Below are 56,636 nucleotides of genomic sequence, written 5' to 3' on the forward strand. Positions count from 1 at the left end.
CACCGCCCCCACCACCTGCGCCGCCCCCGACGCCTCGAAGATCACCAGGATCGTGACCGCCGCCCCCACGACCGGAATCAGCACATGCCGCCACCACACGACAGCCCCGCCCCCGCGCCGCACGGCGAACCAGCCGACCACGCTCGCGTGCAGCAGCGTGAAGGCGGTCAACGCCCCGACGTTGACCACCGACACCAGGTGGTCCATCCCGTCGCCCCGCCGCGCGGCCCACACCGCGGCGACCAGCGTGATGACGGCCGCGCACAGCAGAGCGACCCGCGGCACCCCGGAGTCCGTCTTCGACAGGACCCGCGGCAGCCGCCGCTCCCGGGACATCCCGAACAGCAGCCGCCCCGCCGCCGCCTGCCCGGCCAGCGCCGCGAACGCCGCCCCGATCGCCTTGCTCACGGCCACCAGATCGTGCAGCCACGTCCCGACCGAGGCGTCCACGGCGTCGTAGAAGGCCGATCCCTGCTTGACCGGATCGTCGGCGAGCTGCGCCGACGACAGCGGTTCCAGCAGGGCGACGAGGTACGACTGCGCGACGAACAGCACACCGGCGAGGGCGAGACAGAACAGCACCGCCCTGGCGACCTTCCCCGAACCGCCGGTGACCTCCTCCGCGAAGGAGGCGATCGCGTCGAAGCCGAGGTACGACAGCACCGCGACCGACACCGCGCCCAGGACCGCGGACAGCGCGAACGCCCCCTGGGAACCGTCACCGGACAGCGGCGACAGCCAGTCCCGCTGCGCCCCGTCGCGCGCGAGGACCACGATCGCCGAGACGACGAAGACAAGAAGGACCACGATCTCCATCGCGAGCACCAGGAAACCGACGCGGGCGGCGGCCCGTACGCCCCACAGGTTCAGCAGCGTCGTGACGACGACCGCGAGCGCCGTCCACACCCACCGCGAGACGTCGGGGACCAGGGAGTTCATCGCGATCCCGGAGAACAGGTACGCCACCGCCGGGATGAGGAGGTAGTCCAGCATCGCCATCCACCCGGCGATGAACCCCGCCTCCTTGCCGAGCCCCACGCGCGCGTAGGCGAACACCGACCCGGCCCGCGGCGCCACCCGCACCATCTGCGCGTAACTGAACGCGGTGAACGCCATCGCCACCGTGGCGACGACGTAGACCAGCGCGACCGCCCCGTGCGACTTGGCGTCGAGGGTCCCGTAGACACCGACCGGCGCCATGGGCGCGATGAACAGCAGCCCGTAGACCACCAGGTCACGGAAGCCGAGACTGCGCCGCAGCCCCGGCCCGGCGCCGCCCTGCCCGTCGTCGGCCGTACGGCCCGGTGTTTCCGTGTGGGACATCCATGCCTCCCGAGATCGTGCCGTGCCGGCCCCTCCCAGCCCTCTCCGGCGCTCCCGTGGTCTCCGGTGCTTCGCCCTCCCCAGCTTCTGAACAGTCTCTCCAAAGAGGTGATCTTTGACCTGTCGGGCGCGGCCTTACGATGGGGTGCATGACTGCTTCGACTGGCCGCCGTGTCCTGCTCGCCGCCCCCCGTGGCTACTGCGCGGGTGTCGACCGTGCCGTGATCGCCGTCGAGAAAGCCCTTGAGCAGTACGGGGCCCCGATCTATGTCCGCCACGAGATCGTCCACAACAAGTACGTCGTGCGCACCCTGGAGAAGAAGGGCGCGATCTTCGTCGAGCGGACCGCGGAGGTCCCCGAGGGGTCCATCGTCATGTTCTCGGCGCACGGCGTCGCCCCGGTCGTCCACGACGAGGCCGCGGCCGGCAAGCTCGCCACCATCGACGCGACCTGCCCGCTGGTCACGAAGGTCCACAAGGAAGCCGTCCGGTTCGCGAACGACGACTTCGACATCCTCCTCATCGGCCACGAGGGCCACGAGGAGGTCATCGGCACGTCCGGCGAGGCGCCCGAGCACATCACGCTGGTCGACGGCCCCGACGACGTGGCCAAGGTCGAGGTCCGCGACCCGTCCAAGGTCGTCTGGCTCTCCCAGACCACCCTGTCGGTCGACGAGACCATGGAGACTGTGGACGCGCTCAAGGAGAAGTTCCCGCAGCTCATCTCCCCGCCGAGCGACGACATCTGCTACGCCACGCAGAACCGTCAGATCGCGGTGAAGAAGCTTGCCGAGGACGCTGAGCTGGTGATCGTGGTGGGTTCGAAGAACTCCTCGAACTCGATCAGGATGGTCGAGGTCGCCCTGGACGCGGGCGCCTCCGCCGCGCACCTGGTGGACTTCGCCTCCGAGATCGACGAGGCCTGGCTGGAGGGCGTCACCACGGTCGGCCTGACCTCCGGCGCCTCGGTCCCGGACGTGCTGGTGGACGGCGTGCTGGAGTGGCTGGCCGCGCGTGGCTACGGGGACGTGGAGACGGTGAAGACGGCCGAGGAGTCGATCACCTTCTCGCTGCCGAAGGAACTCCGCCGTGACCTGCGCGCGGAGGCGGCGGCCCTGGTCGCGGACCGCACCGGAACGACCCCCTCGGGCGAGTGACTGTCCGTCGTACGACGTAACGTAGAGCCATGCAGATCTTCGGCGTGGACATCGGCGGATCAGGGATCAAGGGCGCTCCCGTGGACCTGGACCGGGGCGACCTGGCGGAGGAGCGCTACAAGGTGCTCACGCCGCACCCGGCGACACCCGACGCGGTGGCGGACGGTGTGAAGGAGGTCGTCGACCACTTCGGCTGGACGGGTCCCGTCGGGATCACCTTCCCGGGCGTGGTCACCGGCGGCTCCACGATCCGCACGGCGGCCAACGTGGACAAGGACTGGGTCGACACGGACGCCCGCGCCCTGCTCAGCGGCCGTCTCGGCGGCCTGCCGGTGACCGTGCTGAACGACGCGGACGCGGCGGGCGTCGCCGAGATGCAGTTCGGCGCGGGCAAGGACCGCCGGGGCACGGTCTTCCTGCTCACGTTCGGTACGGGGATCGGCAGCGCCCTCTTCGTGGACGGCGTCCTCGTTCCGAACACGGAGCTGGGCCACCTGGAGCTGAACGGCCACGACGCGGAGAAGCACGCCTCCACGAAGGCCAAGGAGGACCACGACCTCTCCTGGGAGCACTGGGCCCACCGCGTCCAGAAGTACCTCGCCCACGTGGAGATGCTCTTCTCGCCCGAGCTCTTCATCATCGGAGGCGGCGTCAGCCGCAAGTCGCAGAAGTTCCTGCCGCTGATCAAGGGCATCAAGGCGGAGATCGTGCCGGCCCAGCTGCAGAACAACGCGGGCATCGTGGGCGCGGCGATGCGGGCGGCGCAGAAGGACTAGGCCCATACCGGGCCGGCGGGCAGGGTCCGCGGTCGGCAGTCGGCCGCCGACGTCGTACGGCCTCAGGCGGTACGACGCCGCTGTGCGGCCTTGCGGCTCATCATCCGCGCCTTGCGTACGGTCACGATGGCCCCGGCCAGCAGCGTCCCCCCGTACAGCCAGCCCGCGTGCATCGCGAGCGCGGTGACGAGCCCCATCAGCCGGCCGCCGATGCCTCCGGTGCTGTCGGCGATCGGGAGCAGGCCGACGGCGAAGGAGATCGGCACGGCGACGACCGCGGTGACGAGGTCGGCCCGCCGCACCCACACCGCGGTCAGCACGCAGACCGGCAGGAACAGCACCCCGTAGACGACGAGGGACGCCCCGAACAGCAGCTGGTCCAGACAGGCCACCGCGACCATGGACGCGGTGCAGAACAGACCGCTGCCCAGACCGGTGAGCCGGGGGTTGGGGAACCGGCGTACCGCCCGCACGAGGGGCGAGACGGGTGCCGAGGTCCGCGGGACACCGGCTCCGGCCTGCCGGTTCGTCCGGGCACCGCCGCGTCCGGCCTGCGGGGGAAGGGGCGGGCCGCCTCGTGGCGACCGCGACGGCTGCGATGGCTGAGACGATTGCGACGGCTGTGACTGGGGAGGACGCGTCCTGTGTTGCTCCACTGGTTCAACTTAGGTCGGTTTATGTGCGGAATGGGTCCCTAACACGCGCTTTGGCCGACCTTGGCCAAGCGTTCGATACGTCGCCGGTGCGAGGTGTGGCACGCCGTAGACTGGTGGATCGCCCCGCCCCACCACCTCACGTACGGGAAGTCGCAACGTGTCGCTCACGATCGGAATCGTCGGTCTGCCGAATGTCGGCAAGTCGACCCTTTTCAACGCCCTGACCAAGAACGACGTGCTGGCGGCCAACTACCCGTTCGCCACGATCGAGCCGAACGTGGGCGTGGTCGGTGTCCCCGACCCCCGGCTGACCAAGCTCGCGGAGATCTTCGGCTCGCAGAAGATCCTGCCCGCCACCGTGGACTTCGTCGACATCGCGGGCATCGTGCGCGGCGCGAGCGAGGGCGAGGGCCTCGGCAACAAGTTCCTCGCGAACATCCGTGAGTCGGACGCGATCTGCCAGGTCATCCGTGCCTTCAAGGACGAGAACGTCGTACACGTGGACGGCAAGGTCTCGCCCAAGGACGACATCGAGACGATCAACACCGAGCTGATCCTCGCGGACCTGCAGACCATCGAGAAGGTCCTGCCGCGCCTCCAGAGGGAGTCGCGGATCAAGAAGGACGTCGTGGCGAAGGTGGCGGCGATCGAGGCGGCGAAGGAGATCCTGGACGCGGGGCAGACGCTGTTCGCCGCGGGCATCCGGCAGAACTCGGACCAGGAGGCCCTCCTCCACGACCTGCACCTGCTCACGGTCAAGCCGTTCCTGTACGTCTTCAACGTCGACGAGGACGAACTGGTCGACGAGACGTTCAAGGCCGAGCAGAGCGCCCTGGTCGCCCCCGCCGAGGCGATCTTCCTCAACGCCAAGCTGGAGTCGGACCTCGCGGAGCTGGACGACGAGGAGGCCCTGGAACTCCTCCAGTCGGTAGGAGTCGAGGAGCCCGGCCTGGCCACGCTCGCCCACGTCGGCTTCACCACCCTCGGCCTGCAGACGTACCTCACGGCAGGCCCGAAGGAATCCCGCGCCTGGACCATCAAGAAGGGCGCCACCGCCCCCGAGGCCGCCGGAGTCATCCACACCGACTTCCAGAAGGGCTTCATCAAGGCGGAGGTCATCTCCTTCGAGGACCTCGTCGAAATGGGCTCGGTGGCCGAATCCCGAGCCAAGGGCAAGGCCCGCATGGAGGGCAAGGACTATGTGATGCAGGACGGGGACGTGGTGGAGTTCCGCTTCAACGTTTAATTAAAATTCAAATCACTTTCTCGGGTATCGGAAAGTACAGGTCAGAAGGGGCCTGCCTTTGAGGGGCCCCTTCTGACCTGACCACGCGTATGGGGAGTAGTATCCAGGTGCCTACGCAGGCCTTGATGCACTCACTGTCCATTGCGGACGTCATCGTTCATCTTGATGACGTGGAAAATGGGGCGGCTCACGTCGGTGGAAACTGACCTCGCAGCTTCGTGTTATGACACCAACCACGAACAGTTGATGGCCCTTCTTTCCATGCGTCATTACGGTCAGCTCCGAACGGCATCGCCGGACGAGTTCACCTACCTGAGCGAGGTCAGTTCTGCTTAGGAGGCTCCGCGCTGGCTGGGCCACCACTCCGTCAAATCCTGACGCTGCCCCTCTATCCCTGCGGTATCTGGGCCTGCACAGGCTGGGCGTCGGAGATCGACGGTGGTCAGATCGTGCGGACGACAGGGGCGGGTTTGATGTCCTGGGCGTCGATGAGGGAGCGGATGTCCCCCGGGTCCGAGGTCCAGATGATGGCGCCGAGGCCGGCTGCCATGGTCACGACGGTGGCGTCGACGATGTCGGAGGTTCCGGCCTTGCCGCAGAGGATGCCTGCGGTTTTGGCGGTTTCGAGGCCGACTGGTACGACGTGGCACCCGGCGAGGAACTTGCCGAGTCGGACCTGGCGGCGGGAGTCCCGCCATGCCTGGCTGACGACGACGGACGGGACGTGGATGTCGCGGCCGTCTTCGAGGGCCAAACTGTGGCGGGCCCACATGCGTCGGTCGTCGTTGTCGATGGCGATGAGTACCCCGGCGTCGTACAGGTAGGGGATGTTCACGCGGCCGAGGCTCCCGAGCTGCTGAGGTACTCGGCGTCGGCGGCGGCCAGGTCCGCGCGGGCGGCGGCGACCTCTTCCGGGGTGAAGGCGCCGTGTTCGGCCTGCCACTCCTGGATGACGGCTCGGCCGGCGCGCAGGCGCAGCTCCCGTTCGGCTGCTCCGGCGACGAGGCGGGAGAGCGGGATGCCTTCTTCCTCGGCGGCTCCGGCCAGGGCTTCGACCAGGGCTTCGTCGAGAGTGATAGTCACCTTCTTGGTAGCCATACATCAACCATAGCGCGGTATGGCCTTCGGTGTGGATGTGCGGATCACGTGCCGACGAGGCTGGGTCCACATGTGGCGAGGTCGAGCTGATCGCGGAACGCATCGCCCCGCAGTATCGGCTCGCGGTCTACCTTCAGGTGGGTACCGGCCGGCGCCTCAGCGAGGCCCTGGACCCGATCCGGCAGGCGTGCAAGTCCGCAGGGGTCCGACTCTTTCGAGTCGGGCCCCTGGTTTTTCCCGGGGCGGAACCGGGGGCGTCATGATCGTAGCGGTGTTGTCATGGCCTCGTAACTGCGCTTCTCCCCTGGTCGGGGCGTCGGGCAAGGTGGTGGTCAGTTCGACAGGCGGGCCGTGACGATCGGGCGCCTGCATCGTCGCTACCAGCTGAGGGAACCTCATCATGCTTCGCAGCCACCGCCGCAGGACCGCGCTCACCGCCACTGCCCTGATGGCCACGGCGCTGCTTCTCACGGCTTGTGAGGGCGAGGACTCGGCAAACTCCGGTACGTCGAACGGTTCCGCGGCGTCGGAGTCGGCTGCCAAGGGCGGGTCCGGCGGCAAGGACGGCGCTGACAGCGCCGGGGCGGACTCGGGCAAGGCCTCGGGCGGCAAGGCGACGGGAAGCTGGGCCGGTGCGGTCTCCTACCTGGCGCCGGGCAAGTACATGGTGACCCGCAAGGGGGAGGCCGGGCAGGCGTTCTTCACCTCGGACGACACCGACATCCAGGGCGCGGGCACGATCTGCGGTGACGCGGAGGGCCAGGCGGCGACGCCTTGCAGCGAGGACGAGCTCGAGACCGCGTCCAAGAAGGGCTTCGGGGCGACGGTCAAGCTCGAAGACGGTGTGGCGGTGAGCATCGTCGAGGACCACACCGACAGCGGCGGCGGGACCGATGACGACTCGGACAGCGGCGAGACGGCCGGGCTCGTCACCGGGACGCTCGGGTTCATGGCGCCGGGCAAGTACCTGCTGACGAACACGTTCGAGGGCCCCGACCGTTCGTTCTTCACCGCCGACGACACCACCATCAACGGCGCCGGAATCATCTGCGGTGAAGAGGGCCAGGCCACGAAGCCCTGCAGCGAGGACGAGCTCGAGGCGGCCGCCAAGAAGGGCGACCTCATCGTCGTCGTCGACATCAAGGACGGTGTCGCCGTCACCATCGACGAGAACCACAACTGATTCCGCGTGCGACCGCGCGGTGGGCGGTGAGGGGAAACCGCCGCCTGAAGCGGTCGCGCACCAGGAGCAGTCGCGTACGTCGGCGGCGTACCTGATCTGACGGCCTGTTGGCACTTCGGCCCGTCATCGAGCAGGTGCGAGTGACGTCCGCTGACTGCTCACTGCTGTTGTACGGCGTCGGCGACCTCGGGTGCGGGACGGGCACCGTCTTCTTCACGCGCCGGCGGGAGTTCCGTGCTCCGCGTCCGCGGCGTGGAGGACTTCCTGGATCAGCAGGTCCAGGTCGTCCGTGGTGGTGCGGTAGTTGCACAGCGCGGCGCGCAGGACGGTGCGGCCGTGGACGGTGACCGTGGCGAGGTAGGCGCGCCCGCCGGCCTGGACCCGGTGGGCGATACGGGCGTGCAGGGCATCCGGGTCGTCCCCGGCCGGGTCGGTGATCCGGAAGCAGGCGACCGGCCACGGACCGCCTGCCAGCAGGTGGAGCCGGGGGTGCGCGGTGATCTGTTCGCGCAGCCGGCCGGCGAGGGCCAGGTAGTGCTCGATCAGGGCGGTGACGCCGTCGCGGCCCAGGTGGTGCAGGGTGGCCCACAGGCCGAGGGCCCGGGTACCCGGACGGGTCAGCTCGATCGTGGCGTGGGACAGCCACGGCAGGGCGTCCGGTTCGCCGGCGGTGAGGTAGGAGGCCTGGTGGGCGAAGGCCGTGTGCAGGTGTTCCGGGTCCGGGACGAGCAACGCCCCGCAGCCCACCGGCACGCTGAGGGTCTTGTGCGGGTCCACCGTCAGTGAGTCGACGCCGCCGATGCCCGCGTAACGGGGTGCCAGGGCCGGTACGGCGGCGCCGAGTCCGCCCCAGGCCCCGTCCGCGTGGTGCCACATCCCCACGCTCCGGCACAGGTCCGTGACCGGTTCGAGCGGATCGACGGCGCCCGTGGCGGTGGTGCCCACGGTGGTGACGGTGCAGAAGGGCAGCAGGCCCGCGTCCAGGTCGGCGGTGACCGCGGCGCGCAGCGCGGCGGGGTCAAGCCGGTCGTGCGCGTCGGTGGCGACGGGACGCAGCCGGTGGGCGGGCAGGCCGACGCAGGCGGCCGCCCTGACGACGGACATATGTGCCTGGGCGCTGTAGTAGAGGGTGAGCCGGGCGTGGTCGCGGTCGAAGGCGGGGCCGTCGCCGGAGCCGCGCCGGGTCAGGAACCAGGTGCGGGCCGTGGCCAGGGCGAGCAGGTTGGCCATGGAGCCACCGCTGGTCAGCACCCCGCCGGCGCTGTCGGGCAGGCCCGCGAGGCCGGCGAGCATGCGTACGGTGCCGCGTTCGAGGTCCATGAGGGCGTGCTCGCCCATCCCGCAGGTCGCGTTGACGGCGCAGGCGAGCAGTTCACCGATGATCCCGGCGGGTGCGGGCGGTGAGTTGACCCAGGCGAAGAACGCGGGGTGTCCGTTACCGGTCGGGTACGGCGCGATCGCGTGGCGCACGAAGTCCAGCACCTCGCCCAACTCGCCACCGTGTTCGGGGAGTTGGCCCTCCCGTAATAGGGATCGCACCTGTGGGGGCAGGGGGCGGCCCACCGGGCCCCGGGGCAGTTCACTCAGGTACCGGGCGGCCCACTCGGCCGCCGATACGAGTTCGTCCCGCAGCACCTTCGTATGCGCCGCCGGTGGCGCCGGGGCCGGGCAGGACGCGCCGCCGAACTGGGACGGGACACGGTCGTACGAGGAGGGGTGAGCCATGATGCCGCGTGGGGCCTTTCGTCGTCACGAGGCCCCCTGGTCGGTGAAGCGAGGCCGTGATCGTAACGAGCTGCTCGCCCTGGCCGACACGCCACAACCACGGTGGGGGCGCCGCGAGTTCTCGGCGGTTGGTCGTGGGTCCTTGTCCTTGTCTTGGCCCGAGTCCGAGTCCGAGTCCTGGTCCTGGTCCTGGTCCGACGAATCACCGCCGTTCCGGTGTGTTCCAGGCTGTCAACTTACGCGGTGAAGGTTATTGGCGGAGATCTCTTGCCGAGCTGAGCTTACGTATGTAGTCTTACGACCGTAAGCAAACGAACGAGACCTCACCTCAAGGGGAACGCCATGAACAGCACCGCCAACGTCGCCGTCACCGCCACCGAGATCGTGCTGCCCGGAAAGGTCGAGCCGGAGGGCCTGGAGACCCGGACCCGTGAGCTGGCTGAGCCGGCGAAGGGGCAGGTCGTCCTGCGGATGGACGCGACGGGGGTCTCGTTCGCCGAGCAGCAGATGCGCCTGGGTACGTACTTCGACCAGCCGCCGTTCCCCTTCGTGCCCGGCTACGACCTGGTCGGCACGGTCACCGAGGTCGGACCCGGCGTGGACGCCGAGTTGGTCGGCCGCCGGTTCGCTGCGGTCACCAAGGTCGGCGCGTGGGCCAGCCATCTGCTGATCGACGCCGTGGACCTGATGCCGGTGCCCGACGGCGTGGACGCGGCGGACGCGGAGACCGTGGTCGTCAACGGAGTCACCGCCTGGCAGATGCTGCACCGGACGGCCAAGGTCCGGGCCGGCGGGACGATCGTGGTGCTGGGCGCGAACGGCGGTGTCGGCTCCACGCTCGTGCAGCTGGCCCGGCACGCCGGCCTGACGGTGATCGGTACGGCCTCGGAGCGCCACCACGCGGCGGTACGTGAGCTGGGCGCGACGCCGGTCGACTACCGCGACCCGGACATGTACGCCCGTATCCGGGAGCTCGCGCCCGACGGTGTGGACGCGGTCTTCGACCACGTCGGCGGGGCCGGGGTGGAGGAGTCGTGGCGGCTGCTGCGCAAGGGCGGCACGCTGGTCTCCTACGGCTCCGCGGCGTCGAAGGGTGACGAGGGCAACTCGCAGCTGCCGGTGCTGAAGCTGTTCGGGCAGCTCGCGGCGTGGAACAACCTGCCCAACGGCAAGAGCGCGCACTTCTACAACCTGTGGGCCGGCAAGCGCCGCTGCCGCGCGTCCTGGCAGCGCCGGATGAGCGAGGACCTCACCCAGGTACTGCGGCTGGTGGCCGACGGCACCGTCGTCCCGCAGATCGCCGCCCGGATCCCACTGGCGGACGCCGCGTCGGCGCTGACGCTGGCCGAGTCCCGTACCGTCGCCGGCAAGGTCGTCATCGTTCCCGGGGTGTGACGCGGGAACCGCCGCCGTTGCGGCGTCCGCCGGCTGGACGGCCGGTGTCGAGCCCGGCCGCAGGGTCGCCGATATGGCGCCCGCGGCCGGGCTCCCGACGTTTCGCCTGTCGGCGGGACCGGCGGCGTGGGGTCTGTTGGCCGGGTTGCCGGTGTTGGGTTCGCCCGCGGATCCCGGTGTGGGGTTCGTCCGCCGGGCTGTTGGTGTGGGGCGGTCGGTGACGGTTGGCAGGGGTGCCGGAGTTGAGATCGGCGGCCTGCTCGCGGCCGGTCTTCTCGACCGGCCTTCGTGGTCATCGCGTTGCCGGTGTGGGGTTCCGTCTACCGGCCGGTGATGTGGAGTCGTCCGGGGGCGGTTGCCCGCGCGGGCGCCGGGGTCGACCGGCCTCGCCCTGAGCGTGGCCCGGTTCGGGGCGGGAATTGCCGCCTCCCCAGGACGAGTTGAGCGGCTCCCGCTCGCCGACCGCCTTCGCCGTGTCCGCCCCTGTGTGTCGACGACCTGCCGATCCGCTCCCGGTCGGATTCTTCGGCGATTTATAGTTACAGTCGTAAGGTAAGAGTGCTAAGGTTACGGACGTAAGGTTGAAGCAGCCCGCCACCCCGGAGGTTCCCGTCATGTCCGTCGCCGCCCCCCTCGCCGCCACCAGCACCGTCACGCAGGCCCACGCCCCCGGCGAGGTCGACAACCGTGCGACCTACCTGAGCTTCGGGCTCGCCTACCTGCTCGGTCACGGTGCCGCGGCCGTCTCCAAGGGCGACGCACCCGTGCTCGATCTGCCCGGCTGGCTGCCCATGGCTCTTCTCGGGGCCGGGCTCGCCGTCGGCACCGTGCAGGCCACCGTCGCCGCGCTGCGGGCCCAGCGCGCCGCCACCCACCCCGACGACGTCCTCTCCGGCAAGCTCCTCGGCGCCGCCTGGGTCACCGCCTTCGCCGCCCTGTTCCTCGCCATCACCGGGCTGACGTCCACCCTCGACAACCCCGACCTGCAGACCGTGCTGTGGCCGACCGGATCCGGCCTCATCGTCGGCCTCCTCTACATCGCCGAGGGCGCCCAGCGCCGCAACCTCCTGCACTACGGCCTCGGCACCTGGCTCGCCCTCACGTCCACCGCCGCGCTCCTCGCCGGCAGCACCGGCCTCTACTGGGTCCTCACCCTCGCCGGCGGCGGCGCCTACGCCGTCGCGACCCTTCTCGAAGGCCGCCGCCTCACCGGCGCCGCAAGCCGCGTCCGGCAGTGAGGTCCACGAGAGAGGCGGGAGACAGAGAGAGCAGCGAGAGCGGCGAGAGCGGCGAGACAAGGCCTCCGGGGCCGGTGCGGACCACCAGGTCCGTCGGTCACCGGGGGCTTTTCCGTTCCCCCGGCAGGTGTTCGACCGCGTTGAGGAAGTCCTCGAAGGCCCGGGTCGTGCGAGTGAGGTCGCCGGTCGCGTCCAGGTCCATGAGGAGGCCGCGGATCACCGCGAGGACGAGCGTCGCGAGTTCCGGGCGGCCGATGCCGTGCAGGCCGTCCTCCAGGGGACCGAGCCAGTCGGTCGTCGCGGTGCGCCGGAAGTCGGGCCACAGCTGTTGCTCCGCGCTCTCGCGCAGCCGGCCGAACATCCTCAGGTACGGCTGCCCGTCAGGGCCCGTGATGGAGGTCCAGGCACGGCTCAGGGTGGCCGTGTACGGCTCGTCGGGGCGTACCCGCAGAAGGTCGCCGAACGTGTCGAGCTGGCGTTGCCGCGCCCGCCCGAGGACGGCCCGGAGCAGGGCGTCGCGGGTGCCGAAGTGGTAGATCAGCATGCGGGCCGAGGTGCCGGTGGCGGAGGCCAGCGGTTCGAGCCGGTCGGGGAGGCCGTGCGCGAGGGCGTGATCGGCGCAGGCGTCGAGCAGCCTCTCCTTGATGTGCGGTTGCGGTCGTCTGCCCACGGCCGCACTTTTTCACGTAACAACCACTACGTCTACAGTTTGGACCGGGCTGACCGGGCTGGCCGGGCGGACGAAGTGGCGGGGTGGCTATGAGAGTGGTGTTCGTGCACGGGGCCTGTGTGCGGGACGGGTCGTGGTGGTGGCACCGCACCGCCGGGCTGCTGGCGGCGCGAGGCGTGTCGAGCGTGGCTCCCGCGCTGCCGAGCTGCGGTGAGGCGGGCCCGCCCGGCGGTGTCGCGGGGCCGGGGCTGCCCGAGGACGTCGCCGCGGTGCGGCGGGTGCTGCGGACCGGTGACGAGCCGACCGTCGTGGTCGCCCACAGCTACGGCGGCATCGTCACCGCGGAGGCCGCCGCCGGAATCGGGTCGGTGCGCCACCTGGTGCTGGTCTCCAGCTATCTGCCCGAGGTCGGGCAGAGCCTGTCGGAGTTCGGGGACGGCGGCCCCGCCCCGTTCCTGGACGTCGACCCGGAGGCGGGCACGTTCGGGGTCCGCCCCGAGCTGCTGGTGGACACGTTCCTGCAGGACTGCGACTCCGAGGTCCGGGCGCAGGCGGCGGACCACCTGGCCCGGCAGAGCGTGCACGTCACCGGGCAGCCGGTCGGGGCGGCCGCGTGGCGGCAGGTGCCCTCGACGTATGTCGTCTGCGCCCAGGACCGGGGCACCCCGCCGCGGTCGCAGCGGGAGTTCGCCCGCCGGGCCGGCGACGTCGTCGAGGTCGACGCCGGCCACCACCCGTTCCTGTCCCGGCCCGAGGTGGTACGGGACCTGCTGCTGGACCTGGACCTGGACCTGACCTGAGTCCGAGCCTGTGACGGAGGCGCCGATCAGGCGCGGCGGCGGTTTCCGGTGACGACCCGGTACAGGCCCAGGAGGATGAGCGAGCCGACGATGGCGGCGATCCAGGTGGAGATGTCGAAGAAGCCGTCGATGGAGTCGACACCGAAGATGACCTTGCCGAGCCAGCCGCCGAGGAGGCCGCCCGCGACGCCGATGAGCATCGTGATGATGATGCCGCCCGGGTCCTTGCCGGGCATGATCGCCTTGGCGATGAGGCCCGCGAGCAGACCGATGAGTATCCAGGCGATGATGCCCATGATGTGTGTCTCCTACCTGGTCGTATAAAGAATGCGTCAGGACATGAATGCGTCAGAGAACCGAGTGTTCCGCCTCGGTGTTCTCAAACGCTTCATCCGACATCAGGAGGGGTGACGGACATCATCTCCGGCCCGCGGAACGCGGAACGTCTTCGGCCCGCGGGGCTCTCACCCGTGGGGGAGGATCACCGCGCGCCCGTTGATCGTCCCCGCGTGCAGGCGCTCGTACGCGAGCGGCGCCTCGTCGAGTGAGAAGGTCTCCGTGTGCACGGACACGGCGCCGGACCTGGCCAGTGCGAGGACCTCGACGAGTTCGCTCCGGCTGCCCCAGTAGGGGGCGCTGACCGACACCTCGAAGGGCAGCTCCCCGAAGCCGACGGGGAGGGTCCCGCCGCCGATGCCGACGATCGTGACGTCGCCCTCGACGGCCGCGGCGGCTCCCGCCGTGGTCACGGTGGGCTGAGCCCCGACGAAGTCGAAGACCGCCTCCGCCCCGACGCCGCCGGTGAGTTCACGCACCGCGGCAGCCGCCTGCGCGTCGGACAGCACGGTCTCGTGGGCGCCGACCTCCCGGGCCAGCCGCAGCTTCTCCTCGGTCACGTCGAGGGCCACCACCCGGGCCGGGGTCATGGCCCGCAGCAGCTGGATGGCGACGTGCCCGAGCCCGCCCGTGCCGATGACCACGGCGGTCGACCCCGGCACCAGCTTCGGCAGCGAGCGCTTGATCGCGTGGTACGGCGTCAGCCCCGCGTCCGTCAGCGCCACCGCCGCGGCCGGGTCGAGCCCGTCCAACGGCACCAGATGCCGCGCGTCGTCCACCAGCAGGTACTCCGCCATGGAGCCCGGCGCCCCGAGTCCCGGCGGCCGGATGCCCAGTTCGTCGGCGCGCAGGCAGTAGTTCTCCTTGCCCTCCGCGCACTTGGCGCAGGTGCCGCAGCCCCAGGGGCCGTACACGGCGACCGCGTCGCCCTCCCGGACGCCGGTGACCCCCGCGCCGAGCGCGGCGACCGTGCCCACGCCCTCGTGGCCGAGGGTGAGCGGCAGCTCGTACGGAAATCCCTCGGCGGGCCAGCTCATCACGGCGATGTCGGAGTGGCACGCGCCCGCCGCGGTGACTTTCAACAGGACCTGTCCGGGGCCGGGTTCGGGGTCGGGGACGACCACGACCTCCGGGGCGGCGCCGATGGTGCGGTACTGAAGTGCCTTCATGACCCGACTTCTTCCTGTGCTTCCCGCTGTGCTGCTACTGGTGTCTCTTGAGATGTCTCGTGAGATGCCTCGTGAGTGCCTCTTGAGGTGTCTCTTCCGTGCTCAGACGGCGGTGTACGCGCCGTCGGCCAGGTGGTAGCTGCCGGTCACGAACGAGGAGCGCTCGGAAAGCAGGAAGGCGATCAGTTCGGCGACCTCGTCGGGGCGGCCGAGCCGGCCGGCGGGGTGCAGCCCGACCAGACCGTCGTAGGCCGCCTTGTCCATGGTCTGGAGCAGCGGGGTCTCGATGAAGCCGGGGCCGACCACGTTGACGCGGATGCCCTTGGCCGCGTACTCGGCGGCGGCGGTCTTGGTCAGGCCCACCACACCGTGCTTGGCGGCCACGTACGCGGAGGAGCCCGGGAAGCCGACCGTGCCGAGGATGGAGGCCACGTTCACGATGGCACCGCCCCCGGCCGCTTCGACGGCGGGCAGCTCGTGACGCAGGGAGTAGAAGACACCGTCGAGGTTGGTGCGCACCACGCGGTCGTACGCCTCGATGTCGTACTCGCCGGTCGGCGCGCTCGGGCCGCCGATGCCGGCGTTGTTCACGGCCAGATGCAGCGCGCCGTAGGTGTCGACGGCGAAGGCGACGGCCGCCGCGACGGAGTCGGGCCGGGTCACGTCCACCTCGACCGCGGCGGCCTCGATGCCCTGCGTCCGCAGGTCGGCGGCGGCCTTCTCGGCGCCCTCGGCGTTGTAGTCGGCGATCACGACGTTGGCGCCGCCCGCGCCGAGGCGGAGGGCGGTGGCCAGGCCGATGCCCGAGGCGGCGCCGGTGACCAGGACGGTCTTCCCGGCGAACTCGGTCGCGTAGTCGGTGACGGGGGTGTTGTTGCCGGTGGTGTTCATGGTGCTCTCACTCTTCGGGGATCTCGGGAATCGTGGTGATCCCGGGAATTTCGGGGTTGGTGTGCGAGACCGCGGACGCGGCCTCCTGGGTCAGGGCGTCGTAGGCCCGCTCCACCAGGGCGGGGAGGTCCGCGACAGCCGGGTCCTGGTCGGCGGCGCCGCGTGCCCAGATGCGCAGGGCGGCGGTGAGCACTCCGGCGGCGGCGTCGACCACGACGGCGGGGCGGATGTCCCGTACGGGGTGGTCGGCGGCGTCGATGCCGAGCCGGTCGGCGAGGATCCGGATCGAGTCGTCCTGGGCGTCGACCCGGATGCGTTCGTAGGCGGCGAACAGGGCCGGCTCGCGGTCGAGGAGGGCCAGCAGGCTTCGTATACGGGGGTGCAGGTGCCAGGCCGGGTCGTTCCGGCCGGCGAGCCAGTCGCGCACGGCCCGGCGGTAGGCGAGCAACGGCGGTTCGGCGGCGGGCCGTTCCCGCAGCAGGGCGTTGATGCGGTCGCCGTCGCCCCGTACGAAGTCGAGGGCCGCGTCCTCCTTGCCGACGAAGTACCGGCTGAAGGTGCGGCGGGTGACGTCGGCGCGCTCCGCGATGGCCTCGACCGTGGTGGCGGCGAGTCCGCGCTCCAGGATCAGGTCGACGGCGGCGGTCGCCAGGGCGTTGCGGGTCTGCCTGGCCTTGCGCTGCCGCCGGTCTTCTGCGGCGTCCGGGATGTGCGTGGCGTCCGTGCTCTTCGCGGTGTTCATGGCGTCCATGACGTCCATGGTGACCGTGGCGGTGCCGGGCTCCGTCGCCTGCGTTGCCTCCATGCCTTCGACAGTACCTCTTCATGTCCCATTGGGACATCTTTCCCGGTGGGACATTCGGTCAGGTGGGCGGATCGACCGGAGAGGCGAGGCGGAGCGAGCGCTGTTCCGCGAGCATGCGCAGGTGCACGCGTGCCTCGGTGACGGCTTTCGGTTCGAGGTCGGCGAGGAGCACGGTGTTCTGGCCGGGGCCGGCGTGGGAGACCGTGCCGCCGTCGGGGCCGTACACCGCGCTGAGGCCGTCGCACGGGCGGTGGGCGGGGCCTTCGAGCGGGTTGGCGAACACGGTGTAGATCGTGTTCTCCAGGGCGCGGGCCTTGAGGTAGACGGCGGCGCGGTGCTCGGTCCCGGCGGCGAAGGCGGCCGGGTACAGCTGGGCGTGGGCGCCCGCCAGGGCCGCGGCACGGGCGTGTTCGGGGAAGGACATGTCGTAACAGATCCCGAGCCCGAGGCGCCAGTCGTCGACGGTCAGGAACGCTCCCCGGGTGCCGGGGGAGAACAGGTCCGCTTCCTCGTCGTGCCAGAGGTGTTGTTTGTCGTAGACGACGGTGACGGTGCCGCCGGGCTCCACCGCCAGGAGCGAGTTCGTGAGCCGGCCGTCGTGCCGGCGTACGGCGGCGCCGATCACCACGGTGATCCGGCGATGGACCGCGATGTCGACGAGCGGGTCCAGACGCCGGTCGGTGATGTGCCGGGTGCGGTCGGCGTGCACCACAGCGGCACCCGCACCCGCACCCGCCTCCGCCTGCGCCTCCGCAGTGGCAGTGGCGTCGGTGGTGGCCTCGGCGAGTCGGGGCAGGTCGTAGGAGCACAGGTGGAGTTCGGGGAGGACGACGAGCCGGGCGCCCTCGCGTGCGGCGTGCGCGGCCCTGGCCGCGGCGGCGCGGGCGTTGTCGGCGACCTTGAGGGGACGGGCCGCGTTCTGCACGACCGCGATCCGCAGAGAGGTCTCAGGGAGGGGGCCGGGGAGCGCCTCGTGGGCGAGGGGCGCGGTGGCGAAGGGCGCTGTGGCCAGGGGCGAGACGGTGAAGGGCGAGAGGGCGGAGGCCGAAAGGGCGGAGGGCGCGCTGGAGTCGGGCACGCTGGAGTCGGGCCCGGTGGCGTCGGGCGCGGTCATCGGGCGGTTCCTGAGATCGCTGTGAAGCCGGGCTTGGCGCCCTCCCGTTCGACGACGACGCGGTGGTCGGGCAGGCGGTGTGTCGCCAGGCCCGGCGGGAGAGGGACGTCCACCAGGAGGTCGTCGTACCGGTTCGAGGGGAAGGTGCCGAGCGGGGTCGGGGTGCCGTCGGCGTCCAGCAGGCCCACCCGCCACTCCTGCGGGCCGTCGAGGGCCGGGCCGGTGGCCGCCACCCGCAGCAGATCGCCGGGCCGCAGCTCGGCGGCCGCGACGACGGCGGTACGCCGGACGGGTTCGCCCAGGGTGTGCATGGCGCCGTGCTTCACCAAGGGCCGGGGCAAGGACAGGGACGGGGACGAGGAAAGGGGCGGGCGGTCCGGGACGTGCGCGGCCACCACCTCGCCCAGGTACATGGTGTGCACGGGGAGGGGGACGATCTGCCGCAGCCGGCATTCGACGGCCAGCACGCCGCCGGTGACCCACGGCGTGCCGGTCGCCTCCGGAGTGCCGAAGCCGATGAGTTCGCTGCCGCTCTTGTCGATGTCGGTGAGGGAGAAGCTGCCGGCGAAATCGGCGAGTTCGGCCTGGTCCTCGGCGCACAGGGTCACGGAGAACTCGCCCGCGGCCTCGATGAGCCGACGGGTGGCGGCGCGCGGGCCGAGCACCACGGCCGCGTACAGGGGCTGCTTGTTGACGAAGTAGGACCACTCGGCCGACATCACATTGGTGACGCCGTCACGGTGGGCGCTGACCAGACCCACGGTGCTGGTCAGCCTCTTCCACAGGTCGTCGGGTATGTCGCTCGTCATGCGTCTGCCTCCGTCGGATCGTGGGGCTGGGGCTGGGGCTGGGATCGCTGGGATTTTCGGGACTGCCGGGGGTGTGGTGGGTGGCTCAGGGCGAGGCGGAATCCGGCCGGGTAGAGCGGCCCGGGGAACGGGCCGTGGCGGCGGCGGGTGCGGGTGAGGTCGCCGTAGCGGCAGAAGCTCCCGCCGCGGGCGATCCGGTACTCGCCCATGGTCTGGACGAGGTGGTCGGGGACGAACGGGCCGCCGGGATAGGGGCGGTAGGAGTCGGCGACGTACTCCTCGACGTTCCCTCCCATGTCGAGCACGCCGAACGGGGAGCGGCCCGCGGGGAACGCGCCCACCGGAGTCGTGGTGTGGACGCCGCTCTCACGGGTGTTGGCGGCGTCCGCGTCGAAGGTGTCGCCCCAGGGATGGGCGCGCCCGTCCGGGCCCTTGGCCGCGTACTCCCATTCGGCCTCGGTGGGCAGCCGCCAGGGCAGACCGGTGCGGCGGCCCAGCCAGGCGGCGTAGGCGTCGGCGTCGGCGGGCCGGACGCCGGCCACGGGGTGGTTGGCGCGGTCGTAGGGGTAGGCGCCCAGGTACCAGGTGGTGGGGCGGGCGGGGTGGCCGCTGTCGCGGAGGAAGGCGTGGTACTCGGAGTTGGTGACCGGATAGGTGCCGATCCAGTGGTCGGCCAGGTCCACCCGGTGGGCGGGGGTCTCCTTCTCGATCCACTCGCGCTCCACGCCCACGTGCGCCCACCGGCCGACGACCGCGGACACGTCCCGCTCGGGCAGCCCGATCTCGACGGTGCCGCCCGGCACGGCGCACACCGAAGGGACGGCGTCCGCCGCGGGGAGAGGGGTGAGGCGCGGGTCCCCGAGCAGCGCGAGGATGCCGCCCGCCGCCAGTCGGACGGGCAGGGGTACCGAGCCGTCCTCGACCAGCGACGCCAGTTCCCGGGGGCCGGCCCCGGTGAGCCGGGCGGTGTCCTCGGCGGACGGCCTGAGGCGTCGCGGGTCGGCCGGCTCCGCGTGCTCCTGGAAGTGGGGGGAGCCGGCGACGTCCTCCAGTCTCATGTCGCTTCCTTCGCTTCCTTCATCTCCTTTGTCTCTTTCATCTTTTTCGTTTCCTTTGTTTCCTTTGTTTCGAGACCGGGGGCCGGGAGGTGGTGGCCGCTGCGGGCCTTCGCCGCCAGGTAGGCGGCGTTCTCGGGTGTCAGGTGCACCCCGGTGGGCACGGTTTCGGCGATCTCGATGCCGTGGCCGCGCAACTGCCGCACCTTGTCGGGGTTGTTGGTGAGCAGGCGGACGCGGCGCAGACCGAGGGTGTGCAGCATGACGGCCGCGGTCAGGTAGTCGCGTTCGTCGGCGCCGCGTCCGATGAGCCGGTTGGCCTCGAAGGTGTCGACGCCCCGGTCCTGGCCCTGGCCCTGCAGCAGGTAGGTGTCCAGCTTGTTGTAGAGGCCGATGCCGCGGCCCTCCTGGCGCAGATGGAGCAGGACGCCGCCGTGCGCGGCGAGCAGGTTCAGGGCCTCGTCGAGTTGCGGACCGCAGTCGCAGCGGGTGGAGCCGAACACGTCGCCGGTCAGGCACTCGCTGTGCAGCCGGACCAGGGGCGGCTCCCGGGTGTCCCACGGGGGCACCAGACAGGCCAGGTGCTCGCCGTCGTCGGGCAGACCGCGGAAGGTGACCAGCTCGGCTGTTCGTCCCGCGGCGCGGCCCAGGACGACGGGTACGCGGGCCCGCACCGTCGCCACCCCGACGGCCGTTCCCGGACCGACCGCCGCCTCCGCCGTCAACTCGTCACCGCCCAGAGGCTCTGCCTGGCCCGCCGGACGAGTGTGTCCAGGTCGAAGCGCCGTCGCACGCGTACCTCGCCGTCGGCGTCCAGGCCCACGATCAGGATCTGCCCGTCCCAGCCGGCGACCGCGACCCGCCTCTCGTCGAGGCGGTACATACAGGACACTCCCTGCCGGAACTCGTCGACCACACGGCCCGACCGCAGGTCGAGACCGCCGTCGCCGTCGGTCCTCCACCGGTGGAGCCCGAAGTCGTACGAGCCCGCGAGCACCACCGGGGAGTCCGGATCGCCCAGCAGGGCCACGCATTTGACCGACTCGTCCGGGCCCAGGAGCGTCTGCCGGCGGACCACCTTCCACGCCTCGTCCGCTTCACCCGCCCGGTCCGCTGGGGACCGTTCCAGCACCCCGACCTTGACCGTGTGGTCGCGGGAGGCGGTCGCCACGACTCGCCCGCCGAGGGTGGCGACCGCGTTGACCAGGTTGCCGTGCTCCCACAGGCCGGTGCGGTCGTGCAGCCCTCCGACCGCCGTGCTGCGGTCGGTCGACGCGGACAGGAACCCGTCGCCGAACGGCACGAGCGACTTCACCGAGCCCTCGTGGGGTTCGCCGCGGTCCGTCTCGGCCAGGGAGGCCGGGTCCAGGCCGATCAGCGCGCCGTCGTAGGTACCGGCGACCAACAGGCCCGCGACGCGACACAAGGAGGGGACGGGCGCGCCCAACGAGTCAGTGACCGCGATCAGTTCACCTGCGGCGTTGCAGCGGTGCACGTGTCCTGCGTAGGTCCCCGTGTAGAACGACTCGCCGTCGGCGGCGAGCGACAGCACCGGACTGTCGGAGACCGGCAGCAGCCGCACGGCCGGCGCCCGGCCGTCCGCGTACGGGTCCATGTCCTCGTACGGGTCCGCGCACGGGGCCGAGTCCGCGGACGGGTCCAAGTCGGGGCCCGGGTACGTGTCCGGGCAGGCGTCCGGGTCGAAGGCGATGACCGTCCCGGAGTCGCAGCCCACGAGGAGTTCGTCGCCGAGCACGGTCATCGCGTTCGGGCCGTGGTTCGGCGCCGACGGCTCGGCCAGCGGTGTCGCCGTGGCGAGATCGACGAGATGCGGGCCGTTCCAGAAGCTGCCCACCGCCACCCGGCCCCCGGCGACGGCGACCGACCGCGGCCACATACGGGCGTCGTGCACCCGGTGCAGCCGCCGCCCGTCGGCGTCGAACACGTGCAGGGCACCGTCGTAGGCGCCCACGACGAACGAGGCGTCGTCCTGCGCCCAGGCCACCGCGCGCGCCGCGGTCCGTGCGACGGTCACCGTCCGGCGTACCGCGAGGCGGGGCGTGAGCAGTTCGACCACACCGTCGTCGCGGGTGATCGCCAGCGACGTACCGGAGTGCGACCAGGCGCAACCCTCGACGGAGGCCGCGCAGCGGTGTTCGACGGTGCTGCCGGGCCGGTCGGGATCGCGGACGGCGACCAGGCCGTCCTCGCCCACGGTGGCGACCAGGCCGTCACGGCTGACCGACACCATCATGCAGTGCGCCGCGTGGGACCCCACCTCGCCCGCGAAGGCACCGGTGCGGATGTCCCACAGGGTGGCCCGGCCGTCCTCGGAGACGCAGATCAGCCGGTGGCCGTCGGGCATCCAGGCGACCGCGTTGACGTCGTCGGTGTGCCGGGCCAGGACCGTGAGCAGGGTGGGCCGCTGGACGTCCGGGCGCTCCGGTATCCGCCAGACGGCCACGGTCTTGTCCGCCGAGGCGGTGGCCAGCAGGTCGGTGCGGACGGGGTTCCACCGGGCGGCGTTGACCAGACGGCGGTGGTGCAGCCGGGCCAGCGGCTCCGGTCGCGCCGGGTTCCGTACATCCCACAGCAGGACGGTCCCGTCGTACGAACAGGTCGCCAGCTGCGAACCGTCCGGCCGGAAGGCCACATCGGTGACGGGTGCGGCGTGACCGGCCGGGCCGGGCCGCAGATCGATGGTGCGCAAGAGGTCCTCTCCTTAGGGTCGTGTCCTTCGGTTCGTACGGTTCGTACGGGTCACGCCGGATGCCCTACGTGGCGCAGGCTGTAGCGGACCGGTGCGCGGGGCAGCCAGTGGTCGCGCAGCTTGGTGAAGACCTGCCGGCCGGCGCCCGCGTCCAGGCGGTAGAGGGACAGCAGGCCCGTACGGCAGCCCACCAGCAGATACGGGGTGTCGGCCGCGTCCCGGACCTCGGCGAGCGCCTTGGGGTAGTCGGCCAGGTCCTCCAGCAGCCCGACGAACTTCGTGCTGCCGCGGTCGTAGGCGGCCAGCTGCATGCCGTACGAGGACGCGCAGACCAGTCCGTCGACGAGGACGGCGTTTTCGACCGTGTTCGACAGCAGCCTCGACCAGCGGGCCGCGACGCCGACGCCGACCTCGACCTCCTTGAGGCCGCCGTCCCCGACGACGTACAGCCGGTCGTCCTGCGCCCAGGCGCGCTTGGGGTACTCGCCCTGGTCGAAACGCCAGCGGACACTCACGTCGGTGGGATCGGTGGGATCGGTGGGGTCGGTGGGGTCCAGGACGGTGATGACACCGTTCCTGGTGATCAGGACCCGGCCGCCGTCCGGCAGATACGCGGTCGCCCACACGGGCAGGCCGTCCACGTCGAACGCGGCGAGCCGTCGGCCGTCGGCGGTGTCCAGTTCCACGGCACCCGCGTTGGTCGCGACCAGGGCCCGGTCGCCGTCCGGGGAGACCGCGACGGTGTGCGGCAGCTCCGGCAGCCGGACATGCCAGCGGACACCGCCGCTGCCGCTGCCGGAACCGCTGTCGGAGCGGGATGAGCGGTCGGAACGGTCGGAGAGGTCGGAGAGGTCGGAGCGGAAGACCGTACCGTCGCGGGTGACGCCGATCCAGCCCGCCGCGACGGGCGCCACCCGCCGGGTGAATCCCCACTCGGTCGGGTGCTGCGCCTCCACCCGCAGCATCGGGCCTGCCGCGGAGTCCTCCACCCGGGCGACGGCGACCCCGGAATCGGTGGCGCAGTACAGCGTGCGCGCGTCCTCCCGCGACGGCTGGATGTCCCACACGGCCTGCCGCCGGTGGCCCTGGTCGCGGACGAACTCACCGGCGGCGTCAAGTTCGACGACCGTGCCGTCCTGGCACAGGACGTACACCTCGCCCCCGGATCCCACGGTCAAGTCGCTGAGCTGGTGCGGGAATCCGGTCACGGTGCGTTCGACGCGCAGTTCCCGGCGGGTGTTGTCGAAGATGTGCAGTTCGCCGTCGAAGCCGCCGGCGTAGGCCCGGGTGAAGTCGGGGGAGAAGGCGACGAACTCGACGTCGTCGCGGGCGAACAGCAGCTCGCCCTCCTTCTCTCCCGAGGCGCTCACCACCACGACCCCGTTGGCGACATCGGCGTTGTCGCCCTCGCCGAAGTCCTGGGTGGCCCAGAACCGGTCGTGCCGGGCGTCGTGGCGGACCCGGTGGATGTTGCCGTCGTCCAGCTTGACCAGGTCGGGGAACACGCCGTCCTCGAACGAACCGAACCGCAGATTCCCGTGCTTGTCCGAGACGGCGTGCCGGGTGGGGTGCTCGGTGCACGCCCACTCCATGGGGCTCTCACCGCAGATGTTCGGCCGGATCTCCAGCACCTCGAACGTGTGCAGATCCAGCACCAGCATCTGCCGGTGGAAGCCACTGGTGACGAAGACACGGTCCTTCCAGACGCCGATACCGCGGGAGCTGCACGGCGAGGGCTCCTCCCGCGGCAGCAGCAGGGACGGATCGCACACCGTCGCCGGGTCCAGCCGGTCGACCAGGTCCAGCGTGTCCAGCGACCACCGGTACACCGCACCCATCCGGTCCTTGCCGATCACCCACCCGTCGGCGACGGCCAGCCCGTACAGCGGCCGGCCCTGCCGCACGAAAGGCGACGACGCGACGAGCCGCAGTTCCTCGTCGAGCAGGTGAATACGGCCGTACGCGTCCGACGCGAGAAGCCCCGCGCCTGCCACGTACAGGATTCTGATAATGCGGTCCGGCGGGTTCACGGTGTTGTTTCCGGGCCTTTCTCGGATTCGGGTCGGATTCGGGGCGAATTCGGGACGGGGGTCGAAGACGCCGTCCTACGCGCGGTTACTTGTTCGGGTCCACGCCTTCGCGGACCGGGCCGCCGTCGTCGTCATCGTCATCCGCGTCGTCGTCATCGTCGTCATCCGAGTCGTCATCGTCGTCGTCGTCGTCGACGGCGCCGCCCGTGCCGGTTCCGGGGGTGGTGTCGCAGTCGTCGGAGGCGGTGGCCGCGGCGCTCTCGACGATCTCGCCGGTGGTGGCGTCGAGCGTGACCCGGATCGGGCCTTTCCCCTGGTCGATGGTCACTTTCCAGACGGCGGTACCGCCCTCCTGGGCCAGCCGCACCTCCGTGATGCGGCCGTCGCCCACCTGCTGGATGACCGCGTCCGTGGCCGCGGCCACGGTGCCCACCGCGAGCCCCGAGGCGTCCTGCGCGCCGAGCCCCGAAGCCTTGTCCGTCCGGAGCTGCACGGACGATTCGCTCACCGAGGACTTCTCCGTCGCCTCGCCGCCCATGGCGACTCCGGCACCGCCGACCATGATTCCGCTCACGACGATCGCCGCTATCGCGTTCCTCTTCCGCATGGCTGATCCCTTCACTTCGGTGGATGTGACAACAGCGAGTATTGGGCCGGGCGGCGGTGAATTCCGGGCGCGGACCGGAACGTTGGGGAGGCGCTCGCGGAATCTTGTCGCTCTTAACTTCCTACTGGCTGTGCCTTATCCCTTTGGACGGGCCGGTCAGCCGTTGCCGCTGCCTTTGCCGCTGCCTTTGCTGCTGCTGCTGCTGCCGCCGCTGCCCGAGGGCGTGGCCAGGCGGAATCCGATCCTGGGGACGGCGGTGATCCACGACGGGCCGCCCAGCTTGCGGCGCAGCGCGGCCACATGCACGTCCAGCGTCTTGGTGGGGTCGAAGAAGTGGGGTCCCCACACCTCGTCCATGATCTGCCGGCGGTGCCACACCGCGCCGGGGTCGTCGGCCAGACAGGCCAGGAGGCTGAACTCCTTCGGAGAGAGCGCGAGCGGTTCCTCGCCGACGGTGACCTGACGGGTGCGCCGGTCTATGGTCAGCGGCCCGACCCGCTGAACGTCCGCCGTCCGAAGGTCCGTTGTCCGAACGTCCGTTGTCAGGGCATCCGGCGTCCGGACATCCGTCGTGGCGTGGGCGGCCCGGTGCCGGGGGCGGGCGCGGCGGCTGACGGCTCGGATGCGGGCCACCAACTCCCGTACGCCGAAGGGCTTGACCAGGTAGTCGTCCGCCCCCACCGCCAGGCAGGCGGCGCGGTCGGTCTCCTCGCTCCGGGCGGTGATCATGATGATCGGGGCGGCGGAGCGGGACCGCAGGGTCCGGCAGACGTCGAGGCCGTCCATGTCGGGCAGTCCGAGGTCCAGCAGTACGAGGTCGGCCGTGGCCGCCGTCAGCGCGGCGGCGCCCGTCGCGGCCCGGTCCACCGTGAACCCGTGACGGCACAGCCCCTCGGACAGCGGCCCGGCGATCCGGTCGTCGTCCTCGACGAGCAGCAGTCGCACGGCGGACGGGTCGGGCTTCTCTTCCTCCTGCTTGTCGGCCGGTGAGGCGGGTGGTGCCGAGCGGTCGGGTCCTGGTGGCACGGCTTTCTCCTCGGCACGCTGAAGCTGAGGGAGCAGACGTGTGTTCCACCGTGGAAGGCCGCGGGACGCAGGGACGCACGCCGAGTGATGACGACGACCCTAGGCCGATGAGGGGCGGCGTCGGGCCAGCGCTCTGCCAGCAGAGGGTTAGCGGACGGCCAAGGTTCGGGGCGGCTGCTCCGAACGTCCGTCAGAACGCCGAGACCGTCGCCCTGCGCGACGCGGAGCGCGGACCGCGGTGCGGCCCCACGCGGTGTTCCCAGGCGGGCCGCAACCGGACGACGGCGTCGAGACCACCTCCGGGTGCGGCGTCGAGGGTCACGTCACCGCCGCCGGCCCGGGTGAGCTGCTGAACGATCGGCAGGCCGAGCCCGGTGCCCTCGTGGTAGGAGTCGGCAGCCCGCCAGAAGCGGTCGAAGGCGCGCTCACGCTCGGCCTCGGTCATACCGGGGCCCTGGTCGATCACATGCAGCTCGACACCGGAGGCCCGCGGGCCTCCGGTCAGCGACTTGGCCAGCGTGATGGTGGTGCCCGGCGGTGACACCCGCAGCGCGTTGGAGAGCAGGTTGTCGATGACCTGTTCCAGGGCGCCCGGCAGCGCCCACACCTCGCCGGCCCGCTCTCCGGTCACGGCGATCTCGACGTGGTTCTCGGCGGCGAAGGCGGCCCAGGTGAGCGCCCGGTCGGTGGTGACGGCGTCCAGATCGGTCGCCTCCGGAGTGCTCCCGGAGTTCTCCAGCCGGGCCAGGGCGAGCAGGCCCTGCACCATCTGACCGAGCCGCTCCACTTCCCCCACCGCCTCGTCGAGACTGTCCTGGGCGCGCGGGTCGAGGTAGGGCTCGAAGTTCTCCAACCGCAGGCGCAGCGCGGTCAACGGGGTCTTGAGCTGGTGGGACGCCTCGGAGGCGAACGCCCGCTGTGCCTGGAGCAGATGCTGCAGCCGGGTCGCGGTCCGCGAGAACGTGGAGGCGAGGCGGCGCAGTTCGGGCGGACCCTGCGTGATGGTGGGAAGGTCCTTGAGGCTGCCGTGGGCGAGTTCGGCGGTGGCGCGCTCCAGGGCCCGTACGGGACGGGTGACCCAGCGGGCCAGCGCCAGGGCGATCGCCGCCACGGCCACCAGGACGCCCAGGCCGATGAAGGCCAGGGTCATCCACGTGCCGTGGACCCTCGACGTCAAGGGGGCGACCGGGTAGGAGACGCGCACCACGCAGCGGACGGTGGTCCCGGAGGAGCCCGGCACGGTGACGGTGAACGCGTCGCCGTCGGTGGCGTGGTCCTCGCGGGTCGTGGTCATGGACCGGTCGCGCAGGGCGGCGGTGATGTCGGGTTCGGCGGACAGGTCCGTACCGTCGGCCACGGCGTCGTGCGAATCGGTGAGCACCCTGCCGGTGTCGTCCACGACGACGACCCGGCTGCCGTTCTTGCGGACGAAGTCGGCGACCAGCGCCGGTACTTCGGCCGCCGCCCGCTGTTCGACCCTGACCTCCAGGACCTGCGCCAGCAGCTCGGCCGAGTGCCGTCCGTCCCCGGTGAACCGGGAGATCTCGCCGCGGGCGTAGAAATAGCCGAGCGGCAGTTCCAGGCCGAGCAGGACGAGCAGCGTGAGGCTCAGATAGCTGAGCAGGAGGCGGCGGGTCACCAGGCGCCCCGGTCCGGTGCCTGCCAGGCCGGCGCGGCCGCCCCCGGGGCGACGGGCGGGCGGAGCCGGAACCCCACGCCGCGGACGGTGTCGATCCAGGCGGAGTCGCCGAGTTTGCGGCGCAGCGCGGCGATGTGCACGTCCAGCGTCTTGGTCGGGCCGAAGTAGTTCGGGTGCCACACGGTGTCCAGGATGTGCTGGCGGGTGCAGACGGCCCCGGGGTCGTCCGCAAGACGGGCCAGCAGGTCGAACTCCTTCGGTGACAGCGCGATCGGGGCCTGGCCCAGGTGAACTTGGCGGGTCCGGCGGTCGATCGTCAGCGGGCCGATCCGCTGGCGGGGGTCGGCCGGTTCGGCCGGTCCACCGGCCCCCGGCCCGGACCGGCCCGTACCGGCCGCGGTGTACGAGGCCTGGGCGCGGCGGTTGACGGCCCGGATCCTGGCGATCAGCTCTCTGACGCCGAACGGCTTGGACACGTAGTCGTCGGCGCCGATCTCCAGGCCGAGGACGCGGTCGACCTCGTCGCTCCGCGCGGTGATGATGATGATCGGCACCTGGGAGCGGAGCCGGAGCGCCCGGCACACCTCGATGCCGTCCATGTCGGGCAGCCCGAGGTCCAGCAGGACCATGTCGGACTCTCCGGCGGCCAGGCCTTCCATCCCGGTGCGGGCACGGTCGACGGTGAAGCCGAAGCGGCCCAGTCCCTCGGTCAGCGGACCGGCCACCCGATCGTCGTCCTCGATCAGCAAGACACGCATATCGGCAGACTCACAAGTCCTGAGGAGTGACGGTGGAACGAGCGGAACGGGACGGCGGGACCGAGACGGCAAGCAGCGCTCGTACATTCAGCAGTACCGGTACCAGTGCGCCCATACATCCCGTTTCTCCGTGCTTCACGCAGGTGTGAATTCCCTTTCCGCGCGTTGGCCCGACACGGTACAAGAAAGCAGCGCTCAGGGGTACCGCGTGACGAATACCGGAAACCGGGAAGCGGTCGAGGAGAAATAATTCACGGCAGCCCGAAATGGCGTGCTCGGATTCGCTGGTGATATCCACCCCGATCGCGGGAGCACGGCGGCGCCGAGGCCTCTGGTGAGGCCTCATCCGTCAGTACGCACGGGAGGCGCCCGGCGTTCAGCAGGCGTGCGGTTCGGTCCGGGACGGCGCCGTCGGCGGCCTCGTCGGCAGGGCGTTGGCCGTTCCTTAACGATCCGCTGGCACAACGCTGTCCCGCATCCGCCGTCGGTCTCCTAGTGTGTGGGACGAACCCGGTCGGGCATCCGCGGCGAACTCTTCCCCTTTCGACGGACCGCCGGACAGCGGCTTTTCCCCGACCGAGAGAAAGGGCACCGTGTCATCCGGCTACGACTACGACTACGACGACTCGGACTCCGATTACGGCTCCGGCTCCGGATGTGACTCAGGCGGTCAGGGCGACCGAGTGGCGACGGGGCAGCGGCACAATTCCGCGACCGTCAAAGGCGAAGCCTTCGTCATCACCGGACTTCCCGGGCCGCCGCCCGGCGACACCGCGTCCTTGCCCACGGCGACGGGCTCTGGCGGCAACCGGACCGACGCGGACCGCCTCGACGACGGCCGCCCCGACGACGACCGGACCGGGCTGTGGAACCGGCTGGGCGACCGCAAGGCCACCGCCGTCACCGCGGCCGCCGCTGGGCTCGTACTGCTCGGCGTTCTCCTCGTCATGTCGATGATCACCGACGGCATCACGTTCACCTCGGACAGGACGGAGCCCGCGGGCGGAGACACCTCTGTCGTGAGCCCCTCGGACCAGAACACCCGGCCCGAGGAGCCGGCCACTCCCGCGGCACCGCCCGTGGCCGCCGATCCCTCTCCCACGGATCTCCCGACAGCCTCTGGGACCAGCGCCGACGCCCCTGACGACGATGACGATGACGACGAGGGGGAGGAGGACGACGAGGAAGACGACGACGATGACGATGATGACGACGAGCATGAGAACGATGACGATGACGACGACTACGACGACCTCGGATAGCGCAGCCCGTCGTGGATGAGGTGCACCACCTCTCGGGCGCCCTTCTCCCAGCCGGGCTGGTCGTGCGAGGCGCAGATGGCGCCCATCGCGCGGAACACGGTGTCCGGGGTGATGTCGGCGCGGATCGTCCCGTCCGCCACCGCGGCGGCCATCAGCTGCCCGATCGTCTCCGCCATGGCCTCGCGGCCCTGGGTGAACACCGGTGACCCCAGGTCCATCACCGTCTTGAGGGCGACGGCCATGCTGCGGCTCTCCATCGCGTGGTCGACGAGCTGTTCCATGAAGGCCCGGATCGCCTCCTGGGGCGGCACGGTGTCCAGGAGGCTCGCGCCCCGGTGGCACAGGTCCTCTATCCGCTCCTCGTAGACGGCCTCGATGACGGCCTCGCGAGTGGCGAAGTGCCGGTAGAAGGTGCCGACGCCCACTCCCGCGCGACGGGCGATCTCCTCGACCCGGATGTCCGACTCCCCGGCGGTGAAGGCGTCGCGTGCGGCGATGAGCAGCGCGTCGCGGTTGCGCCGGGCGTGGGCGCGCAGCGGCTTGCCCGCCCCGGGGGGCGGCGTGCGGGGCGCGGGTTCGCCGGCGTCGTCCACCACTGTGTGTCCCTCCGTCCGGTCGAGGGGGTCTGGGGGTCTGGGGGTCTGGGGGTCTGGGGCGATCGTGGTCCCCACTCTACCGGAATCCGGTTCCGGTTCGGGTAGGGTGAAACGGAATCGGATTCCGGTTTGCTGTCGAGCGCCCCCTGAACCCTGGAAGGCACAGCCATGCTCCACACCACCTTCGGCCGCGGTACCGGCCTGCGCGTGTCCGAGTTCGCCCTCGGCACCGCCAACTACGCCACCGGCCCCGACGCCCCGGCCGGCCCCGCCGAGGCCCGCGCGATCTTCGACGCCTTCGCCGAGGCGGGCGGTACGTTCATCGACACCTCCGACCGCTACCAGAACGGGCAGTCCGAGACCGTGCTGGCCGACCTGCTGGCCGCCGACCGCGACCGGTTCGTCCTGTCCACGAAGTACACCCGGGGCAGCGACAGGGACGGGATCAGCGAGAACGGCAACAGCCGCAAGATCATGACCCGCTCCGTCGAGGCCAGCCTGCGGCGGCTCGGGACCGACTACATCGACGTGTACTGGGCCCACCTGCCGGACGCCGTCACCCCCGTCGAGGAGATCGTCGCGACCTTCGACGACCTCGTGCGCGCCGGGAAGATCCTGCACGGCGGCCTGTCCAACTTCCCCGCCTGGCGGGTGTCGGCCGCCGCCACCCGGGCCGCGCTGCGCGACCGGTCCCCCGTCGTCGGCATCCAGGTCGCCTACAACCTCGCCGACCGCACCGCGGAGCGCGAACTGCTGCCGATGGTGGAGGCGTTCGGGCTGGGCGCCGCCCTCTACTCGCCGCTGGCCGGCGCCGTACTGACCGGCAAGTACCGCCAGGACGACCACGGCAGCCGGCGGCCCGCACGCCCGGAGGACGAGCACACCCGTGCCGTCCTCGACACCGTCCTCGCCGTCGCCGAAGAGTGCGGTACGGACGCCGCGCAGGTCTCCGTGGCGTGGCTGCGAGCCCGCGCCGCCCGCAGCGCGACCGCCCTGATCCCCGTCATCGGCCCGCGCACCACGACCCAACTGCACGCCTACCTCGCCGCGTTGGAGCTCACCCTGACCGACGAGCAGTACGAGCGCCTCGATCGGGTCAGCGCCGTCCCGCTCGGCACCCCGCACGAGACGGTCGCCGCCGCCCTGCCGACCGTCTTCGGCGGCGACCTCGGCCTCATGCGCCGCCACCCGGTACCGGTGATCTGACCCACCAGGCCCCGCCCCTCGTCCCCTCAAACCCCTTGGCCCCTCGCCCCCTTCCCTCTTCTCCCGTCGCCTCCTTGTCCCCCACGTGAGCGACACCGGTTGTCAGCCTCGGGGGGACGTGCCGAGGTGCCCCTCGCTCATAGCGTTCCTGTCAACGAAGGGGCGGCCGGGCCGCCGGTCGACGATGGGGAAGAAGCCAAGTCATGTCGCTCAGGAATGCTCAGGCCGTGGAGTGGGTCAGGCAGCAGTTCTCGCAGTCGCCGTTCGAGGCGACGCGCCGGGTGTGGCCGACCGGGGTACGGCTGGTGGTGCTGGTGGTGCTGTTCCTCCTGATGACGGGACTCGCCGCCGGGATGCGGGAGCTGGCGGGCGAGAACCCGGTGCTGTCCCTGCTGTTCGGGGCGGCGGCCGCGGTGATCATCCTGACGGTCTACGCGGCGGCGGTACGCATCCTCGAACAGCGGCCCGTGTCCGAACTGGACACCGGCGCGGCCGGGTCCGGCCTGCGGGTCGGCGTCCTGACCGGCCTCGTACTCTTCGGCGCGACGCTCGCGCTGATCGCCCTGTTCGGCGGATACGGCACGAAGGGCGGGGTGTCCGTCGGTGGCGCGCTGACCGTCCTCGGGATGATGGCGGGCGTCGCGGTCGTCGAGGAACTCCTCTTCCGCGGCGTCGTCTTCCGCCTCGTCGAGGAACTCGCCGGTACGCGGGGCGCGCTGGCCGTCTCGGGCGTGCTGTTCGGAGGTCTCCACCTGGTCAACTCCGGTGCCACGCTGTGGGGCGCGCTGGCCATCTCCGTGGAGGCCGGCCTGATGCTCGGCGCCGCCTACGCCGCCACCCGCACCCTGTGGGTGCCGATCGGGCTGCACTTCGGCTGGAACTTCGCCCTGAGCGGGATCTTCGGCGTCACGGTCTCCGGCAACGAGGACATGCCCGACGGTCTGCTCCACGGGGTGCTGTCGGGCCCCGAGGCGATCACCGGAGGCGGCTTCGGCCCGGAGGCCAGCGTCTTCGCCATCCTCGTCTGCCTCGTCCCCGCGGTCCTGTTCCTCCGCACGGCCGAGCGCCGGGGCCGCATCCACACCCGCCGGCAGCTCAGGAGCACGGGGACGACGGCCTCCTCCTGACGCCGGGGCCGCGGGGCTCAGGGCCGCGGGGCCTCGGGGTTACTGGGCCACTGGGCCGCCTGCCGAAGAGCGTCCACGGACATCCGTGGACGCTCTTCGGCAGGGCTGGACCTGGCGGAACCACCACCCGACCCGACGTCAGGCCGCCGACATCCCCGCGTCGATCTTGTGCTCCGCACCCGTGATGTAGGACGACTCGTCGGACGCCAGGAACAGCACCAGTGACGACACCTCGTCCGCTTCCGCGAGCCGGCCGAGGAAGATCTGCGCCAGTGCGTCACCGCCGCCCTCGTCGGTCGCCTCGACCATCATCGGTGTGTTGATGAAGCCCGGGTGCACGGAGTTCGCGCGGATGTTGTCGAGCCCGTACTCCTGCGCGACCGCCTTCGTCATACCCCGGCTGGCGAACTTGCTGGCGACGTAGGCGAGGCTCGGGAATCCGTAGTTCGCGCGCAGGCCCGCGAGCGACGAGATGTTGACGATCGATCCGATGCCCGCGCGCCGCATCGACGGGATGACCGCCTTCATGCCGAGGAACTGGGAGTGCTGGTTGATGGCGCACACCCTGAGGTACTCGTCCTCGTCGAGGTCCGCCGTCTTGGCGATCGGCCCCAGGACGCCCGCGTTGTTCACGAGAACGGTGACGTCGCCGAACGCCGCCTCCGTCTCCTCCACCACGCGCTTCCAGCCGTCGAACTCCGTGACGTCCTGGACCGTGTACCGCGCGTTGTCGCCGAGCTCTTCCGCGAGCTCACGGACGGCGTCCTCGTTGACGTCCGTGAGGGTGACCTTCGCCCCCTCCTTGATGAAGCGGCGGGCGTGCGAGGCGCCCATGCCGCGGCCCGCTCCGGTGATGATCGCGACCTTGTCGTCCAGTCGGCCCATGAGAGGACTCCTTCGTCCTTACGGAGATCCGAATTTCGGAACCTGGTTCCAAAAATACACCTCGGATCCTCCGAACCCCCGGTCAGCCTCGTGGCGTGCCGTCCAGCACCGCCTGGAAGGCGTCGGTGACCGGGCGCAGCGCACGGTCCAGCTCGCCGATGTCGACCGCCTCGACCGCCTCGTGCGCTGCGCCGCCCGGCTCCCTGTCCGACTCTCCGCCCGGCTCCCCGTCCGCCGTTCTGTCCGTCGCTCTGTCCGTCGCGGCCCACTGCCTGAGCACCGCGACATAGGCCGCCTGTACGGCGCCGCCGATCGCGGCCGGGACGGGGGCGCCCGCGTCGAGTCCGGTGCGCTCGGCCGTGTACCGGCTCACCGTCTCGGCCCATACGCGCCAGTGCGCGGCGGTCTCCGCGACCAGCGCGGCGTCCCGGTCCAGTACGCGGAAACGGTCGAGCCACGAGTCCGGCGCCGCCTCCTGGGACAGGCGCGTCGACTGGACGACCGCCGCTCGTACGGCCGTCATGACGGGTACGTCGTCGGCGTCGCGCAGGGCCGACCGCAGCCGCTCGACGGCGCGGTCGAACTCGCCCCACACGATCCCCGCCTTCGAGCCGAAGTAGCGGAACAGCGTCGAGCGCCCGACACCGCCGGCGGTCATGATGGCCTGGAGGGTCGTCGCCTCGTAGCCGTCGCGGAGCAGCAGGTCGAAGGCGATCTCTTCGAGGGCCTCGCGGGTCGAGGCGCGTGGTCGCCCCCGGCGAGGGCGTGAGGTGGTCATCGTCCGAGCCTAGTGACGTACTTTTGGTACGAGGTGCCAATATTGATCCGGGTGGCCGCTCGCACCGCGTCGGTCACTCGCCGGGAGACAGACGTCCCAGGGTGACGAACGTCCCGGGAGACAAGCGTCCAAGGAGCAGACGATGCGCGCATGGCAGTTCACCGAAGTCGGAAAACCCCTCACCCTGAGCGAGGTGCCGACGCCGGCACCGGCCGCGGACGAGCTCGTCGTCCACGTGCGCGCCGCCGGGCTCTGCCACAGCGACGTCGGGTTCCTCGACGGCACGCTGACGCCTCTGCTCCCGTTCCGGCCGATCACGCTGGGCCACGAGATCGCGGGCGTCGTATCCGCCGTGGGATCCGGCGTGACCCGGTTCACCGTGGGTCAGAACGTCGTCGTCCCCGCGGCCATCGAAGGGCCGGGAACGTCGAAGAACGGCGGGTTCGCGGACGAGGTCGTCGTCCTTGAACGACTGGTCGTCGCGACTCCCGACGGGGTGCCGTTCGACCAGGCGGCCGCCGCCACCGACGCGGGCCTCACCTCGTACCACGCGGTCTCGGTGCAGGGAAAGGTCACCGCGGGCTCCCGGGTCGGGATCATCGGCCTCGGCGGACTCGGCTCGCTCGGCGCGCAGACCGCGCTGGCCCTCGGCGCGAAGCTGTTCGTGGCCGAGAAGAACGAGCGGGTGCACGAGTTCGCCCGCTCGCTCGGTGCCGAGCGGGTCGCGAGCGACATCACCGACTTCGCAGGCGAGAGCCTCGACGTGGTCATCGACTTCGCCGGGTTCGGGACGACCACCGACGGCGCGATCCACTCCGTGCGCCGCGGCGGCCGGATCGTCCAGGTCGGCCTCGGCCGTGCGCGCGGTGAGATCGACCTGCAGGCCCTCACTCTCAACGAGATCGAACTCGTCGGCTCGCAGGCCGGTTCGAAGGAGGACTGCGTGGCGGTGCTGGACCTCGTCGCCGAAGGGAAGCTGTCCTCGCGCATCACCGAGATCGGCTTCGAGGAGATCGCCGACGGGGTGGGCCGGCTGGAGCGCGGCGAGGTCATCGGACGGTTGGTCGCCACGTTCGGATGACCTCCCCTTCGGACACCGCCGAGACCGGTGCCGAGGCGAGTACTGATGCCGGTGCCGGTGCCGGTGCTGTGGAGTCGCGGCCCGCACCCACGCTCGCATCGGTGCTCGCGCCCGCGCCCGCATCCGTCCCCGCGCCCAGAGCCGCCCCCGTGATCGCCGATTCGACCGCGGCCACCCGTTCGGCGAGCAGGTCGAGGGCGGCGACGGCCCTGGTGAGCGCCGCGAGGTGAGGGTCCTCCGGGTGAGGGGCGCCGTCCGGGCCCCCGAGGGCACCCCGCGCCCGGACGTACAGGGCCTTCAGCTCCGTCCACCGCGCGGCCTGCCCGGCGTCGAGGGCGCCGCGCAGCTCCGTCAGCTTCAGCAGGTTCGCCTCCGCTCCGGTGGTGAGCGTCTGGGCCTCGGCCGTGTAGTGGTCGTCGAGGACGGCGCTCAGCTCGGCGTCGTTCATGACGGGCTGGATGCGCTGCGCGATCTTGTTCATGCTGCGGTAGGAGCCCTGGAGCCGGAACGGCGGTTCCGTGCGGGTGCTGTCGGTCCGCGCGGCGGAGGCGACGTAGGCCTCGTTCACCGCGATGACGGTCCGGCGCGCGGTCAGCAGATGGCGCAGGACGGCGAGGATCTGCTCCAGTTCGGCGGCTGCGTACGCGTGGACGAGCTGGTCGGCGCGTGCCGCGGAGTCGCCCTCGGCCAGCCGGATCAGCAGATCGAGGTCGGCGCGGTCGCGGTCGGCTAGCGGGGCCAGGACCGGGTTCGCGGTGAGGGCGTTCTCGACGAAGCTGACCGCGAAGGTGTCCTCCTTGCCGGTCACCACGTCGCCGAGGTTCCAGACGTCGGCCCGGTTGGCCAGCATGTCCGGGACACGGAAACGGCCGCCGGACTCGGTGTACGGGTTGCCGGCCATGCAGACCGCGAAGCGCTTGCCCCGCAGGTCGTAGGTGCGGGGCTCGCCGTCCCACACGCCCTCGATCCGCCGCGTCGCGTCGCACAGCGGGATGAACTTCTGCAGCAGTTCGGGGGAGACGTGCTGGATGTCGTCGAGGTGGAGGAGGGTGTTGTTGCCCGCCTCCAGCGCGAAGTTGATCTTCTCGACCTCGCGGCGGGCCGTGGCGTTCGGGGCGTCGGCCGGGTCGAGGGAGGTGACCGCGTGGCCGAGAGCGGGGCCGTTGACCTTGACCAGCACGAGGCCGAGGCGGTCGGCGACGTACTCCATGAGGGTCGTCTTGCCGTAGCCGGGCGGTGAGACCAGCAGCAACAGGCCGCCCGTGTCGGTGCGTCCGGTGTCGCCCGTCGTGCCGAGCTGCTTGGCGAGGCTGTCGCCGATGAGCGGGAGGTACACCTCGTCGATGAGGCGGTTGCGGACGAACGTGGTCATCACCTTCGGGCGGAACTCCGCCAGCCGGAGCCGCGACCGCTCGGCCGCGACCAGGGCGGTGCGCTGCCGCTGGTAGGCGCGGTGACCGGGCACGGACCCGGTGCGGAAGGCGCGGGTGCGGGCGAGGAGTTCGTCGACGCGGACGGTGAGCGTACGGCCCGCCAGGCGGGGGTGGGAGCCGAGCAGCCCGTCGACCGTCTCGGTCAGCGCCGCGTCGGACACGTACCGCGCGAGGTCGGGGCAGAGCTCGGCGGCCACGGCCTCGGCGAGGTCACCGGGGTCGAGGTCCGGACCGGTGGCGGAGGTGTACGAGGAGAGCCAGGCCTCGACCAGTTGGCGGCGGGCGGCGAGGTGGTGCGGGCCGTGCCCTTCGAGTGCGGCGAGGTCCTCGTCGTACACCGAACTGCCCGTCGCGCGGCGGAACGCGTCGAGCAGCGTCCGCGCGGCCGAGCTGATGACGAACCCCTCGGGCCCGGTGGTCAGCTCCTCGAAGAGGTACGCGGCGGCGGAGGCACGGGCCGCGCCTCGACCGTCCTGACCGCTCGGCCCGTTCTGCCCGTCCTGCCGGTCCTGACCGCCCTGAAGGTCCCTGCCGTCCCCTTCCATCGCGGTCGCCAGTTCCGCCTCGAAGCCCGCGATCTGTGCCGAGGTCAGGCCGAACGTGTCGCGGGCACGGGCCAGCGACCTCGCCCGCCGGGTCCAGCTCTCCCGGGCCTCGGCGGTGGTGCCGTGGGCCCAGAAGAGCTGGGCGGCGGCGCGGGCGGCCGGGCGGTGGCGCAGCGGGCCCGCCCGCTCGTGCAGACGCAGCAGCGCCGTGAGGATCAGGGTCGCGTCGTGGTCGTGCACGCCCCGCTCGTAGCCCTCGTCGTACGACGCCTGCGCGGCCCCGCGTACGAGGCCGGCCAGGTCGTCCGCCCCGGCGAGCGTGGCCGGGCCGTGGTCGTCGAGCAGCCGGGCGGCGAGGTGCTCGGCGCGGTAGACCTCGGGGGACTCGGAGGGCAGCGGCCGGTCCCAGTACGGCCGGGTCGCCGCGAACCCCGGGTCGGTCACCGGCGAGCGGTAGTCCGTGCCGGTGAGCGCGAAGGCGAGGCCGTCGCCGTGCGGGACCAGGGTGAGGTCCAGGGGCTCGGTGTTCACGGCGAAGCGGTGGCGGCCGAGGCGGACGGTGTGCCCGGAGTCGGTGTACAGGTCGGCGCGGTCGCGCAGCGCGCGGGCCGCCTGCTGACGGGCGGCCTTGAGCCGGCCGTCCAGTTCCTCGGCGCGCACCCGGTCGCCGAGGCCCCGCAGCTCGTCCGCGGTCCGCCGGACCCTGGCGACCATCGGGTCGGAGGCGAAGTAGGTGCTGACCGCGTCGGTGTCGGCGAGTACGGCCGCACGCCGCGCCACGCTCTCCAGGACCCGGGACGCCGAGACGGCGAGCTGCTCGGTCCGGCGGGCCCGCGCGTCGGCGAGGGTCTGCTTGCGGGCGGAGAACGCCTCGTGGATCTCGGCGCGCTTGTCGGCCAGCCTGTCGAGGAAGCCGGAGCCACCGGAGCTGCCGGAGCTGCCGGAGCTGCCGGAACGGGCAGGGCCGTCGGAGCCGCCGGAGCCGTCGGAGCCGCCGGAGTCGTCGGTCAGGTCGGCGAACCGCGCTTCCAGGTTCTCCAACTGGACCAGCAGCCGGGTGAGCTGCTCGTCGCAGGACTCCACGCTGTCGACCGCCGTGAGGGCCCCGGCGGCGGACTGGCCGAGCAGCGCGAACTCGGCGGCGAACTCGGCGCGCCCCTCGTGGCCGAGGAGTTCGCGGCGGCGGGCGGTGAGGGTGGCGCGGGCGCGGTTGACCCCGCCGAGGACCTCGGCGACCCGCTCCAGGATGGACGTACGGACCGTGGCGTCGCCGATCTCCAGTCCGGCGACGACCTCGGTGACGGTCCGCAGTCCGTCGGCCAGTTCGTCCAGGCGGGCGGCGACGGGCGAGGCCTCGGCCGCGGTGGCGATCGCCCCGGCGTCCGCGACGAGGCGGTCGATGTCCTGGTGGTGCCCGGTGAACGCGTCCTCGCGGGACAGGAAGGCCACGGCTCGCTGTCCGAACGAGGCGAGCTCCGCCGCGCCGTCCTCGGCCAGCGCGTCGACGCGCCCGGTGTCCGCGTACCGCGTCTCCCGAAGCGTCAGCAAGTGGCCCTGGGCGTGGCGCAGTTCGGTCAGACCGCGTACCCAGGCGGCGGCGTCCCGGGGTGCCTCGCCGCGCAGGCGCCGGACGAGCGAGGCGAGGCGCCGGTCCGCCTCGTCGAGTGCGTCGGCGGCCTGCCGGGTCAGCGCCCGGACGGTCTCGAACTCGGTGAGCACCTGCCCGGCCGTGTCCCGGACCTCGTCCAACGGGGCGCGCAGGTCGCCCAGTTCGGTGTCGCCGAGCCAGTGGAAGGTGTCGGCGGCGCGCACACAGGCGGCGACCAGGGCCGCGTACATCTCGGCCGTCGGGGTGTTCCCGGCCGTCGGAGCCGTCCCAGCGGCCCAGTGGGCGACGGAGAGGCAGTCGGAGATGCCGCGGACGAGGTCGGCGTTGCCGACGCGGGCCAGCGGACCCGAGCCGGTGGGCGCGGCGGCGGCATACGTGTCGGACACGAACGGGGAGCGCCACCGCTGCAGCGGATGGACGCGGGCCGGCTCGGCGGCGGCCCCCGCGGGGTCGGTGCGCAGCACCATGAGCGTGCCGTCGTCGGACAGCGCCCAGCCGTCACAGACCAGCGGGGCGGCGACCTCCTTGCGGATCATGTTGTAGGGCAGCAGCAGGCTGTGCCCCCGCACGCGCGCGTGGAATGCGAACAGCACGTCCTCACCGTTGGGCGAGCGGACCACGCGCTCGAACTCCAGGCCGGTGGTGTCGACGCCGTCGAAGGTCCGGTACGCGCCGCCGGCCAGGCAGTATCCGCCGGGGAAGACGACGCCCTGGTCCTCGGGCAGCCGGCGGCAGGCCTCCCCGATGCCGTCGAGGCGTACGACGGTCCTGGTGAGTGTGTTGAACACCAGGTGGCGGTACGCGTCCTCCTTGTAGGGGCGGATGCGCAGCAGGACGAGGGTGCCCACGCGCGCGTGGGCGATGTCCGCGTCGGCGAGCGACTGCAACGGCTCGTCGACCGGCTCGGAGTGGATCCCCTCGCCCGTCCCGGTGTCGTCCTCGACCTTGACGGTGAGGGTGCCGCCCGTCGTCCCGACGAAGACCTCGCCCCCGATCGACACGTGCGGGTGGCGGCCGAGCACGTGGTCCTCGCGCCGTGCCGCGGTCCACTCGAAGTCGTGGGAGGGCGGGACGACATGGTCGCGTTCGCCGCGCGCGTCGAGGAAGGCCGCCCGGCCGTCGTCGGACAGCGCCCAGCGCAGGACGCGGATGTCGTCGGCCTTCTCCCCGGTCTGGAAGACGGCCAGCACCTTGCCCTCCGCACGGCGCAGCCGCAGGAGGTGGGCCTGGCGGTAGTAGCGGTGGAGGGCGCCGAACTCCCGTACGAAGGCGGGGTCGTCGAGCAGGCCGGGGACGGCGTCGTCGGGCAGCCGGTTCAGGTCGCGGTCGTACAGCGCGAGGACGTCGCCCACCGCCGTCTCCGGTCTGAGGGCGAGGGAGGTGTGGTGGCCGAACAGCAGGTGGTCGCCGACGGCGGCGATGTCGCGAGGGACGCAGGCGTGCTCGGTGGTGATGCGTTCGGCGCCGGCGAGTTCGAGCCGGGTGGAGGCGAACTCCTCGGTGCGGCGGGCGTTGAGCGCCTCGGCCCGGCGGCCGAGTTCGCCGGCCTGCGCGGCGAGCCGGCCACGCAGCAGGTCGTACGTACCGGTGTCCAGGCCGGTTTCCATGGTCCAGCCTCCCTTCAGCTGCGCGCGGTGGTGCGCGGTTCACGACAGAGGGGTCCGAAGCTCCGACCCCCGTACGGAGCTCCGGACCCGTGGGGCGGGGCGGTCAGGCCTTGACGCCGCCGTTCAGCTCGGTGAGCGGCAGGTCGGCCAGGCCCAGTTCGCCCGCCCGGTCCATGAGGAGTTCCAGCGGGCCGGCGTGGGCGCCGCCCGTCTTCATCAGCTTCAGCAGGAACGCGGAGACCGTCAGGTTCTGCATGTCGGACGTGGAGACCGAGCCGAGGACCCGGCTGATGTCGTCGGTGAAGCTCGACCTGCCGTCCAGCCACGGCCCCGCGAGCGCCTGCGCGGTCTCGGAGTGCCGCATGAACCCGTCGACGCTCTTGCCGAGGCCGATCGAGGAGACGAGCCGGTCGAAGAAGACGGACTCCCCGCCGACGATGTCGATGTCGGCGTTCTCCAGGCCGGTCGCCAGCACCGTGGCCTGTGCCTCGGCGACCTGCCGCTGCACCTCCAGGCCCGCGAGCCGGACGTCCTTCTCGGCCTCCAGGCGCAGCCGGTACTCCTCGTGGCCGCGGGACGCGTCGTCCAGGGCGGCCATCGCGGCGGCCTTCTCGGTCAGTCCGGCCGCCTCGGCCTTCAGCCTGCCGCTGATCGCCTCGGCCTCGGCGAGTGCCTTCGCCCGTGCGCCCTCGGCCTCCGCCTTGAGGCGTGCCTGGGTGGCCTGGGCCTCGGCGAGGCCGGCCTTCTCGATGACCTCGGCCTCCTTGTCGCGGACCTGGACCGCCGCGAGCCCTTCGGCCGCCGCCTCGGCCTGGATGCCCTCGGCGAGCCGCAGCTTGGCCCGTGCGTCCAGGTCGGCGGACTTCAGCGCGGCCTCCGACAGCGTGAGCTGCTCGGCGGCGCGGTGGGTGGCGGCCTGCTCGGCGGCCTCAGCCGCCTTGATGTCCTTGACGAGCCTCTCCTGCGCCTGGGCCTCGGCGGCGATGACGACCGTCTGCCGGTCGCGCTCGGCCTCCTCCACGGCACGCAGCTTCTTGATGGACTCCTCCTGCTCGGCGACCGTACGGTCCACCGCGACCCGCTCCCGGACGACCTCGGCGATGTCTCGCTTCTGGGTCTCGACCTCCTTCTCGGCGGAGATCCGGGTCAGTTCGGTCTCCCGTTCCCGGGCGATGACCTCCAGGAGGCGGTCCTTCTCGATGCGCTCGTTCTCGACGGCGATGACCCGCTCGCGGTTCTTCTGCGCGACGGCGACCTCACGGGCCTGGTTCTCCCGCTGGATGCCGAGCTGTTCCTCGGTCCTGAGGAACGCGCCCTGCGCCCGCAGCCGCTCCTCCTCCACCACGCGCGCCGTCTCGGCCTCCTCACGGGCCCGTACGGTGTCGACCTCCCGCTTCTGCTTGATCTCCGCGTCGGCCTGCCGGCGCTCCAGTTCGAGGATGGCCTCCCGGGCGTCGACGTTCTGCCGGGTGATCTCCTTCTCCTCGGTGCGCTGGAACTCGTTGGTCCGCACGTGCTCGATGGCGGTCAGCTCGGTGATCTTGCGGATGCCCTGTGCGTCCAGGACGTTGGCCGGGTCGAGCTGGGTCAGCGGCGTCTGCTCCAGGTAGTCGATCGCCGCGTCCTCCAGGCTGTAGCCGTTGAGGTCGATGCCGATGATCTCGATGATCCGGTACCGCAGTTCCTCGCGCTTGGTGTAGAGGTCGGTGAAGTCCATCTGCTTGCCGACGGTCTTCAGCGCCTCGGAGAACTTCGCGTTGAACAGCTCCTGCAGCGTGTCCTTGTCACTGGCCCGCGCGGTCCCGATGGCCTGGGCGACCTTGACGACGTCCTCGACGGTCTTGTTGACCCGCACGAAGAACGAGATACGGATGTCCGCGCGGATGTTGTCCTGGCAGATCAGCCCTTCCCGCCCGGCCCGCATGATCTCGATGGTCTTCACCGAGATGTCCATGACCTCGGCCTTGTGCAGCACGGGCAGGACGACCTGCCCGGTGAAGGTCACATCGACCTTGCGCATCTTCGACACGATCAGGGCCTTGCCCTGCTCGACCTTGCGGAACAGCCGGGAGAACACGAACAGCAGCGCGAGCGTGGCGAGCAGGACGACGGCGACGAGCACGCCGACGCCCACAGTGATGGAGTCCATGGCATACGTCCTTGAGGCGTAAGGAATGAAGGCGTACGGGAATGAAGGCGTACGGGAATGCAGGCGTACGGAATGGAGCCGTGGCGAAGCGATTCGCCGTGCCGAGGAGATGCCTGACGAGGCCCGAGGCCCTGAGGCATGAAGAAGAAGGCGGGTGAGGCGGGAAACCGGGAAGTCAGGACGGGCTCAGCCGCGGCGCGACTCAGACAGCGTGGTCCCGCGGATACGGCACAGAGGTGCGGTCGCCCACGAGGGCCCCGGTTTCCGGGAGCGGCTCGGGTTCGTCGGGGAACAGGAGGGCGGGAAGGTCGATACTCGCTTCGAAGAACGCCCGCATGCCTACCTCCCCCGACGTGTCACGTCATCGCGTCCGGCCCGAGGGGAAAGCCGGCCCCGGTGCGGGATCGGCGTCCCTGCCGATACCCGGCACCGGGGCCATCCGTGGCTCCCCTTGGTGGGTATTCTGCCCAAGAGTGATCGGCTCCCGCATTGCCGGATCCCGGCAGCGTTCCCGGGGGTTCGTATGCCGGTTACCGCTGGGGAGCCGTCACCGGCCCACCGATCCGCGCGCGTCGGTCGGCCGTGTCGTAGGCCTTCTGTTTGTCCTTCTTGTCCTTGTCGTGCTCGTCCTTGTCCTTGTCGGAGAGAGCGGACGTGTCCTTGGGCAGCCCGTCCAGACCGCCTCTCGCGGTGTTCACCTTCCGTGCCGCCGCGGCCGCTCGCTCCTCCAAAGCGCGGGCCCGCGTCTGGAAGCCGTCCAGGCTGGTCTCCCAGGCCGACAGCGCGCGATGGGCCGAACCGACCGAGTCGAGAGCCTTCCTGAGATACGGGGGAATCTTGTCGACGGACTTCGTGAACGTGTCGGCCGACCTGCCCACCCAGATCCCGTCGGACGTACCGATCCTGCTGAGCTGGGTCTGCGCGGTGCCGCTGTCCCGGTCGACCCGACCGATCGCGGAGACCATCTGCCGTACGGTCTCCAGGTCTCCCGGTGCCGGATCGAACCCCAGATTCGGGTACTTCGACGAACCCACTGTGCTTCCCCCTACGTCTGCCGCCGGCCTCCCACGCGCGGGGATCCGGATCATTCAGGTGATAGGAAGCTATCCGTGGTGCGAGCGGTTCCGCCATCGTCGTGACCACAGCGCTACGGCATGCTGACCGTGCCCGCAGAATCGGACCCAGGAGGCGCGATGTTCCTACAGCCCCAACTGAAGGCCCTGTTGCGGGACGGCTCGCAGGGGGCCCAGCGGCACGACGCCCGTAATCTGCAGCGGTCCTGGCGCAGGTTCGCCGCCTTCGCCTATGTCGCCGAGCAGTACGGCTACCGGTACGACGGTCTCTCCCCGCTCTCCCCGAAGGGGAGCCCGAATCCGTACTTCGCCTTCCGCCGCGCGCCGGACGCGGTGGAGCGCGCCACCCGTACCGCGGAGCTGCACCCCACGGCGCTCGGGGGCGGCCCGCTGCCCGGTATGCGGCCAGGAGGCAGGCGGCTGCGTCCGCTCCCCGAGGTCCGCCGGGACGTCGACCTGCTGCATGCGCGGATCATGGTCGACTACAGCCGCGGCCACCGGCGGCGCGGCCTGATCGCGCTGGTGCTCCTCCCGCTCGTCATGCTGATCCCGCTCTCCCAGGCCGGTTTCACCGCCACGGCCCTGCTGGTCTGCGCCGCCGTCTGGCTGTTCTTCGCGGCGCTGTGGGCACTCGGCCTGTACCTCGCGCGGCGCCGCCTCGTGAAGTACGGACGCGTCCTGACCGCGGCGGGAATCGACTGGTCGCCGACGCGGGCGGGCAACTGACCTTCCGGGCTCCGGACGGCGCGCAGGGCACGATGGCGCCGACAACGGTCGACGACCGGGTCGTTCGGCGGGCCCATGGACGACGGGGGAACGCGATGGTGTCGGTATCGGTTGTCGGGGCCGGCCCGGTGGTCCTCGTGGTCTGGTCGACACGGGTTCTCGTCCGGCGGGATCGCCGCCGCTTCGGCACCGGTCCGGAGGCGCATCGGATCGAGGTGAGAGCCACCGGAGGCATCCGGGAGGCACGCCGGACCGAGTTCGTACCAGGGGTCGTTGCCGCCGCCGTTCAGGCCAGCAGCTTCTCGGAGCGGTCCCACAGGCGGCGGGCGAGGTCGGGGTCGGCGGCCTGTGCGCTGGTCTTGGCTGGCTTGCGTTTCTCGTAGTAGCCACCCGACTCCCAGTCGGTGCCCGGTCGGCCCTCGGCGAGCCAGACCAATTGGTCGGCACCCTTCTCCGGGGTGGTCAGCAGGGCGGCGCGCGTGACGCGGTTCGTGGTGATGAAGCGATGGACCGGGCTGTCGGACTGGGTACCGAAGCTCGACGCGACGTTCCCGGGGTGGAAGGCGGCGGCGGAGACGCCCTGCGCGTGGTAGCGGCGGTGCAGTTCCTTCGTGAACAGGATGTTCTCGAGTTTGGCCGCGCCGTAGGCCCGTACCGGACTGAACCTCCGGTCGTGGTCGAGGTCGTCGATGTCGAGCTTGCCCGGCATGCGTCCGCCGACGCTGGAGGTCTGGACGACCGACGCCCCGCCCTCGACGAGTCTGTCCATCAGCAACCGCGTGAGCAGGAACGGCGCCAGGTGGTTGACCTGGAAGGTCATCTCGAACCCGTCGACGGTCTTGGCGGGGTCGCCGAAGACCCCGCCGGCGTTGTTCGCGAGCACGTCGATGCGCGGGTGGGCGGCCAGCAGTTCGCCGGCGAGGGCGCGGACGTCGTCCAGGCGCGCGAAGTCGGCGACATGGTGGGGCGCGTCGATCTCCTGGGCGACGGCACGCGTCTTCCGCGGGGGCGCCCGACCACCACCACGTGGTGCCCGAGCGTGTGGAGCCGGCTTGCCGCCGCCGCTCCGATGCCGTCGCTGGCGCCCGTGATGACGACGGTTCTGGGTTCGTTCATGGTCTCTTCCCCGGGGTGGTGGGCCGCCTGACGGATATGGCTGACAGTCTACGCCTAATCTGTCAGTCGCTGCCAAGGTTGCGTCGATCGTCAGGCCGGGCGTCAGGCCGGGTCGCTAGACTCGGCGCATCATGAGCGACAGGCAGCCTGGGCTACGGGAACGCACGCGCCGCGCGGTGCGGAAAGAGATCGCCGAGGCCGCGAACGCGCTCTTCGTCGAGCGTGGCTTCGAGGCCACGACCATCGACGACATCGCGGCGGCCGTCGGAATGTCCCAGCGGAGTGTGTTCCGCTACTTCGCGACGAAGGACGACATCGTCCTCGGCAAGTTCGAGTTCGCCGTCGAGGAGATGCTCGCCGCGTTCCGCGCCCGCCCGGCCGACGAGCCCCTCTGGACGTCGCTGCGCGGGGTGTTCGAGGTGCTGGTCCTGATGTCCGAGATGCCCGAGCGCGCGGCGCAGATGGAACCGGTCCACCGGATGGTCTTCGAGAGCCCCGCGCTACGGGCCGGATACCTGCAGAGGCTCCAGCGGCTGCAGGACGCCGTGGTGGACGAGGCGCGCGGCAGGGCCGAGGCGGCGGGTGCGCCCTACGCCGTCGCAGATCCGACGCCTCGCGCGGTGACCGCCGCCGCCTTCGGCTGCCTGGTGGCCGCGCAGCACTCCTGGCTCGCCGCAGGCGCGAACGGCTCGTACCGGGAGGCCGTCGACCGTGCGATGGCGACGGTACGGCCCGTCGACTGACCGGCTGACTGGTTGACCGGTTGACATCCGCGAGTGCGGCGAGTGCGGCGGCCACCGCCCGTCAGGTGGTCAGGTCACCAGGCCCTGGCGGTAGGCGTAGACGACCGCCTGCACGCGGTCGCGGAGGTTGAGTTTGGCGAGGATGCGGGAGACGAAGGTCTTGACCGTCTCCGGGCTGATCACGAGGGCCGCGGCGATCTCGCTGTTGGAGAGGCCGTTGGCGATGAGACGCAGGACCTCCAGCTCGCGCGGGGTCAGCGGGATGTCCTGCGGGGCGCTGTCGGCCGGCCGGATGCGGGCGGCGTACTTGCCCACGAGCCGGCGCGTCACCTCGGGGTCCAGCAGGGCCGCGCCCGTGCCCACGGTCCGGATCCCGTGGAGCAGTTGGGCCGGCGGGGCGTCCTTGAGCAGGAAGCCGCTCGCCCCCGCCCGCAGCGCCTCGTAGACGTACTCGTCCAGGTTGAACGTGGTCACCACCAGCACCTTGACCGGGTTCGCCACCCCGGCGCCGGCCAGCAGACGGGTGGCCCCGATGCCGTCGAGCACCGGCATGCGTACGTCCATCACCACGACGTCCGGGTGCACCTGGGCGGCCAGGTCGACCGCGGCCCGCCCGTCACCGCACTCGCCCGCCACCTCCAGGTCGGGCTGCGCGTCGATGATCGTCACGAGGCCGGTGCGGATCAGCACCTGGTCGTCGCAGACCAGGACCCGGATCGGTGAGGTCACGAAGAGCTCCCCGCGGGTATCCGGGCGCGTACGACGAAGCCGCCGGCCGGCTGCGGGTCCGCGCTGAAGTCGCCGCCCAGGACGTCGACCCGTTCGCGCAGACCGGCCAGGCCCCGCCCGCTCCCGCCGGGGGAGCCGGCCCGCGAGCCGGACCCGTCCGTACTGACCTGCACGGTGATCTCCTTCTTGGCGTGCCGCACCTGGACCGAGGTGCGGCTGCCGTGAGCGTATTTGAGGGCGTTGGTCAGGGCTTCCTGCACGACCCGGTAGGCCACGAGGTCGGCGCTGCCCGTCGACTCCGCCGGGGTGCCCTCCTCGGTGAACTCCACCGGCTGCCCGGCCCGGCGGGTCTGCTCCACGAGCGTGAGCAGTCGGCCCGCCGGGGGTGTCCTGGACTCGGTGCCGTGGTCCGGGTTGAGCAGGTCGAGCAGATGCCGCAGGTCGGTGATGGCCCGTCGGCCGGTGTCGGTGACGGCGGTCAGGGTCTGGTCGAGACGCTCGGGCGACGCGGTGAGATAGCGCGCCGACTCGGCCTGTACGACCATCGCCGTCACATGATGGGTCACGACGTCGTGGAGCTCGCTTGCGATACGGGTGCGTTCGGCGGTGCGGGTGTCCTCGGCGATACGGCGGCGGCGTTCGGCGTCCGCGATCCGGGTGGAGCGCAGCCACGCCCCGATGCCCCAGGCGAGCACCAGCGACAGGTAGAGCATCACGAACTCGCTCGCCGGTTCGCCCTTGCCGGGCCGGGACAGCGCGACGGCCAGCGGTACGAACGCCACGGTGAGGACGGTCGCGGTGGTGCGCCGGAAGCGGTCCTGATGGGCGCTCACGCTCAGCAGCGCGATCGGCAGCGTGGTGCCCGCCATCGTGTGGTAGCCGCGGAGCTGGTCGAGGGCGAAGCCGGCCGAGACCAGGGCGATACAGACGATCGGCAGCCGTCGGCGTACCGACAGGGGCAGGCATTCGAGAGCGAGTGCCAGGACGGCCAGGGCGTCCAGGGGACGGTCGGGCAGGTCGCCGACCTTCGTCCCGTGAGAGTTCGTCAGGAACCCTCCGACGAGGAACGCCAGCCCGAGCGGGAGATCCCGGACCACGACGGGGGACCGGTGCCACCGCTTCGGTATGTCGGTCCGCTGCCACCGCCGCGTGGCCCACGCCGCGGCCCGCCGAAGACTCGTCATCGGGGGAGTGTAACGGTGGTGCCGACGCGGCCCGCGCCCTTGCCGCGAGCGGGCACCACGTGGCCGCGCCGGTAGGCCAGCCACATGAACACGATCGCCGTCAGCACACCGAACAGCACGGAGTACACGCTGCCTTCCGGGCCGAAGTCACCGCCGGTGAGCAGCTTCGGGCCCGACGTCGTGGAGTCCAGCAGCCCCTGGGGGGTGTTGTTGCCCGAGACCTCGGTGCTGAAGATGCCGCCCGCGGCGAAGTTCCACCCGAAGTGCATACCGATCGGCACCCACAGCTTGCGGGTGGCCACGTACGCGGCGGTCAGCATGGTGCCGGCCTCGATGGTGATGGCGGCGGCGCCCCACAGGCTCGCGTTCGGGTTGGTCAGGTGCATCAGGCCGAACAGCGCGCTGGTCAGTGCCATCGCGAGCCAGGTGCCGAGGCGTCGCTCGATTATCCGGAACAGGACGCCGCGGAACAGCAGTTCCTCCGTCACGGCGGCGGCGGCCATGAAGCCGAGCAGCCCCATCGCGCCCGACACCGAGGCCAGCCCGTCGACGTCGTAGTACCCGGAGGTGAAGAGGTTCACCATGACGGCCGTGAACAGCGCGGCGCCGATCAGCGTGCCGCGGCCCAGCGCGGCCGGGGCCTTCTCCAGGTCCAGCTCGGTGACCGCGCGGTGCTCGGTCCGCCCCACCACCCACCGGTAGACGAGCACCGAGAGCACGGCGGTCGGGAGGCCGATGGCCAACTGGATCCACGGCTTGCCGTCAGCCGCCATGGTTGCCTGACCGCCGACCAGAGCGACCGCGGCGACAGCCAAGAATTGCCAGACCAGCCTCATGAGAACCCCTGTGTCAGAGCCGCGGCCTGAGCGCCGCGGGCTATGGGGAAAAGCTATGGATTCGAGGCCCGGGAATCGTCACCGCCGGGTGGACACCTGCGCGTAGCTCTGACGGGGGACGCCCCCCCGGGGCCGAGCGGGCCGAGCGGACCGAGCGGACCGAGCGGACCGAGCGGACCGAGCGGACCGAGCGGACCGAGTGAGCTGAGCGCGGGCCGTGTCAGAGGTCCGTGGCAGGATGACCGCTCGGTCGGGGTGTGCGGGGTGAGAAGGGCGACATGGCGGAGGGCGCGAGGGCGGGCGGCGGCCCCGTGACGGTGGGACGCAGGGCCAGGGAGGTCGTCGCCAGGGGAGAGCGGCTGGCCGGGCTCGCCCGGGGTGTCCTCGCCGACCGGGCACGCGCGGTCGAGCAGGTGCGCACCGCACTCGCGCCGCTCCTCGCCGAACTGGTCGCCCAGGAGATGGAGGGCATCCCCGTCTCCCGGCTGAAGGACGTCACCGAGGGGCGGCTGCGGCTCGGAGCCCTGGAGAGCGCCGGATTCGGCAGCGTACGGCCGGTGTTCGAGGCAAGCCGCCACGCGCTGCGGCAGATCCCGGGGGTCGGGGCGCAGACCGCCGACCAGGCGCTCGCCGCCGCCCGGCAGATCGGCCGCGCGCTGGAGGAGACCGTGTCGGTGAGGATCGACGTCGATCACCCGGAGCCGCGGAGCACCGCCCTCGTCATCGCGCTGCGGCGGATCGTCGAGGCGGGCCCCGACCTGCGCCGGGCCGTGGACGCCGCCGCCGCGCTGGAGCGGGACATCGCGGCGCTGCTCCCGGCGGCACGGCCGGCCGGCGGGCGCCTGCGGATGGCGCTCACGGGCAGGGCCGGCCGCGAGCGCGCGCTGGCGGCCGTGGGCGAGCTGCGCTCCCTGGTGGCCGACGCCGTCTCCAAGGGCGTACCGATGCTGCTCACCCAGGCCTCGACCGACCTGCTGAGGGAGTCCGCGTCCGACGCCGAGGCGTGGGTGGACTTCGAGCTGCGGTCCGCGGAGTACTACAGCCAGCTCGCCGAGATCGCCGGCAGCGCGCCCGACGTCGAGGCGGCCGAGGGCTTCCTGCCGGCGGAGGTCGCCGACCGCGTCCACGCGCAGGGGCTCGACGACACCCACTGCCGTGTCTCGCTGCGCGGTTACCAGTCCTTCGGGGCGCGGTTCGCGCTCGCCCAGCGGCGGGTCGTCCTCGGTGACGAGATGGGGCTCGGCAAGACGGTCCAGGCCATCGCGGTACTCGCGCACCTGGCCGCCGACGGGCACCGCCACTTCCTGGTGGTGTGCCCGGCGAGCGTACTCATCAACTGGACGCGGGAGATCGGCTCCCGCAGCACCCTGCGCGCGGTGCCCGTGCACGGCCCCGAGCGGCTGGACGCGTACGCCGAGTGGCGCGAGCGCGGTGGTGTCGCGGTCACCACCTTCGACGTGCTGCACACCCTGCCGGACCCGAGGAAGGCCGCCGAGCACCCGCTGGACGCGCCTGCCGCGCTCGTCGTCGACGAGGCGCACTACGTCAAGAACCCCGAGGCCCGCCGCTCGCGTGCCGTCGCGCGCTGGACGGACCGCTGCGAGCGGGTCCTGTTCCTCACGGGTACGCCGATGGAGAACCGCGTCGAGGAGTTCCGTACGCTCGTCCGCTACCTCCAGCCCGACCTGGTGCCGAAGATCCAGGGCAGCGACGCCGTCGCGGGCCCGCACACCTTCCGCAGGTCCGTCGCCCCCGCCTACCTGCGGCGCAACCAGCAGGACGTGCTCACCGAACTGCCCGCGCTGGTCCAGGTCGACGAGTGGGAGGAGTTCAGCGCCGCCGACCAGGACGCCTACCGGGCGGCGGTGGCCGCCGGGAACTTCATGGCGATGCGCAGAGCCGCGTACGCGCACCCGGAGAAGTCGGCGAAGCTGCAGCGGCTGCGCGAGCTGGTCGCGGAGGCCGCCGCGAACGGGTTGAAGGTCGTTGTCTTCTCGTACTTCCGTGACGTCCTCGCCGCCGTCCAGGAGGCGGTGGGGGAGGGGGCGCTGGGGCCGCTGGCGGGCGGTGTCCCGGCGGTCCGGCGGCAGCAGCTCGTCGACGAGTTCACGGACGCGGCGGGGCACGCGGTGCTGCTCTGCCAGATCGAGGCCGGTGGGGTCGGGCTCAACCTCCAGGCGGCGTCCGTGGTGATCCTGTGCGAGCCGCAGGTCAAGCCGACGCTGGAGCATCAGGCTGTCGCCCGTGCGCATCGGATGGGGCAGGTCCGGTCGGTGCAGGTGCATCGGCTGCTCGCGACCGACAGCGTGGACGACCGGCTGTTGCGGATCCTGGAGAGCAAGTCGCGGCTCTTCGACGCGTACGCCCGGCGTAGTGATGTCGCCGAGGCGACGCCGGACGCGGTCGACGTGTCGGACGGGTCGATCGCTCGGCGGGTGGTGGAGGAGGAACAGCGGCGGTTGGCCCTCCTGGGGGGTGCGGCGGGCGCTCCGCGGGGGGAGTGAGGGGGGTTTGTCGTCGGGTGCGGGTGGGGTGTGGCTGGTCGCGCAGTTCCCCGCGCCCCTGAAAGGCGACGGATTGCGCCGTTCCCCGCGCCCCTGACGGTGTCCCTGAAGGTGCCCCCAAGAGGCGCGAGTGGGTGTGTCACCGGTGTGGGGTTGTCGATAGACCTGATTTCAGGCCCGCTCCGCATAGGGGGATCACCGCTGTGCGGGTGGCCAGGGCGCCCTCTCGCACCGCTGCCCAGCACGCCACGCCTGTCGATTCCACGTACAGGCCCTGGGAGGCCAGGTCGGTCTGGGCGTGGCGGAGCTGGTCCTCCGTCACGGTGAGGAACGTGCCGCCGGACTCGCGTACCGCCCGCAGGATCTGGCGTGCCCTCGGCGGGCGGGGGATCGCGATGCCCTCCGCGGCGGTGGGGGCCGCAGGGGTGACCCCGACCAGGTCGTCGGTGCCCTCCTGCCAGGCGTGGGCCAGCGGGGCGACGGCCGCGGACTGGACCGCGTACAGCGCGGGTCTGCGGTCGATCAGGCCCGCCGCGTGCAGTTCCGCGACGGCGAGCGCCGCGCCGAGCAGGAGCGTGCCGTTCCCGACCGGGACCACGAGCACCTCGGGGAGCCGTCCGCCGAGCTCCTCCCACACCTCGTGGACGTACGTCTTCGTGCCGTGCAGGAAGTACGGGTTGAAGACGTGTGAGGCGTAGAACGTGCCCTCCTCGTCCGCCGCGTCCCGGGCCGCGGACGCCGCCGCCTCCCGGTCGCCCGGGACCACTTCAAGGCGGGCCCCGTGCGCCCCGATCTGCTCCAGCTTCTTCGCGGACGTGCCTTCGGGGACGTACACCGTGCACGACAGGCGGGCCCGTGCGCAGTACGCGGCGACGGCCGTGCCCGCGTTGCCGCTGCTGTCCGCGACGACCCGCCGGGGCCGCAGCCGCAGCGCCAGCTCGGCGAGCAGGACGGCACCGCGGTCCTTGAAGGAGAGGGTCGGCATCAGGAAGTCCAGCTTGGCCGAGACCCCCTCCTTCAGCGCGACCAGCGGGGTGCGCCCCTCGCCCAGTGACACCGAGGGGGACGAGAGCGGCAGGCACTCCGTGTACCGCCAGAGCGAATTAACGCGTCCCGTCAGGGACTTGAGCGTCGCGGGTGTGGGGGCGAAGTCCAGGTCGAGCGGGCCGCGGCAGACCGGGCAGCACCACGCGAGCGAGTCCGTGGGGACGCGGGTGCCGTCCACCGGGCAGAAACAATCCGGCAAGGGAGTCATCTCCGCAGGTTAGGTCCACCTGTCGGGGACGGGCGGTCATGACAGACGGGTGGCACAGGACGGCTGCGCGGGGTGGGGGACACAGTTCGGCACCGCGTTTACGATGCGCTTTGTCGTATGTCCTGTCGTACGTCTTGTCGTATGTCCTACCGTGCGTCAGTTCCGCATCACCGGACACCACCACACCACTTGGAAGAGGAGCACGGTACTAGTGGAGATACCCCCGCCCGGCGACCCCCAGCAGCCCCAGCCCCCGCAACAGCCGCAGGGACAGGGGTACGCGCCGTATCCGGGGGCGCCGTACCCGTACCAGGGTCAGGGGCCGGGGCCGTACGGGCCGCAGGGGCCGGTCCCTTACGGGTATCAGCCCTGGGGGCACGGCTACTCCCCGTACAACAGCCCGCCGCCCGTCAACGGCCTCGCCATCACCGCGCTGGTCTTCGGCGTCCAGTGCTTCCTGCCGCTGGTCGGCCTGATCTTCGGCATCTTCGCCCTGGTGCAGATCAAGAAGAAGGGCCATCGCGGCAAGGGCCTGGCCGTCACCGGCATGGTCCTCTCCGGGCTCGGCACCGCGGTCCTCGCGCTCACGCTCGCCGTCAGCGGGCCCGGCTTCTGGGACGACCTCAAGGAGAACGCGCGCGACACGAACGAGAGCGGCGCCTCCTTCTCCGTGGACCGGGGCGAGTGCTTCGACACGCCGGGCGGCGCCCTGGAGGGCATGGCCGAGAGCGTCGACACGGTGCCCTGCGAGGGTGAGCACGACGCCGAGGTCTTCGCGAACTTCCAGCTGCCGGGCGGCGGTTACCCCGGGGACGACGCCGTCGCCGAGGCCGCCGACGACCGGTGCTACGCGCTCCAGTACGCCTACGCGATGGACTCCTGGGCCGTCCCGGAGGACGTCGACGTCTACTACTTCACGCCCACGCGTGACAGCTGGGGTCTCGGCGACCGGGAGGTCAGCTGCCTGTTCGGCAACGTCGACGAGCGGGGCACCCTGACCGGCTCGCTGCGCCAGGACTCGACGAACCTCGACGCCGACCAGCTCGCCTATCTCAAGGCGGCGCGGGTCCTCAACGAGGCGATGGACTCGGTGCCCGACGCGGAGCGCATCGAGGACGACCTGCCCGGCCACAAGGCGTGGGCGAGCAGGGTCGCGGACGCCACCACCGAGCAGGCGGGACTGCTTCGCGGCCATGAGTGGCCCGCCGACGCGAGGAAGCCGGTCGGCACGATCGTCGAGGACCTTCAGTCGGCGACGGAGGAGTGGGCCGCCGCGGCGAAGTCCTCCGACGCGGACACCTTCTACGTGCACTACGACAAGGCGTACGGCCTCACCGACGGGTCGAAGACGGTCGCGGCACGCGAGGCTCTGGGGCTCGCGACGGTCCCGCCGGTCTACGACGGCGAGGATGGTGGTGACGGCGACGACGACGGCGGTGGCACCGGTGAGGGCGGTGGCGGCAGCGGCTCGGGGGGCAGCGGTGCCGCGGTGTGACGGCTCGGTGCGGCAGTCGTGCGGGTCGTCGTGCCGAGGTGTGGCGGGCGGCTCCCTGGGGGAGGAAGCGCCTGCGTAATGCCCTGAGAACCGCAGGTCATCACATCGAGTGATTCTCTGGCCATCACTTGCCTGGCACAACCCACGGTTGCCACCCTGTTGCTGTCTGTACAACCCGACGGGAGTGGTCAGTGACATTCGGTGAGCAGCCGGCGTATCTGCGCGTCGCAGGCGATCTCCGCAAGAAGATCGTCGACGGATCGCTGCCACCGCACACCCGGCTTCCGTCGCAGGCCAGGATCCGCGAGGAGTACGGGGTCTCGGACACGGTCGCCCTGGAGGCCCGCAAGGTGCTGATGGCCGAGGGGCTGGTCGAGGGCCGCTCCGGGTCCGGCACGTATGTGCGCGAGCGCCCGGTGCCCCGCCGTATCGCCCGCTCCGGGTACCGGCCGCAGAGCGGCGCGACACCGTTCCGGCAGGAGCAGGCCGACCTGGCCGTGCGGGGTACGTGGGAGTCGCAGAGCGCGCAGGCCGAGGCGAGCGGTGCCGTGGCCGAGCGGCTCGGCATCGAGGCCGGCGAGCGCGTGATGTGCACGAAGTACGTCTTCCGGGACGCCGGCGAGGCGATGATGCTCTCCACTTCCTGGGAGCCCCTCGCCGTCACGGGCCGCACCCCGGTGATGCTCCCCGAGGAGGGGCCCCTCGGCGGCATGGGGGTCGTCGAGCGCATGGCCGCCATCGACGTGGTCGTGGACAACGTCACGGAGGAGGTGGGCGCGCGCCCCGGTCTCGCCGAGGAGCTGTCGGCGCTGGGGGGTGTGCCGGGGCACGTCGTGGTCGTCATCCAGCGGACGTACTACGCCTCGGGGCGGGCGGTGGAGACGGCGGACGTGGTGGTACCGGCGGACCGGTACCGGATCGCGTACCACCTGCCGGTGAGGTAGCGGGTGGGGTAGGCCGTTCTTCGGCCGTTCTCCGGTCGCCGTCGTGGTGGGGCCGGTGCCGGTCAGCGGGCGCGTCCGGGAGAGTGCGCCCTCCCTGGGGGCGGCCTGTACTGGCTGGTTGCGTACCCCGGCGCACACCTCATGCGTACCTCTTTGTGAAAAGCCGTATTCGCTGCGTGAAGGTTAGGCGTAGGCTCCGGCATATGCGGATTGCGGTTTCCTTATGGGACGGGGCTGGGCGCGAACCGGGGGCGGGGAGCGGAGGGGCGCGATGAACGACGGCACGATCACACTTCCCTGGCTCGTCATACGACAGGACGACAACGGCAATCGCTACCGCGTCGGCAGGTACGCGACCCGGGCGGAGGCCCAGAAGGTCGTGGACCGGCTCGACGGGCGTGGGCACAAGCAGCTGTACTGGGTCGAGCGGATCGCGCAGAACGGCTCCAGGTGACCGGCGCCTGAGGGTTCGTACCGCTCCCGTAGGCTCCGCGCATGACCGAACAGATCGTCGTGGTGGGGGCCGCTGTACTGAGTGACGGGCGCCTTCTTGCCGCTCGCCGCAGTGCGCCCGCGGAGCTGGCCGGGCGCTGGGAGTTACCCGGGGGGAAGGTCGAACCCGGGGAGAGCTCCGAGCAGGCCCTGGTACGGGAGCTCCGTGAGGAGTTGGGGGTCGAGGCGGAGCCGGTGGAGCGGGTGCCGGGGGAGTTCTCCCTGAAGGCGCCGTACGTGCTCCACGTCTGGACCGCTCGGCTGGTGCCGGGGTCGCCCGATCCGGTGGCTCTTCAGGACCATGACGAGCTGCGCTGGCTGACACCGGACGAGGTGTGGGACGTCGACTGGCTGGACCAGGACGTGGGAGCGGTACTCGAAGTGGTCCGCGGCGCTTGGGGAAGCGGCACACCGGTGGCATGACACACGCCCCGCACCGCCTCGGAGGGGCGCGGGGAACGGCGCACTCGGCCACACCCGACCCGCACAGGGCGAACGGGCCCGGGGGGCGTGGGCGAAGCCCCGCCTTCGAGGGGCGCGGGGAACGGCGCGCCCAGCCACACACAACCCGCACCCGACGAACGGGCCCGGGGGAGGCGTGGGCGAAGCCCCGCCTTCGAACTGCGCGGCCAGCCCCCGTGCGCCCCGCACCCGGCACACGGGCCGTCCGTGGGACCCTCGTCCTCCCGGGGTGCATGGGACGACTGATGCGAGTCCGGAGTACGCCGTTCGCGCCACAGTGCACCTTCGCGGACGGTACTCCGCCCGGGATATCGGGTATGTGCCCATTAACCCCATGAAACCGGACACGGTCCGCCGCGGGCCTGGGAGTGATCTGCGTGATCCACACCGAGGGCGACATCGCCGAGTGGACCTTCCCCGCGGATCCGGGCGCCGTCAGAACCGCCCGCACCGTCGTCCGGGGCCAACTGGGCTTCTGGGGCCTCGAAGCCCTGAGCGATGTCACCGTGCTGCTGGTCAGCGAGCTGGTGACCAACTCCCTGCGGTATGCGACGGGCCCCATCGGCGTACGTCTCGTACGGAC

50 protein-coding genes and 1 pseudogene (1 of these 51 running past the window's edge) are annotated in these 56,636 nt (G+C 71.4%); 19 read left to right on the forward strand and 32 right to left on the reverse strand.

What is annotated here, in order from left to right; genetic code table 11:
* The coding region (locus ACLVWQ_RS07405; RefSeq protein WP_414107422.1) for an APC family permease at positions 1–1,323 on the reverse strand (1,323 nt) is incomplete at its 3' end.
* A 140-nt stretch (positions 1,324–1,463) separates the two neighbouring features.
* Between ACLVWQ_RS07405 and ACLVWQ_RS07410 the strand changes: the two genes are divergently transcribed.
* Together ACLVWQ_RS07410 and ppgK are read left to right on the forward strand one after the other, a co-directional pair.
* Entirely contained in the window at positions 1,464–2,480 is a 1,017-nt protein-coding gene (locus ACLVWQ_RS07410) for a 4-hydroxy-3-methylbut-2-enyl diphosphate reductase (protein ID WP_414107423.1), read from the forward strand.
* 29 nt (positions 2,481–2,509) lie between these two features.
* Positions 2,510–3,256 (forward strand): polyphosphate--glucose phosphotransferase, encoded by a 747-nt coding sequence (gene ppgK, locus ACLVWQ_RS07415; protein ID WP_414107424.1) that lies wholly within the window; start codon positions 2,510–2,512, stop codon positions 3,254–3,256.
* Positions 3,257–3,318: 62 nt separating this feature from the next.
* Here the strand turns inward: ppgK and ACLVWQ_RS07420 are convergent, their stop codons facing one another.
* Positions 3,319–3,729 (reverse strand): DUF6542 domain-containing protein, encoded by a 411-nt coding sequence (locus tag ACLVWQ_RS07420; protein ID WP_414107425.1) that lies wholly within the window; start codon positions 3,727–3,729, stop codon positions 3,319–3,321.
* A 340-nt stretch (positions 3,730–4,069) separates the two neighbouring features.
* Here ACLVWQ_RS07420 and ychF point away from each other — a divergent pair, with 340 nt between their 5' ends.
* Positions 4,070–5,158 (forward strand): redox-regulated ATPase YchF, encoded by a 1,089-nt coding sequence (gene ychF / locus ACLVWQ_RS07425; protein WP_414107426.1) that lies wholly within the window; start codon positions 4,070–4,072, stop codon positions 5,156–5,158.
* A gap of 442 nt (positions 5,159–5,600) precedes the next feature.
* Here ychF and ACLVWQ_RS07430 read toward each other — a convergent pair whose 3' ends face one another.
* Both ACLVWQ_RS07430 and ACLVWQ_RS07435 read right to left on the reverse strand, forming a co-directional pair.
* On the reverse strand, positions 5,601–5,993 hold the full coding sequence (locus tag ACLVWQ_RS07430; protein WP_414107427.1) for a twitching motility protein PilT: 393 nt from the start codon (positions 5,991–5,993) through the stop codon (positions 5,601–5,603).
* Entirely contained in the window at positions 5,990–6,256 is a 267-nt protein-coding gene (locus tag ACLVWQ_RS07435) for a hypothetical protein (RefSeq protein ID WP_414107428.1), read from the reverse strand. Before ACLVWQ_RS07435 ends, ACLVWQ_RS07430 begins: the two co-directional genes overlap by 4 nt.
* Before the next feature lie 400 nt (positions 6,257–6,656).
* On the opposite strand from ACLVWQ_RS07435, the gene ACLVWQ_RS07440 reads away from it, so the two are divergent.
* Entirely contained in the window at positions 6,657–7,439 is a 783-nt protein-coding gene (locus tag ACLVWQ_RS07440) for a hypothetical protein (RefSeq protein WP_414107429.1), read from the forward strand.
* 213 nt (positions 7,440–7,652) lie between these two features.
* Here the strand turns inward: ACLVWQ_RS07440 and ACLVWQ_RS07445 are convergent, their stop codons facing one another.
* Positions 7,653–9,164 (reverse strand): pyridoxal phosphate-dependent decarboxylase family protein, encoded by a 1,512-nt coding sequence (locus ACLVWQ_RS07445; RefSeq protein WP_414107430.1) that lies wholly within the window; start codon positions 9,162–9,164, stop codon positions 7,653–7,655.
* 342 nt (positions 9,165–9,506) lie between these two features.
* On the opposite strand from ACLVWQ_RS07445, the gene ACLVWQ_RS07450 reads away from it, so the two are divergent.
* Both ACLVWQ_RS07450 and ACLVWQ_RS07455 read left to right on the forward strand, forming a co-directional pair.
* Positions 9,507–10,559, forward strand: a complete 1,053-nt coding sequence (locus ACLVWQ_RS07450) for a medium chain dehydrogenase/reductase family protein (RefSeq protein WP_414107431.1) — start codon at positions 9,507–9,509, stop codon at positions 10,557–10,559.
* Between the two features lie 614 nt (positions 10,560–11,173).
* A complete protein-coding gene (locus tag ACLVWQ_RS07455) occupies positions 11,174–11,797 on the forward strand; it encodes an ABC transporter permease (protein ID WP_414107432.1) in 624 nt (207 codons plus the stop codon).
* A gap of 97 nt (positions 11,798–11,894) precedes the next feature.
* Here the strand turns inward: ACLVWQ_RS07455 and ACLVWQ_RS07460 are convergent, their stop codons facing one another.
* Positions 11,895–12,467, reverse strand: a complete 573-nt coding sequence (locus tag ACLVWQ_RS07460; RefSeq protein WP_414107433.1) for a TetR/AcrR family transcriptional regulator — start codon at positions 12,465–12,467, stop codon at positions 11,895–11,897.
* 89 nt (positions 12,468–12,556) lie between these two features.
* Between ACLVWQ_RS07460 and ACLVWQ_RS07465 the strand changes: the two genes are divergently transcribed.
* Complete coding sequence (locus ACLVWQ_RS07465; protein WP_414107806.1) at positions 12,557–13,267, forward strand: alpha/beta fold hydrolase; 711 nt, start codon at positions 12,557–12,559, stop codon at positions 13,265–13,267.
* Between the two features lie 26 nt (positions 13,268–13,293).
* Here ACLVWQ_RS07465 and ACLVWQ_RS07470 read toward each other — a convergent pair whose 3' ends face one another.
* The 14 genes from ACLVWQ_RS07470 to ACLVWQ_RS07535 form a co-directional block, all read right to left on the reverse strand.
* Positions 13,294–13,563: a GlsB/YeaQ/YmgE family stress response membrane protein gene (locus ACLVWQ_RS07470; protein WP_414107434.1), complete on the reverse strand. Its 270-nt coding sequence runs from the start codon at positions 13,561–13,563 to the stop codon at positions 13,294–13,296.
* 168 nt (positions 13,564–13,731) lie between these two features.
* Positions 13,732–14,772 (reverse strand): NAD(P)-dependent alcohol dehydrogenase, encoded by a 1,041-nt coding sequence (locus tag ACLVWQ_RS07475; protein ID WP_414107435.1) that lies wholly within the window; start codon positions 14,770–14,772, stop codon positions 13,732–13,734.
* 102 nt (positions 14,773–14,874) lie between these two features.
* On the reverse strand, positions 14,875–15,663 hold the full coding sequence (locus ACLVWQ_RS07480; RefSeq protein ID WP_414107436.1) for an SDR family NAD(P)-dependent oxidoreductase: 789 nt from the start codon (positions 15,661–15,663) through the stop codon (positions 14,875–14,877).
* A 7-nt stretch (positions 15,664–15,670) separates the two neighbouring features.
* Positions 15,671–16,414, reverse strand: coding sequence for a TetR family transcriptional regulator (locus tag ACLVWQ_RS07485; protein WP_414107808.1), 744 nt, complete (start codon positions 16,412–16,414; stop codon positions 15,671–15,673).
* A gap of 112 nt (positions 16,415–16,526) precedes the next feature.
* Positions 16,527–17,582 carry a carbon-nitrogen hydrolase family protein gene (locus tag ACLVWQ_RS07490; RefSeq protein ID WP_414107437.1) on the reverse strand — a complete coding sequence of 352 codons (1,056 nt, stop codon included), beginning with the start codon at positions 17,580–17,582 and terminating at the stop codon, positions 16,527–16,529.
* Positions 17,579–18,391: a flavin reductase family protein gene (locus tag ACLVWQ_RS07495; RefSeq protein ID WP_414107438.1), complete on the reverse strand. Its 813-nt coding sequence runs from the start codon at positions 18,389–18,391 to the stop codon at positions 17,579–17,581. The genes ACLVWQ_RS07490 and ACLVWQ_RS07495 overlap by 4 nt, the downstream gene beginning before the upstream one ends.
* The gene (locus ACLVWQ_RS07500; protein ID WP_414107439.1) at positions 18,388–19,449 is read right to left on the reverse strand and encodes a formylglycine-generating enzyme family protein; all 1,062 of its coding nucleotides are present in this window, start codon (positions 19,447–19,449) and stop codon (positions 18,388–18,390) included. The genes ACLVWQ_RS07495 and ACLVWQ_RS07500 overlap by 4 nt, the downstream gene beginning before the upstream one ends.
* A complete protein-coding gene (locus tag ACLVWQ_RS07505) occupies positions 19,446–20,171 on the reverse strand; it encodes a GTP cyclohydrolase II (RefSeq protein WP_414107440.1) in 726 nt (241 codons plus the stop codon). The genes ACLVWQ_RS07500 and ACLVWQ_RS07505 overlap by 4 nt, the downstream gene beginning before the upstream one ends.
* Positions 20,168–22,156, reverse strand: a complete 1,989-nt coding sequence (locus ACLVWQ_RS07510; protein WP_414107441.1) for a WD40 repeat domain-containing protein — start codon at positions 22,154–22,156, stop codon at positions 20,168–20,170. Before ACLVWQ_RS07510 ends, ACLVWQ_RS07505 begins: the two co-directional genes overlap by 4 nt.
* A gap of 50 nt (positions 22,157–22,206) precedes the next feature.
* Positions 22,207–24,150 carry a WD40 repeat domain-containing protein gene (locus tag ACLVWQ_RS07515; RefSeq protein WP_414107442.1) on the reverse strand — a complete coding sequence of 648 codons (1,944 nt, stop codon included), beginning with the start codon at positions 24,148–24,150 and terminating at the stop codon, positions 22,207–22,209.
* 121 nt (positions 24,151–24,271) lie between these two features.
* Entirely contained in the window at positions 24,272–24,793 is a 522-nt protein-coding gene (locus tag ACLVWQ_RS07520) for a PepSY domain-containing protein (RefSeq protein ID WP_414107443.1), read from the reverse strand.
* Between the two features lie 156 nt (positions 24,794–24,949).
* Positions 24,950–25,738, reverse strand: a complete 789-nt coding sequence (locus tag ACLVWQ_RS07525) for a response regulator transcription factor (RefSeq protein ID WP_414107809.1) — start codon at positions 25,736–25,738, stop codon at positions 24,950–24,952.
* Between the two features lie 271 nt (positions 25,739–26,009).
* Positions 26,010–27,458 carry an ATP-binding protein gene (locus tag ACLVWQ_RS07530; RefSeq protein ID WP_414107444.1) on the reverse strand — a complete coding sequence of 483 codons (1,449 nt, stop codon included), beginning with the start codon at positions 27,456–27,458 and terminating at the stop codon, positions 26,010–26,012.
* Positions 27,455–28,216 (reverse strand): response regulator transcription factor, encoded by a 762-nt coding sequence (locus tag ACLVWQ_RS07535; RefSeq protein ID WP_414107445.1) that lies wholly within the window; start codon positions 28,214–28,216, stop codon positions 27,455–27,457. The genes ACLVWQ_RS07530 and ACLVWQ_RS07535 overlap by 4 nt, the downstream gene beginning before the upstream one ends.
* Positions 28,217–28,713: 497 nt before the next feature.
* Between ACLVWQ_RS07535 and ACLVWQ_RS07540 the strand changes: the two genes are divergently transcribed.
* A complete protein-coding gene (locus ACLVWQ_RS07540; RefSeq protein ID WP_414107446.1) occupies positions 28,714–29,478 on the forward strand; it encodes a hypothetical protein in 765 nt (254 codons plus the stop codon).
* Here the strand turns inward: ACLVWQ_RS07540 and ACLVWQ_RS07545 are convergent.
* Positions 29,460–30,074, reverse strand: a complete 615-nt coding sequence (locus tag ACLVWQ_RS07545; protein ID WP_414107447.1) for a TetR/AcrR family transcriptional regulator — start codon at positions 30,072–30,074, stop codon at positions 29,460–29,462. The two genes, ACLVWQ_RS07540 and ACLVWQ_RS07545, sit on opposite strands and share 19 nt — an antisense overlap.
* Positions 30,075–30,242: 168 nt before the next feature.
* On the opposite strand from ACLVWQ_RS07545, the gene ACLVWQ_RS07550 reads away from it, so the two are divergent.
* Positions 30,243–31,280, forward strand: coding sequence for an aldo/keto reductase (locus ACLVWQ_RS07550; protein ID WP_414107448.1), 1,038 nt, complete (start codon positions 30,243–30,245; stop codon positions 31,278–31,280).
* Positions 31,281–31,483: 203 nt separating this feature from the next.
* Positions 31,484–32,407 carry a lysostaphin resistance A-like protein gene (locus ACLVWQ_RS07555; RefSeq protein ID WP_414107449.1) on the forward strand — a complete coding sequence of 308 codons (924 nt, stop codon included), beginning with the start codon at positions 31,484–31,486 and terminating at the stop codon, positions 32,405–32,407.
* A gap of 138 nt (positions 32,408–32,545) precedes the next feature.
* On the opposite strand, the gene ACLVWQ_RS07560 is transcribed toward ACLVWQ_RS07555, so the two are convergent.
* Entirely contained in the window at positions 32,546–33,292 is a 747-nt protein-coding gene (locus ACLVWQ_RS07560; RefSeq protein WP_414107450.1) for an SDR family NAD(P)-dependent oxidoreductase, read from the reverse strand.
* An 82-nt stretch (positions 33,293–33,374) separates the two neighbouring features.
* Positions 33,375–34,070 carry a TetR family transcriptional regulator gene (locus ACLVWQ_RS07565; RefSeq protein WP_414107451.1) on the reverse strand — a complete coding sequence of 232 codons (696 nt, stop codon included), beginning with the start codon at positions 34,068–34,070 and terminating at the stop codon, positions 33,375–33,377.
* Positions 34,071–34,212: 142 nt separating this feature from the next.
* Here ACLVWQ_RS07565 and ACLVWQ_RS07570 point away from each other — a divergent pair, with 142 nt between their 5' ends.
* Positions 34,213–35,151, forward strand: coding sequence for a zinc-binding dehydrogenase (locus ACLVWQ_RS07570; protein ID WP_414107452.1), 939 nt, complete (start codon positions 34,213–34,215; stop codon positions 35,149–35,151).
* On the opposite strand, the gene ACLVWQ_RS07575 is transcribed toward ACLVWQ_RS07570, so the two are convergent.
* From ACLVWQ_RS07575 to ACLVWQ_RS07585, 3 genes are all read right to left on the reverse strand, one after another.
* Complete coding sequence (locus ACLVWQ_RS07575) at positions 35,120–40,345, reverse strand: DNA repair ATPase (RefSeq protein WP_414107453.1); 5,226 nt, start codon at positions 40,343–40,345, stop codon at positions 35,120–35,122. The genes ACLVWQ_RS07570 and ACLVWQ_RS07575 overlap by 32 nt on opposite strands.
* Positions 40,346–40,448: 103 nt before the next feature.
* The gene (locus ACLVWQ_RS07580; RefSeq protein ID WP_414107454.1) at positions 40,449–42,494 is read right to left on the reverse strand and encodes a flotillin family protein; all 2,046 of its coding nucleotides are present in this window, start codon (positions 42,492–42,494) and stop codon (positions 40,449–40,451) included.
* 530 nt (positions 42,495–43,024) lie between these two features.
* Complete coding sequence (locus ACLVWQ_RS07585; RefSeq protein ID WP_414107455.1) at positions 43,025–43,528, reverse strand: putative T7SS-secreted protein; 504 nt, start codon at positions 43,526–43,528, stop codon at positions 43,025–43,027.
* Positions 43,529–43,687: 159 nt separating this feature from the next.
* Here ACLVWQ_RS07585 and ACLVWQ_RS07590 point away from each other — a divergent pair, with 159 nt between their 5' ends.
* On the forward strand, positions 43,688–44,293 hold the full coding sequence (locus ACLVWQ_RS07590; RefSeq protein WP_414107456.1) for a hypothetical protein: 606 nt from the start codon (positions 43,688–43,690) through the stop codon (positions 44,291–44,293).
* Between the two features lie 286 nt (positions 44,294–44,579).
* Here the strand turns inward: ACLVWQ_RS07590 and ACLVWQ_RS07595 are convergent, their stop codons facing one another.
* A complete protein-coding gene (locus tag ACLVWQ_RS07595; RefSeq protein ID WP_414107811.1) occupies positions 44,580–45,269 on the reverse strand; it encodes an SDR family NAD(P)-dependent oxidoreductase in 690 nt (229 codons plus the stop codon).
* A 74-nt stretch (positions 45,270–45,343) separates the two neighbouring features.
* A pseudogene (locus ACLVWQ_RS07600) lies at positions 45,344–45,409 on the reverse strand (hypothetical protein); the annotation flags it as partial.
* 131 nt (positions 45,410–45,540) lie between these two features.
* Between ACLVWQ_RS07600 and ACLVWQ_RS07605 the strand changes: the two are divergent.
* Positions 45,541–46,152, forward strand: coding sequence for a TetR family transcriptional regulator (locus tag ACLVWQ_RS07605; RefSeq protein ID WP_414107457.1), 612 nt, complete (start codon positions 45,541–45,543; stop codon positions 46,150–46,152).
* Positions 46,153–46,221: 69 nt separating this feature from the next.
* On the opposite strand, the gene ACLVWQ_RS07610 is transcribed toward ACLVWQ_RS07605, so the two are convergent.
* Genes ACLVWQ_RS07610 through ACLVWQ_RS07620 form a run of 3 tightly spaced genes read right to left on the reverse strand, consistent with a single transcriptional unit; the run spans position 46,222 to position 48,901 of the window.
* Complete coding sequence (locus ACLVWQ_RS07610) at positions 46,222–46,881, reverse strand: response regulator (protein ID WP_414107458.1); 660 nt, start codon at positions 46,879–46,881, stop codon at positions 46,222–46,224.
* The gene (locus tag ACLVWQ_RS07615) at positions 46,878–48,065 is read right to left on the reverse strand and encodes a sensor histidine kinase (RefSeq protein ID WP_414107459.1); all 1,188 of its coding nucleotides are present in this window, start codon (positions 48,063–48,065) and stop codon (positions 46,878–46,880) included. The genes ACLVWQ_RS07610 and ACLVWQ_RS07615 overlap by 4 nt, the downstream gene beginning before the upstream one ends.
* Positions 48,062–48,901, reverse strand: a complete 840-nt coding sequence (locus tag ACLVWQ_RS07620) for a lysostaphin resistance A-like protein (protein WP_414107460.1) — start codon at positions 48,899–48,901, stop codon at positions 48,062–48,064. The genes ACLVWQ_RS07615 and ACLVWQ_RS07620 overlap by 4 nt, the downstream gene beginning before the upstream one ends.
* A gap of 278 nt (positions 48,902–49,179) precedes the next feature.
* Here ACLVWQ_RS07620 and ACLVWQ_RS07625 point away from each other — a divergent pair, with 278 nt between their 5' ends.
* Positions 49,180–51,405, forward strand: coding sequence for a DEAD/DEAH box helicase (locus ACLVWQ_RS07625; protein ID WP_414107461.1), 2,226 nt, complete (start codon positions 49,180–49,182; stop codon positions 51,403–51,405).
* A gap of 139 nt (positions 51,406–51,544) precedes the next feature.
* On the opposite strand, the gene ACLVWQ_RS07630 is transcribed toward ACLVWQ_RS07625, so the two are convergent.
* On the reverse strand, positions 51,545–52,660 hold the full coding sequence (locus tag ACLVWQ_RS07630) for a threonine synthase (protein WP_414107462.1): 1,116 nt from the start codon (positions 52,658–52,660) through the stop codon (positions 51,545–51,547).
* A 211-nt stretch (positions 52,661–52,871) separates the two neighbouring features.
* Here ACLVWQ_RS07630 and ACLVWQ_RS07635 point away from each other — a divergent pair, with 211 nt between their 5' ends.
* From ACLVWQ_RS07635 to ACLVWQ_RS07655, 5 genes are all read left to right on the forward strand, one after another.
* A complete protein-coding gene (locus ACLVWQ_RS07635; RefSeq protein WP_414107463.1) occupies positions 52,872–54,155 on the forward strand; it encodes a DUF4190 domain-containing protein in 1,284 nt (427 codons plus the stop codon).
* Between the two features lie 191 nt (positions 54,156–54,346).
* Positions 54,347–55,099 (forward strand): GntR family transcriptional regulator, encoded by a 753-nt coding sequence (locus ACLVWQ_RS07640; protein WP_414107464.1) that lies wholly within the window; start codon positions 54,347–54,349, stop codon positions 55,097–55,099.
* Positions 55,100–55,370: 271 nt separating this feature from the next.
* Entirely contained in the window at positions 55,371–55,553 is a 183-nt protein-coding gene (locus ACLVWQ_RS07645; RefSeq protein WP_414107465.1) for an SPOR domain-containing protein, read from the forward strand.
* 41 nt (positions 55,554–55,594) lie between these two features.
* Positions 55,595–56,014, forward strand: a complete 420-nt coding sequence (locus tag ACLVWQ_RS07650) for a (deoxy)nucleoside triphosphate pyrophosphohydrolase (RefSeq protein ID WP_414107466.1) — start codon at positions 55,595–55,597, stop codon at positions 56,012–56,014.
* A gap of 407 nt (positions 56,015–56,421) precedes the next feature.
* Positions 56,422–56,636, forward strand: the 5' portion of a protein-coding gene (locus ACLVWQ_RS07655) for an ATP-binding protein (RefSeq protein WP_414107467.1). Its footprint extends 193 nt past the window's final position; 215 of the gene's 408 nt are visible here — the first part of the coding sequence; it begins with the start codon at positions 56,422–56,424; its stop codon lies off the right edge, out of view.

This window comes from Streptomyces sp. CWNU-52B (assembly GCF_047444975.1).
GTDB lineage: Bacteria > Actinomycetota > Actinomycetes > Streptomycetales > Streptomycetaceae > Streptomyces.

Bases quoted from the DNA above. Each gene is read 5' to 3' on its own strand.
- ACLVWQ_RS07410 (WP_414107423.1), top strand. From the start codon at position 1,464: ATGGGGTGCATGACTGCTTCGACTGGCCGCCGTGTCCTGCTCGCCGCC.
- ppgK (WP_414107424.1), top strand. From the start codon at position 2,510: ATGCAGATCTTCGGCGTGGACATCGGCGGATCAGGGATCAAGGGCGCT.
- ACLVWQ_RS07435 (WP_414107428.1), bottom strand. From the start codon at position 6,256: ATGGCTACCAAGAAGGTGACTATCACTCTCGACGAAGCCCTGGTCGAA.
- ACLVWQ_RS07440 (WP_414107429.1), top strand. From the start codon at position 6,657: ATGCTTCGCAGCCACCGCCGCAGGACCGCGCTCACCGCCACTGCCCTG.
- ACLVWQ_RS07445 (WP_414107430.1), bottom strand. From the start codon at position 9,164: ATGGCTCACCCCTCCTCGTACGACCGTGTCCCGTCCCAGTTCGGCGGC.
- ACLVWQ_RS07450 (WP_414107431.1), top strand. From the start codon at position 9,507: ATGAACAGCACCGCCAACGTCGCCGTCACCGCCACCGAGATCGTGCTG.
- ACLVWQ_RS07455 (WP_414107432.1), top strand. From the start codon at position 11,174: ATGTCCGTCGCCGCCCCCCTCGCCGCCACCAGCACCGTCACGCAGGCC.
- ACLVWQ_RS07465 (WP_414107806.1), top strand. From the start codon at position 12,557: ATGAGAGTGGTGTTCGTGCACGGGGCCTGTGTGCGGGACGGGTCGTGG.
- ACLVWQ_RS07470 (WP_414107434.1), bottom strand. From the start codon at position 13,563: ATGGGCATCATCGCCTGGATACTCATCGGTCTGCTCGCGGGCCTCATC.
- ACLVWQ_RS07475 (WP_414107435.1), bottom strand. From the start codon at position 14,772: ATGAAGGCACTTCAGTACCGCACCATCGGCGCCGCCCCGGAGGTCGTG.
- ACLVWQ_RS07480 (WP_414107436.1), bottom strand. From the start codon at position 15,663: ATGAACACCACCGGCAACAACACCCCCGTCACCGACTACGCGACCGAG.
- ACLVWQ_RS07485 (WP_414107808.1), bottom strand. From the start codon at position 16,414: ATGGACGCCATGAACACCGCGAAGAGCACGGACGCCACGCACATCCCG.
- ACLVWQ_RS07490 (WP_414107437.1), bottom strand. From the start codon at position 17,582: ATGACCGCGCCCGACGCCACCGGGCCCGACTCCAGCGTGCCCGACTCC.
- ACLVWQ_RS07495 (WP_414107438.1), bottom strand. From the start codon at position 18,391: ATGACGAGCGACATACCCGACGACCTGTGGAAGAGGCTGACCAGCACC.
- ACLVWQ_RS07500 (WP_414107439.1), bottom strand. From the start codon at position 19,449: ATGAGACTGGAGGACGTCGCCGGCTCCCCCCACTTCCAGGAGCACGCG.
- ACLVWQ_RS07520 (WP_414107443.1), bottom strand. From the start codon at position 24,793: ATGCGGAAGAGGAACGCGATAGCGGCGATCGTCGTGAGCGGAATCATG.
- ACLVWQ_RS07535 (WP_414107445.1), bottom strand. From the start codon at position 28,216: ATGCGTGTCTTGCTGATCGAGGACGACGATCGGGTGGCCGGTCCGCTG.
- ACLVWQ_RS07550 (WP_414107448.1), top strand. From the start codon at position 30,243: ATGCTCCACACCACCTTCGGCCGCGGTACCGGCCTGCGCGTGTCCGAG.
- ACLVWQ_RS07555 (WP_414107449.1), top strand. From the start codon at position 31,484: ATGTCGCTCAGGAATGCTCAGGCCGTGGAGTGGGTCAGGCAGCAGTTC.
- ACLVWQ_RS07560 (WP_414107450.1), bottom strand. From the start codon at position 33,292: ATGGGCCGACTGGACGACAAGGTCGCGATCATCACCGGAGCGGGCCGC.
- ACLVWQ_RS07565 (WP_414107451.1), bottom strand. From the start codon at position 34,070: ATGACCACCTCACGCCCTCGCCGGGGGCGACCACGCGCCTCGACCCGC.
- ACLVWQ_RS07570 (WP_414107452.1), top strand. From the start codon at position 34,213: ATGCGCGCATGGCAGTTCACCGAAGTCGGAAAACCCCTCACCCTGAGC.
- ACLVWQ_RS07575 (WP_414107453.1), bottom strand. From the start codon at position 40,345: ATGGAAACCGGCCTGGACACCGGTACGTACGACCTGCTGCGTGGCCGG.
- ACLVWQ_RS07580 (WP_414107454.1), bottom strand. From the start codon at position 42,494: ATGGACTCCATCACTGTGGGCGTCGGCGTGCTCGTCGCCGTCGTCCTG.
- ACLVWQ_RS07590 (WP_414107456.1), top strand. From the start codon at position 43,688: ATGTTCCTACAGCCCCAACTGAAGGCCCTGTTGCGGGACGGCTCGCAG.
- ACLVWQ_RS07605 (WP_414107457.1), top strand. From the start codon at position 45,541: ATGAGCGACAGGCAGCCTGGGCTACGGGAACGCACGCGCCGCGCGGTG.
- ACLVWQ_RS07615 (WP_414107459.1), bottom strand. From the start codon at position 48,065: ATGACGAGTCTTCGGCGGGCCGCGGCGTGGGCCACGCGGCGGTGGCAG.
- ACLVWQ_RS07620 (WP_414107460.1), bottom strand. From the start codon at position 48,901: ATGAGGCTGGTCTGGCAATTCTTGGCTGTCGCCGCGGTCGCTCTGGTC.
- ACLVWQ_RS07625 (WP_414107461.1), top strand. From the start codon at position 49,180: ATGGCGGAGGGCGCGAGGGCGGGCGGCGGCCCCGTGACGGTGGGACGC.
- ACLVWQ_RS07630 (WP_414107462.1), bottom strand. From the start codon at position 52,660: ATGACTCCCTTGCCGGATTGTTTCTGCCCGGTGGACGGCACCCGCGTC.
- ACLVWQ_RS07645 (WP_414107465.1), top strand. From the start codon at position 55,371: ATGAACGACGGCACGATCACACTTCCCTGGCTCGTCATACGACAGGAC.
- ACLVWQ_RS07650 (WP_414107466.1), top strand. From the start codon at position 55,595: ATGACCGAACAGATCGTCGTGGTGGGGGCCGCTGTACTGAGTGACGGG.